Source organism: Methylobacterium sp. 285MFTsu5.1, from assembly GCF_000383455.1.
In the GTDB taxonomy this organism is placed as follows: Bacteria; Pseudomonadota; Alphaproteobacteria; order Rhizobiales; family Beijerinckiaceae; genus Methylobacterium.
This window is the reverse complement of the sequence record NZ_KB911270.1, coordinates 1-55843: the sequence shown is the minus strand read 5'-3', so window position 1 is coordinate 55843 and position 55843 is coordinate 1. Positions and strand designations below refer to the sequence as shown.

General features: G+C 71.5%; 53 protein-coding genes (1 of these 53 cut by a window edge). 25 read left to right on the top strand and 28 right to left on the bottom strand.

Going from position 1 to position 55843, the window contains the following annotated elements; genetic code table 11:
* The 3 genes in view from H288_RS0100275 to paoA are tightly spaced (at most 21 nt apart) and all read right to left on the bottom strand, a layout consistent with a single transcriptional unit that may run on beyond the window.
* Window positions 1-1930, bottom strand: the 5' portion of a protein-coding gene (locus H288_RS0100275) for a xanthine dehydrogenase family protein molybdopterin-binding subunit (protein WP_020090594.1). Its footprint begins 293 nt before the window's first position; 1930 of the gene's 2223 nt are visible here — the first part of the coding sequence; the start codon lies at window positions 1928-1930; its stop codon lies beyond the left edge, outside the window.
* Between the two features lie 21 nt (window positions 1931-1951).
* On the bottom strand, window positions 1952-2926 hold the full coding sequence (locus H288_RS0100270; protein WP_020090593.1) for a xanthine dehydrogenase family protein subunit M: 975 nt from the start codon (window positions 2924-2926) through the stop codon (window positions 1952-1954).
* Window positions 2927-2936: 10 nt separating this feature from the next.
* Window positions 2937-3593, bottom strand: coding sequence for an aldehyde dehydrogenase iron-sulfur subunit PaoA (paoA, locus tag H288_RS0100265; RefSeq protein ID WP_020090592.1), 657 nt, complete (start codon window positions 3591-3593; stop codon window positions 2937-2939).
* A 260-nt stretch (window positions 3594-3853) separates the two neighbouring features.
* Here paoA and H288_RS0100260 point away from each other — a divergent pair, with 260 nt between their 5' ends.
* From H288_RS0100260 to lptB, 9 genes are all read left to right on the top strand, one after another.
* Window positions 3854-4678: an aldo/keto reductase gene (locus H288_RS0100260; RefSeq protein ID WP_020090591.1), complete on the top strand. Its 825-nt coding sequence runs from the start codon at window positions 3854-3856 to the stop codon at window positions 4676-4678.
* A 138-nt stretch (window positions 4679-4816) separates the two neighbouring features.
* Window positions 4817-5833 (top strand): quinolinate synthase NadA, encoded by a 1017-nt coding sequence (nadA, locus tag H288_RS0100255; protein WP_026604534.1) that lies wholly within the window; start codon window positions 4817-4819, stop codon window positions 5831-5833.
* A complete protein-coding gene (locus H288_RS0100250) occupies window positions 5830-7344 on the top strand; it encodes an L-aspartate oxidase (RefSeq protein WP_020090589.1) in 1515 nt (504 codons plus the stop codon). The genes nadA and H288_RS0100250 overlap by 4 nt, the downstream gene beginning before the upstream one ends.
* Window positions 7341-8213, top strand: coding sequence for a carboxylating nicotinate-nucleotide diphosphorylase (gene nadC / locus H288_RS0100245; RefSeq protein WP_020090588.1), 873 nt, complete (start codon window positions 7341-7343; stop codon window positions 8211-8213). The genes H288_RS0100250 and nadC overlap by 4 nt, the downstream gene beginning before the upstream one ends.
* Before the next feature lie 174 nt (window positions 8214-8387).
* Window positions 8388-10376 carry a KUP/HAK/KT family potassium transporter gene (locus H288_RS0100240; protein WP_026604533.1) on the top strand — a complete coding sequence of 663 codons (1989 nt, stop codon included), beginning with the start codon at window positions 8388-8390 and terminating at the stop codon, window positions 10374-10376.
* 131 nt (window positions 10377-10507) lie between these two features.
* Window positions 10508-12340 carry a molecular chaperone HtpG gene (htpG, locus tag H288_RS0100235; protein ID WP_020090586.1) on the top strand — a complete coding sequence of 611 codons (1833 nt, stop codon included), beginning with the start codon at window positions 10508-10510 and terminating at the stop codon, window positions 12338-12340.
* A gap of 229 nt (window positions 12341-12569) precedes the next feature.
* Complete coding sequence (lptC, locus tag H288_RS31980) at window positions 12570-13289, top strand: LPS export ABC transporter periplasmic protein LptC (RefSeq protein ID WP_020090585.1); 720 nt, start codon at window positions 12570-12572, stop codon at window positions 13287-13289.
* A complete protein-coding gene (locus H288_RS0100215; protein WP_012322357.1) occupies window positions 13286-13957 on the top strand; it encodes an LptA/OstA family protein in 672 nt (223 codons plus the stop codon). The genes lptC and H288_RS0100215 overlap by 4 nt, the downstream gene beginning before the upstream one ends.
* Window positions 13958-14022: 65 nt before the next feature.
* Window positions 14023-14817, top strand: coding sequence for an LPS export ABC transporter ATP-binding protein (gene lptB / locus H288_RS0100210; protein WP_234742145.1), 795 nt, complete (start codon window positions 14023-14025; stop codon window positions 14815-14817).
* Between the two features lie 9 nt (window positions 14818-14826).
* Here lptB and H288_RS0100205 read toward each other — a convergent pair whose 3' ends face one another.
* Window positions 14827-15978, bottom strand: coding sequence for a demethylmenaquinone methyltransferase (locus H288_RS0100205; protein WP_020090583.1), 1152 nt, complete (start codon window positions 15976-15978; stop codon window positions 14827-14829).
* Window positions 15979-16195: 217 nt separating this feature from the next.
* On the opposite strand from H288_RS0100205, the gene H288_RS0100200 reads away from it, so the two are divergent.
* Complete coding sequence (locus tag H288_RS0100200; RefSeq protein ID WP_020090582.1) at window positions 16196-17509, top strand: MFS transporter; 1314 nt, start codon at window positions 16196-16198, stop codon at window positions 17507-17509.
* 50 nt (window positions 17510-17559) lie between these two features.
* Here the strand turns inward: H288_RS0100200 and H288_RS0100195 are convergent, their stop codons facing one another.
* From H288_RS0100195 to H288_RS0100180, 4 genes are read right to left on the bottom strand one after another with little or no spacing between them, the layout of a single operon-like run.
* Window positions 17560-18687, bottom strand: coding sequence for a glycosyltransferase family 1 protein (locus tag H288_RS0100195; RefSeq protein ID WP_020090581.1), 1128 nt, complete (start codon window positions 18685-18687; stop codon window positions 17560-17562).
* Window position 18688: 1 nt separating this feature from the next.
* Window positions 18689-20071, bottom strand: a complete 1383-nt coding sequence (locus H288_RS0100190) for a right-handed parallel beta-helix repeat-containing protein (RefSeq protein ID WP_020090580.1) — start codon at window positions 20069-20071, stop codon at window positions 18689-18691.
* Complete coding sequence (locus H288_RS0100185; RefSeq protein ID WP_026604531.1) at window positions 20068-21009, bottom strand: glycosyltransferase; 942 nt, start codon at window positions 21007-21009, stop codon at window positions 20068-20070. Before H288_RS0100185 ends, H288_RS0100190 begins: the two co-directional genes overlap by 4 nt.
* Window positions 21006-22484, bottom strand: coding sequence for an oligosaccharide flippase family protein (locus H288_RS0100180; protein ID WP_026604530.1), 1479 nt, complete (start codon window positions 22482-22484; stop codon window positions 21006-21008). Before H288_RS0100180 ends, H288_RS0100185 begins: the two co-directional genes overlap by 4 nt.
* A gap of 209 nt (window positions 22485-22693) precedes the next feature.
* Between H288_RS0100180 and H288_RS0100175 the strand changes: the two genes are divergently transcribed.
* Entirely contained in the window at window positions 22694-23215 is a 522-nt protein-coding gene (locus H288_RS0100175) for a serine acetyltransferase (protein ID WP_245274457.1), read from the top strand.
* Window positions 23216-23223: 8 nt separating this feature from the next.
* Window positions 23224-23814, top strand: a complete 591-nt coding sequence (locus tag H288_RS0100170; RefSeq protein ID WP_020090576.1) for a serine acetyltransferase — start codon at window positions 23224-23226, stop codon at window positions 23812-23814.
* A gap of 28 nt (window positions 23815-23842) precedes the next feature.
* On the opposite strand, the gene H288_RS0100165 is transcribed toward H288_RS0100170, so the two are convergent.
* On the bottom strand, window positions 23843-25018 hold the full coding sequence (locus H288_RS0100165) for a DUF1972 domain-containing protein (protein ID WP_043711944.1): 1176 nt from the start codon (window positions 25016-25018) through the stop codon (window positions 23843-23845).
* Between the two features lie 39 nt (window positions 25019-25057).
* Here H288_RS0100165 and H288_RS0100160 point away from each other — a divergent pair, with 39 nt between their 5' ends.
* Entirely contained in the window at window positions 25058-25795 is a 738-nt protein-coding gene (locus H288_RS0100160) for a class I SAM-dependent methyltransferase (protein ID WP_020090574.1), read from the top strand.
* Window positions 25796-25799: 4 nt separating this feature from the next.
* Here H288_RS0100160 and H288_RS0100155 read toward each other — a convergent pair whose 3' ends face one another.
* The 5 genes from H288_RS0100155 to H288_RS0100135 are packed head-to-tail and all read right to left on the bottom strand — an operon-like array spanning window position 25800 to window position 31660.
* Entirely contained in the window at window positions 25800-26741 is a 942-nt protein-coding gene (locus H288_RS0100155; RefSeq protein ID WP_020090573.1) for a glycosyltransferase family 2 protein, read from the bottom strand.
* Complete coding sequence (locus tag H288_RS0100150) at window positions 26738-28342, bottom strand: O-antigen ligase family protein (protein WP_020090572.1); 1605 nt, start codon at window positions 28340-28342, stop codon at window positions 26738-26740. The genes H288_RS0100155 and H288_RS0100150 overlap by 4 nt, the downstream gene beginning before the upstream one ends.
* Window positions 28339-28980 (bottom strand): CpsD/CapB family tyrosine-protein kinase, encoded by a 642-nt coding sequence (locus H288_RS0100145; RefSeq protein ID WP_020090571.1) that lies wholly within the window; start codon window positions 28978-28980, stop codon window positions 28339-28341. Before H288_RS0100145 ends, H288_RS0100150 begins: the two co-directional genes overlap by 4 nt.
* Window positions 28977-30509 carry a Wzz/FepE/Etk N-terminal domain-containing protein gene (locus tag H288_RS0100140; RefSeq protein WP_020090570.1) on the bottom strand — a complete coding sequence of 511 codons (1533 nt, stop codon included), beginning with the start codon at window positions 30507-30509 and terminating at the stop codon, window positions 28977-28979. Before H288_RS0100140 ends, H288_RS0100145 begins: the two co-directional genes overlap by 4 nt.
* Window positions 30506-31660, bottom strand: coding sequence for a polysaccharide biosynthesis/export family protein (locus H288_RS0100135; RefSeq protein WP_020090569.1), 1155 nt, complete (start codon window positions 31658-31660; stop codon window positions 30506-30508). Before H288_RS0100135 ends, H288_RS0100140 begins: the two co-directional genes overlap by 4 nt.
* Window positions 31661-32118: 458 nt before the next feature.
* Here H288_RS0100135 and H288_RS0100130 point away from each other — a divergent pair, with 458 nt between their 5' ends.
* The 5 genes from H288_RS0100130 (at window position 32119) to H288_RS0100110 (ending at window position 35646) form a co-directional block, all read left to right on the top strand.
* A complete protein-coding gene (locus H288_RS0100130) occupies window positions 32119-33222 on the top strand; it encodes a PAS domain-containing protein (protein ID WP_020090568.1) in 1104 nt (367 codons plus the stop codon).
* 98 nt (window positions 33223-33320) lie between these two features.
* The gene (locus H288_RS0100125; protein WP_012322375.1) at window positions 33321-33521 is read left to right on the top strand and encodes a hypothetical protein; all 201 of its coding nucleotides are present in this window, start codon (window positions 33321-33323) and stop codon (window positions 33519-33521) included.
* A gap of 393 nt (window positions 33522-33914) precedes the next feature.
* On the top strand, window positions 33915-34124 hold the full coding sequence (locus tag H288_RS0100120; protein WP_020090567.1) for a hypothetical protein: 210 nt from the start codon (window positions 33915-33917) through the stop codon (window positions 34122-34124).
* Window positions 34125-34266: 142 nt separating this feature from the next.
* Window positions 34267-34797, top strand: coding sequence for a GNAT family N-acetyltransferase (locus H288_RS0100115; protein WP_020090566.1), 531 nt, complete (start codon window positions 34267-34269; stop codon window positions 34795-34797).
* Window positions 34798-35034: 237 nt separating this feature from the next.
* Window positions 35035-35646, top strand: coding sequence for a DUF2147 domain-containing protein (locus tag H288_RS0100110; RefSeq protein ID WP_020090565.1), 612 nt, complete (start codon window positions 35035-35037; stop codon window positions 35644-35646).
* A gap of 28 nt (window positions 35647-35674) precedes the next feature.
* On the opposite strand, the gene H288_RS0100105 is transcribed toward H288_RS0100110, so the two are convergent.
* The gene (locus H288_RS0100105) at window positions 35675-36898 is read right to left on the bottom strand and encodes a serine hydrolase domain-containing protein (RefSeq protein ID WP_020090564.1); all 1224 of its coding nucleotides are present in this window, start codon (window positions 36896-36898) and stop codon (window positions 35675-35677) included.
* 52 nt (window positions 36899-36950) lie between these two features.
* A complete protein-coding gene (locus H288_RS0100100; RefSeq protein WP_020090563.1) occupies window positions 36951-37460 on the bottom strand; it encodes a DUF427 domain-containing protein in 510 nt (169 codons plus the stop codon).
* 114 nt (window positions 37461-37574) lie between these two features.
* Between H288_RS0100100 and otsB the strand changes: the two genes are divergently transcribed.
* The 3 genes from otsB to H288_RS0100085 all read left to right on the top strand — a co-directional run bounded on the left by otsB (window position 37575) and on the right by H288_RS0100085 (window position 39870).
* Window positions 37575-38318 carry a trehalose-phosphatase gene (otsB, locus tag H288_RS0100095; RefSeq protein WP_020090562.1) on the top strand — a complete coding sequence of 248 codons (744 nt, stop codon included), beginning with the start codon at window positions 37575-37577 and terminating at the stop codon, window positions 38316-38318.
* 28 nt (window positions 38319-38346) lie between these two features.
* Window positions 38347-38751 carry a DUF4260 domain-containing protein gene (locus H288_RS0100090; RefSeq protein WP_026604527.1) on the top strand — a complete coding sequence of 135 codons (405 nt, stop codon included), beginning with the start codon at window positions 38347-38349 and terminating at the stop codon, window positions 38749-38751.
* 117 nt (window positions 38752-38868) lie between these two features.
* The gene (locus H288_RS0100085; protein WP_020090560.1) at window positions 38869-39870 is read left to right on the top strand and encodes a glucokinase; all 1002 of its coding nucleotides are present in this window, start codon (window positions 38869-38871) and stop codon (window positions 39868-39870) included.
* Window positions 39871-39955: 85 nt separating this feature from the next.
* On the opposite strand, the gene H288_RS0100080 is transcribed toward H288_RS0100085, so the two are convergent.
* Window positions 39956-41428 (bottom strand): MFS transporter, encoded by a 1473-nt coding sequence (locus H288_RS0100080; RefSeq protein ID WP_020090559.1) that lies wholly within the window; start codon window positions 41426-41428, stop codon window positions 39956-39958.
* Window positions 41429-41588: 160 nt separating this feature from the next.
* Between H288_RS0100080 and H288_RS0100075 the strand changes: the two genes are divergently transcribed.
* Together H288_RS0100075 and H288_RS0100070 are read left to right on the top strand one after the other, a co-directional pair.
* Window positions 41589-41876 carry a hypothetical protein gene (locus H288_RS0100075; RefSeq protein WP_244492186.1) on the top strand — a complete coding sequence of 96 codons (288 nt, stop codon included), beginning with the start codon at window positions 41589-41591 and terminating at the stop codon, window positions 41874-41876.
* A gap of 104 nt (window positions 41877-41980) precedes the next feature.
* The gene (locus H288_RS0100070; RefSeq protein WP_020090557.1) at window positions 41981-42922 is read left to right on the top strand and encodes a glyoxylate/hydroxypyruvate reductase A; all 942 of its coding nucleotides are present in this window, start codon (window positions 41981-41983) and stop codon (window positions 42920-42922) included.
* Window positions 42923-42932: 10 nt separating this feature from the next.
* Here the strand turns inward: H288_RS0100070 and H288_RS0100065 are convergent, their stop codons facing one another.
* Window positions 42933-43826, bottom strand: a complete 894-nt coding sequence (locus tag H288_RS0100065) for a LysR substrate-binding domain-containing protein (RefSeq protein WP_020090556.1) — start codon at window positions 43824-43826, stop codon at window positions 42933-42935.
* A gap of 111 nt (window positions 43827-43937) precedes the next feature.
* Between H288_RS0100065 and H288_RS0100060 the strand changes: the two genes are divergently transcribed.
* On the top strand, window positions 43938-44690 hold the full coding sequence (locus H288_RS0100060; protein WP_020090555.1) for an SDR family oxidoreductase: 753 nt from the start codon (window positions 43938-43940) through the stop codon (window positions 44688-44690).
* Between the two features lie 134 nt (window positions 44691-44824).
* Window positions 44825-46786 (top strand): hypothetical protein, encoded by a 1962-nt coding sequence (locus H288_RS0100055; protein ID WP_020090554.1) that lies wholly within the window; start codon window positions 44825-44827, stop codon window positions 46784-46786.
* A 189-nt stretch (window positions 46787-46975) separates the two neighbouring features.
* On the opposite strand, the gene H288_RS0100050 is transcribed toward H288_RS0100055, so the two are convergent.
* The 10 genes from H288_RS0100050 to H288_RS0100005 form a co-directional block, all read right to left on the bottom strand.
* Complete coding sequence (locus H288_RS0100050; protein WP_020090553.1) at window positions 46976-47545, bottom strand: ATP-dependent Clp protease proteolytic subunit; 570 nt, start codon at window positions 47543-47545, stop codon at window positions 46976-46978.
* 31 nt (window positions 47546-47576) lie between these two features.
* A complete protein-coding gene (locus H288_RS0100045) occupies window positions 47577-48632 on the bottom strand; it encodes an aliphatic amidase (RefSeq protein WP_020090552.1) in 1056 nt (351 codons plus the stop codon).
* Window positions 48633-48679: 47 nt separating this feature from the next.
* Window positions 48680-48997: a zinc ribbon domain-containing protein gene (locus H288_RS0100040; RefSeq protein ID WP_020090551.1), complete on the bottom strand. Its 318-nt coding sequence runs from the start codon at window positions 48995-48997 to the stop codon at window positions 48680-48682.
* Between the two features lie 126 nt (window positions 48998-49123).
* Entirely contained in the window at window positions 49124-50353 is a 1230-nt protein-coding gene (gene fmdA / locus H288_RS0100035; protein WP_020090550.1) for a formamidase, read from the bottom strand.
* A 63-nt stretch (window positions 50354-50416) separates the two neighbouring features.
* Complete coding sequence (locus tag H288_RS0100030; protein ID WP_020090549.1) at window positions 50417-51436, bottom strand: alpha/beta fold hydrolase; 1020 nt, start codon at window positions 51434-51436, stop codon at window positions 50417-50419.
* Between the two features lie 9 nt (window positions 51437-51445).
* Window positions 51446-52210, bottom strand: coding sequence for an urea ABC transporter ATP-binding subunit UrtE (gene urtE, locus H288_RS0100025; RefSeq protein ID WP_020090548.1), 765 nt, complete (start codon window positions 52208-52210; stop codon window positions 51446-51448).
* Window positions 52211-52212: 2 nt separating this feature from the next.
* Complete coding sequence (urtD, locus tag H288_RS0100020) at window positions 52213-52998, bottom strand: urea ABC transporter ATP-binding protein UrtD (RefSeq protein WP_020090547.1); 786 nt, start codon at window positions 52996-52998, stop codon at window positions 52213-52215.
* Window positions 52999-53005: 7 nt separating this feature from the next.
* The gene (gene urtC / locus H288_RS0100015) at window positions 53006-54178 is read right to left on the bottom strand and encodes an urea ABC transporter permease subunit UrtC (RefSeq protein ID WP_020090546.1); all 1173 of its coding nucleotides are present in this window, start codon (window positions 54176-54178) and stop codon (window positions 53006-53008) included.
* Window positions 54179-54191: 13 nt separating this feature from the next.
* Window positions 54192-55118 (bottom strand): urea ABC transporter permease subunit UrtB, encoded by a 927-nt coding sequence (urtB, locus tag H288_RS0100010; RefSeq protein WP_012322399.1) that lies wholly within the window; start codon window positions 55116-55118, stop codon window positions 54192-54194.
* Between the two features lie 196 nt (window positions 55119-55314).
* Window positions 55315-55843, bottom strand: a 529-nt coding sequence (locus tag H288_RS0100005) for a transporter substrate-binding protein (RefSeq protein ID WP_020090545.1), incomplete at its 5' end; no start/stop codon positions are given.

Here is a 55843-nt window from a genome sequence, read left to right as displayed (position 1 = left end):
CGGCATCCTCCATCAGCGCCGCACCGACGCCGAAGGTCATGCCGCCGATCGCTTGGCTGCGCGCGGTCTTGGCGTTGAGGATGCGCCCGCCGGTGAACACGCCGAGCATCCGCCGGAGCCGGATCTCGCCGGTATCGACGTCGACCCCGACCTCGGCGAAGTGCGCCCCGTACGAGTACTGCGAGAACTTCTGCTTCATCTCGCCGGGCTTGATCTCGCCGGAGGCCTCCAGCCCGGACTTGGCGAGATCGGTGAGCGACTCGGTGCGGTTGCCGGACGTGACCGCGCCGTCGCGGAAGGTGGCGCCGTCCGGGTTGAGGTCGCCGGCCTTGAGGAGGGCCTGCCGGAGGTTGTCGCAGGCGACGTAGAGCGCCGAGCCTGCCGAGCCGGCGCCGAAGGATCCCCCGGAGCCGGCCGCGAACGGGAACTCGGTGTCGCCCATCTCGACCCGCACGCGCTCAGGCGGGAGCCCCAGCATCTCGCCGGCGATCTGGGTGAGGATCGTGTAGGTGCCGGTGCCGGGATCGGTCATCGCCATCCGCACCACCAGCACGCCGTCCGGCCCGAGGCGGACCTTCGCGGCGGACGGCATCAGCGGGTTGAGGCGCGCGGCCGCCGACATGCCCATGCCGACGAGCCAGTTGCCCTCGCGCCGGGAGCCCGCGGCCTGCCGCTTGCCCCAGCCGAACAGGCGCGCGCCCTCGCGCATGCAGGGCACCAGCTTGCGGGTCGAGAACGGGACCTTCTTCTCGGGATCCTCGGCCGGCTCGTTGCGCACCCGGAGTTCGATCGGGTCGATCTTCAGCTGCTCGGCGAGCTCGTCCATGGCGCACTCGAAGGCGAGCTGGCCTACGGCCTCCCCGGGAGCGCGCATCGCCGAGGCGATCGGCATGTTGAGGTTGACCAGCCGATGGCGCGTCACGCGGTTCTGCGCGGCGTAAAGGGAGCGGGTGACGTTGGCCGAGGTCTCGAAGAACCCGTCGCCCTCGGCGGTGTCGGACCAGGATTCGTGGCTGATCGCGGAGAGACGGCCGTCGCGGTCGGCGCCGAGGCGGATCCGCTGGATCGTGTCAGTCCGGTGGGTCGCGACGTGGAACTCCTGCTGCCGGGTGAGCGCGACCTTCACGGGACGCTGGATCACCTTCGAGGCCAGGATCGCGAGCGTCGCCTCCGGCTGGACCTGCAGTTTCGCGCCGAATCCGCCGCCGATATAGGGGCTGACGATGCGCACCTTCTCGGGGGGGAGCTTGAGCACCGAGCCGAGGGATTTCTGGCCCCGGTTCGGCATCTGGTTGGCCGTGTAGAGCACGACCCCGTCGCCCTCCCAGGACGCGATGGTGGCGTGCGGCTCCATCTGCGCGTGGATCTGGTTCGGCGTGACATACTCCACGTCGAGCTTGACCGGTGCGGCCGCGAAGGCGGCGTCGAAGTCGCCGAGCTTGGAATCCGGCGGCGAGTTGACCGGCTTCGGCTCGTAGGCCGCCGCCAGGCTGTCCTTGAGCAGCCCCTTGGGCTTGGCCGCGTCGTACCGGACCTTGACCAGCATCGCGGCGGCGCGCGCCTGCTCGAAGGTCTCGGCGACCACGAAGGCGACCGGCTGCCCGTAGAACCGGATCTCCGTCCCCTGGAGCTGTGGCCAGACCTGCTCCTTCTTCTCGCCCTGCTCGGGCACGTTCTCGTGGGTCATCACCAGGATCGCGCCGGGCGCCTTGCGGGCGGCCTCCGCGTCGATCGACCGGATCGTGCCGGAAGCGATTGCCGCCGGCACGATGAAGCCGTAGGCGGGGGTCTTCAGGGCCCGGGTCTCGTACGCGTAGGGCGCGTGACCCGTGACCTTGAGCTTGCCTTCGACCCGGTTCAGCGGCTTGCCGACGAGCCCGTCGGGCCGCTCGTCGAGGGGCGTCCGGCCGATCGGCTGGTTCATCTCCATGGGAACGGTCCTTGCCGGGATCTACGCGCGGGTCGCCTGCGCCACGACGGCCCGAAGGGTCCGGCGCGTCAGCGGGATCTTGAAGTCGTTGCTGCCGTAGCCGCGGGCACCCTTGAGCACCGCGTCGGCGGCGGCGTCGGCCGAGCCGGTCTGCACCAGCGCCGCCTCGGCCTCGGCCACGCGCCAGGGCTTGTGCGCGAGGCCACCGAAGGCGAGCCGCGCGGCCTGAGGCTTGCCGCCCTCGGCGCCCGCGATCACGGCGGCCACCGACACGGTCGCGAAGGCGTAGGACGCCCGGTCGCGAACCTTCCGATAGATGTGCGTGCCGGCCACCGGCTTCGGCAGCGTCACGGCCGTGATGATCTCGCCCTTGCGCAGCTCGGTCTCGATCTGCGGCGTGTCGCCGGGCAGCCGGTGGAAGTCGGCGATCGGGATGCTGCGCGCCTGCCCGTCCGGGTTGACGGTCTCCACGGTCGCGTCGAGGGCCCGCATGGCGACGTTCATGTCGGACGGGTTGGTGGCGATGCAGGCCTCGCTCGCGCCGACCACCGCCATGATGCGGTTGAACCCGCCGATCGCCGAGCAGCCCGAGCCGGGCTCACGCTTATTGCAGGGCATAGCGGTGTCGTAGAAATAGTAGCACCGCGTCCGCTGGAGCAGGTTGCCGGCCGTCGTCGCCTTGTTGCGCAACTGGCCCGAGGCGCCGGCGAGCAGCGCCTTCGCCAGCACGGCGTAGTCCTTCCGGACCCGTGGGTCGGCGGCGAGGTCGGCGTTGCGGACGAGCGCGCCGATGCGCAGGCCGCCATCCTGCGTGGCCTCGACCGTGTCGAGCGGCAGCCGGTTGACGTCGATCAACGTGGCCGGGGTCTCGATCTGGAGCTTCATAAGGTCGAGAAGGTTGGTGCCGCCAGCGATGAACTTGGCGTTCGGCCGCTCGGCCGCGAGCTTCGCGGCGTCCTGCACGGTGGCGGGGCGCTCGTAGGCAAAGGCCTTCATCTGCGCCTCCTCAGAGTTTGGTGGCGGCGGCGTCGCGAATCGCCGCGACGATGTTCGGGTAGGCGCTGCAGCGGCAGATGTTGCCGCTCATCCGCTCGCGAATCTCGGCGTCGCTGAGTGTCGGAGTCGCCGCGACGTCCTCGGTAACGTGGCTCGGCCAGCCGGCCTTGGCCTCGCTCAGCATGCCGACCGACGAGCAGATCTGGCCCGGCGTACAGTAGCCGCACTGGAAGCCGTCATGCTCCAGGAACGCCGCCTGTATCGGGTGGAGCTTGTCCCCGTCCGCCAAGCCCTCGATCGTGGTGATCGGGTCGCCCTCGTGCATCGCCGCGAGCGTCAGGCAGGAATTGATCCGCCGGCCGTCGACCAGGACCGTGCAGGCCCCGCACTGGCCGTGATCGCAGCCCTTCTTGGTGCCGGTGAGCGCGAGGTGCTCGCGCAGAGCGTCGAGGAGCGTCGTGCGGGTGTCGAGGACGAGATCGTGCGGTTGGCCATTGATGGTGAGCCGCACCGGCATGGTCTGCGGAGCCGGATCGCCCGGCGCCGCCGCGGACATCGCGGGACTGGGCCGGAACCCGAGGGCGCCGAGTGCGCCGGCCACCGCACAGCCCTCCACCACGGCACGCCGCGTCAGCGCGAGCGGCTTCGTCGGAGTCGCGTCTGTCATGCTGCCATCCAGCCCGTGCGCCGCGCGTGGGACGCCGCGCGCAGCTTGGAATCTGGTGCGCCAACGTCCGGCCGGATGGATTAGATCCTGTCCAGACTGCGCCCGTTCAGCGCGGCTCAGCCGCTACGGGCGCTGGACCCATGTCGTGACCCGATCGCTCCGTCCTTGCTTCGCTGCGCTCGCGAGAACGGTGACGCCTTGGAACGCGTCCCGCTGCGAGCGTTTGGGTTGATCGGACCACGACACCGGAGCCTCGCCTCATGGCTATCCCGACCCTGCCGCTCAACGACGGCCGACACATCCCGCAGATCGGCTACGGCTGCTGGCAGCTCTCGGACGCCCAGGCTCCGGATCTCGTCGGACAGGCCCTCCGCGCCGGCTATCGGCTTATCGACACGGCCGCGGCGTACGGCAACGAGGCGGGCGTCGGGCGCGGCATCCGGGACGCGGGGATCCCCCGCGAGGAGATCTTCCTCACCACGAAGCTCTGGAACGATCGCCAGGGCCGCGACGAGGCGCGGCGCGCCTTCGACGAGAGCCTGCGGCAACTCGGTCTCCCCTATGTCGACCTGTACCTGATCCACTGGCCGTGCCCGCAGCGTCGCCTGTTCGTCGAGACCTGGAAGACGCTGATCGAGCTCCGGAAGGAGGGCCGCGCGAAGTCCATCGGCGTGTCGAACTTCTCGCCCGAGCATCTCGCTACGCTGATCGGCGAGACCGACGTGGCCCCGGCCGTCAACCAGATCGAGCTGCACCCCTATTTCCAGCGCAAAGAACCGCGCGCGGAGGACGCCCGTCACGGGATCGTGACCGAGTCGTGGAGCCCGCTCGGCCGGGGCAAGGAGCTGAACGACCCGGTCATCCTCGCAATCGCGGAAGCGCACGGGAAGACGCCCGCCCAGGTGGTGCTCCGCTGGCAGATCCAGATCGGATGCGTGGCGATCCCCAAGACCGCCACCCCGCGGCGTATCGCCGAGAACATCGCGCTGTTCGACTTCGAGCTCGGCGCGGACGAGATGGCGCGGATCGCCGGCCTCGACCGGGCCGACGGCCGGATCGGACCTGACCCGGCGACCTTCTGCTGAGCGCTCGAGCCTTCGGCGGCGCAGCGTAACATCGCACCGCAAAAGATTTATGCTCACAGCTAGCATATCTGGACAGGCGCGTCCGGCCCCCATAAGTTAGACGGCACAATGCTCAAACTGAGCATAATGGAGGACGCCATGACGGCGACCGTTGCACCCGTCTCCCGCACGACGATCCCGGGCCTGCCCCTTCCGGATCTGTACGCACGCGTCAGCCGGCACGTCCCCGCGATCGAGTGGCCGGCGCTCGCCCCCGACATCGAAGCGATCCTGCGCCTAAAGCGGGAGCGCAACGCCGTGATCCTGGCGCACAACTACCAGGCGCCCGAGATCTTCCACACGGTGGCCGACATCGTGGGCGATAGCCTCGCGCTGGCCCGCGAGGCGGTGAACGTGAACGCCGACGTGATCGTGCTGGCGGGCGTCCACTTCATGGCCGAGACGGCCAAGCTCCTGAACCCGAGCAAGACCGTGCTCATCCCCGACATGGGCGCCGGCTGCTCGCTGGCCGATTCGATCACCGCCGCAGACGTGCGCGGCCTGCGCGCCAAATACCCGGGCGTGCCGATCGTGACCTACGTGAACACCTCGGCGGCCGTGAAAGCCGAGTCCGACCTGTGCTGCACCTCCGGCAACGCCGTCGCGGTGGTCAGGTCGCTGAACGCCCCCCGCGTCCTCATGATCCCCGACGAGTTCCTCGCGCAGAACGTCCAGGCCGAGATCCCGGAGGTCGAGATCCTGACCTGGGCCGGCCACTGCGAGGTGCACGAGCGCTTCACCCCGGCCGACATCCGCGACGTCCGCGACAGCTATCCCGGGGTGACCGTAATCGCGCACCCGGAATGCCCGCCGGACGTGGTGGCCGAATCGGACTTCTCCGGCTCCACCGCGATGATGATGGACTTCGTCGTCGAGAAGCGGCCGAAGCAAGTGGTGCTCGTCACCGAGTGCTCCATGGCGGACAACATCGCGGCGCAGAACCCGGACATCGAGTTCATCAAGCCCTGCAACATGTGCCCGCACATGAAGCGGATGAGCCTGCGCAACATCCGGCGGTCGCTCGAGACGATGACCCACGAGGTCACGGTCGACCCGGCGCTCGCCGACCGCGCCCGGGCCGCGGTCGAGCGCATGCTCGAGGTGCGCACACGATGAACGCGATCTCCCCGAACAGCGCCGACCGCGTCGTCGTGGTCGGCGGCGGCGTCGCGGGCCTCAGCGTCGCGCTGCGCCTCGCGCCCCGCCCGGTGACGCTGGTCACGGCCTCGGCCCTCGGCCTCGGCACCGCCACCGGCTGGGCCCAGGGCGGCATCGCGGCCGCGGTCGGCGCCGACGACGCGGCGGCGCTCCACGCCGCCGACACGGAGGCCGCCGGCGCCGGGCTCACCGAGCCCGACGTGGCGCTCCGGGTCGCCGCGGAGGGCCCCGCGCTGATCGACTGGCTCGTGCGGATCGGCGTCCCGTTCGACCGCACCGACGACGGCGCGCTGGCCCTCGGGCTCGAGGCGGCCCACGGCCGCCGCCGCATCGTCCGCTCCGGCGGCGACGCCACCGGCGCCCGCGTCCTCGAAGGGCTCGTCCGGGCCGTGCTGTCGGCGCCGTCCGTGGAGGTCGTCACGGCGCGGGCCTGCGACCTGCTCCGGGACACGCGCGGGGCGGTGGCCGGCATCGTCGCCGAGCGCGACGGCGCGCTTTTCCGCATCCCGGCCCGCGCGGTGGTGCTCGCCACCGGCGGTGTCGGCGCCCTCTACGCGGCGACCACCAACCCGCCGGGCGCCGTCGGCCGCGGGCTGGCGCTCGCCGCCCGGGCCGGCGCGGTGATGCGCGACATGGAGTTCGTGCAGTTCCACCCGACCGCCATCGCGGCCGGCGCCGACCCGATGCCGCTCGCCACCGAGGCCCTGCGCGGGGAGGGCGCCCGGCTGATCGACGAGACCGGCGCCGCCGTGATGGCCGGCATCGCGGGCGGCGACCTCGCGCCGCGCGACGTGGTCGCCCGCGGCATCTTCCAGGCGCTGCAGCGGGGCCGCACAGTCTATCTCGACGCCCGCGGCGCGCTCGGCGCCGCGATGCCGACGCGCTTCCCGACCGTGGCGGGGCTCTGCGCCGCCGCCGGCATCGACCCCGCCGTGCAGCCGATCCCGGTCCGCCCGGCGGCGCACTACCACATGGGCGGCGTGAAGGTGGACGCGTACGGCGCCACCTCGGTCCATGGGCTCTATGCCTGCGGCGAGGTCTCTTCGACGGGCCTCCACGGCGCCAACCGGCTCGCCAGCAACTCCCTGCTGGAGGGCCTCGCCTACGCGCGCTTCATCGCCGACGGGCTCGACACGCCGCCGCCCGCCGCGATCGTGCCCGAGGCCGTGTCTGTCCATGCCGCCGGCGACCTGCCGGCGATCCGCGCGCTGATGGAGCGCAGGGTCGGCGTCGTGCGCGACGCCGCCGGCCTCGAGGAAGCCGTCGCCGTCCTCGAGGCGGGGGCTGAGACCTGCGACGCCGCCCTCGTGGCGCTGCTCATCGCCCGCGGTGCGCTCGGCCGCCGGGAGAGCCGCGGCGCCCACTGGCGCAGCGACTTCCCCCATCTCGCCCCGGCCGCGCACATTGAGGCCGCGCTGGCCGACCCGATCGCCGCGACCCCGTCCGCCGAGGAGGCGCTGACGCCATGACCCAGTCGGTTCTCTCCGATGAGATCCTCCCCCTGCCGCGGCTCCTCGTGGAGCCCGTGGTGCGCGCCGCCCTGCTGGAGGATCTCGGCCGGGCCGGCGACATCACCACCGACGCCATCGTCCCCCCGGGCGAGCGGATGCGCGGCGTGATCGCCTCCCGGCAGGACGGCGTCATCTCGGGCACCGACGCCGCCGCCATCGCGTTCGCGCTGGTGGACCCGGCCGTCACCGTGACGGTCGAGCGCGGCGACGGCGCCCGCGTGGCGCCGGGCGACGTGGTGCTGCGCCTCGAGGGGCCGGCGCGGGCGATCCTCACGGCTGAGCGCGTGGCGCTGAACCTGCTCTGCCGGATGTCGGGCGTGGCCACCGCCACCCACGGCCTCGTCGAAGCGGCGCGCCCGCACGGCAAGGCCTCGATCGTCTGCACCCGCAAGACCACGCCGGGCCTGCGCGCCCTGGAGAAGCACGCGGTCCGGGCCGGCGGCGGCTCGAACCACCGCTTCGGCCTCGACGACGCGGTGCTGATCAAGGACAACCACGTGGCGGTGGCCGGCGGCATCGTCCCGGCGATCGAGCGCGCCCGGTCCCGGGCCGGCCACTTGGTGAAGATCGAGTGCGAGGTCGACAGCCTGGAGCAGCTGGAGGAGGCCCTGTCGGTCGGGATCGACGCGGTGCTCCTCGACAATATGGGGCCCGACCTGCTCCGCCGCGCCGTGGCGATGATCGACGGGCGCGCCCTGTCCGAGGCGTCGGGCCGGATCACCCGCGAGACGGTCGGGGCCGTCGCGGCCTCGGGGATCGACCTGATTTCCTGCGGCTGGATCACCCATTCGGCGGCGATCATCGACCTGGGGCTCGACGCCGCCTGACCGGCGGGCCCCGCGCGCCGCCGGCGCGGCGGGGCCGAAGCGGTCGCTCGACTGTCATCACGTTCGGGTGACAAGTCTTCGCCGCGGTCGCTCGGGAGATCTGCCGAGTCTATCGCCGCGCGACCGACTCGCTAAGATTTCGGTCAACCGCGACGCCATCGACCGGACCCGACCGTGAGCCAAGCCCTGCCTTCCGCGGCTGCCCCGGCGGTCGATCGTCCGGCGGCGCCGGTGGCGCGCAAGCCCGGCGCGGTCCGGCACGGGCCCGGCGGCGCGCTGATGCTGGGCGCGCTGGGCGTCGTGTACGGCGACATCGGCACGAGCCCGCTCTACGCGTTCAAGGAGGCCGTGAAGGCCGCGACCAGCGGCGGCGCCTCGGTGCCGGCGGCGGCCACCGGCGCGGTGTCGCTGATCCTGTGGTCGCTGATCCTGATCGTGTCGCTGAAATACGCGGTGCTGATCCTGCGCGCCGACAACCGCGGCGAGGGCGGCATCGTCGCCATGCTGGCGCTGCTCGGCGCGCGGCACGCCCGGCCTGGCACGTGGAAGGCGCTGCTGCTGGTGGTCGGGCTGGTCGGCGCGGCCCTGCTCTACGGCGACGGCGCGATCACGCCGGCGATCTCGGTGCTGTCGGCGATCGAGGGGTTGAAGATCGACGCGCCGGCGCTCGGGCCGTACGTCGTGCCGATCACCCTCGCCATCCTGGTCGGTCTGTTCCTGGTCCAGCACAAGGGCGTCGCCGCCATCGGGCGGGTGTTCGGGCCGGTCATGCTCGTCTGGTTCGTCGTCCTGGTCCTGCTCGCGGTCCCGAGCATCCTGCACGCGCCGGAGATCCTGGCGGCGGCCAACCCGTTCCGGGCGGTGGACTTCCTGATCCATGCCGGCTGGCATGTCAGCTTCCTGATGCTCGGCGCGGCCTTCCTGGCGGTGACCGGCGGCGAGGCGATGTACGCCGATCTCGGCCATTTCGGCGCCCCGGCGATCCGGATCGCGTGGTTCGGCCTCGTGCTGCCGGCGCTGCTGATCCACTATTGCGGCCAGGGCGCGCTGATCATCGCCGACCCGAGCGCGATCGAGAACCCGTTCTACCGGCTCGCGCCGGACTGGGCGCATTACCCGCTGGTGGCGCTCGCCACGATGGCGACCGTCATCGCCTCGCAGGCGGTGATCTCGGGCGTCTACTCGCTCACCCAGCAGTCGATCCAGCTCGGCTTCATGCCGATGATGCGGGTGGTGCACACCGATGAGGACGAGCGCGGCCAGATCTACGTGCCGGCGGTGAACTGGCTGCTCGCCGTGGCGACCCTGACGGCCGTGGTGGTGTTCGGCTCCTCCGACGCCCTGGCCGGCGCCTACGGCATCGCGGTCTCGGCGCTCATGGGCATCACCACGCTGCTCGCCGCGCTGATCGCGCTCCGCTGGGGCTACAACCCGGTCCTGGTCCTCGCGGTCAACGGATTCTTCCTCGGCATCGACCTCGTGTTCTTCTCCGCCAACAGCGTGAAGCTGTTCGAGGGCGGCTGGTTTCCGCTGCTGCTCGCCGGCGTGGTCGCCTTCCTGATGCTGACCTGGATGAAGGGCAACCACGTCCTCGAATCCGTCCGCCAGACCATGCGCATGTCCGAGGCTTCCTTCCTCTCCAGCCTCGGCTCGCACCCGCCGGTGACGCTGCCCGGCACCGCGGCCTTCCTGACCGCCGCCACCGAGGGCATCCCGATGGCGCTCGGCCGCCTGCTGGAGCGCAGCCGCTGCCTGCACGAGCGGATCCTGCTGATCACCGTCGTCTACGAGGAGGAGCCGGTGATCCCGGCGAGCGAGCGGGCGCAGGTGACGCTGGTGGCGCAGGGGATCCGCAAGGCGATCTCGAAGTACACGCCCGGCATGGAGCGCGTCGTGCTGCGCTACGGCTTCATGCAGACCGCCTCGATCCCCGAGGGGCTGCAATGCGCGGTGGCGAGCGGGCTGCTGCCGCCGGAATACCTGGAGGACATGACGTATTTCGTGGGCCACGAGGTGGTGATCCCGTCGCCGACCCATCCCGGCATGGCGCCGTGGCGGGAGGGCCTGTTCGCCTTCATGAAGCGGAACGCCGAGCGCACCGGCGCCCATTTCGGCCTGCCGACCCGGCAGATCGTGGAGGTGGGCACCGAGATCGAGATCTGACCGGCCGCGGCGCGCGGGGGCGCTGCCCGCGGCGCGCGTCGGAGGCCGGGGCCGGCCCTCTTTCGCATTGAAAACGGCCCCGTTCGCCAGCATATCGCCACCGCAATTTCCCCACAGCGGAGGCATCACCCGTGAGCGAGACGATCGAGCGGCACGAATTCGGGGCGGAGGTGGGACGCCTCCTCGACCTCGTCGTGCACGCGCTCTACTCCGACCGCGAGATCTTCCTGCGCGAACTCGTCGCCAACGCGGCCGACGCCATGGACCGGCGGCGGTTCGAGGCCCTGACCTCGGCGGCGAGCGCGCTGCCGCCGGACGCCAAGGTCCGCATCGCGCCCGACAAAGAGGCGCGGACCCTGACCGTGTCGGACGCCGGCATCGGCATGACCAAGGAGGATCTCGCCACCAACCTCGGGACCATCGCGCGCTCCGGCACGCGGGCCTTCTCGCAGACGCTGGAATCCGCCAAGGCCGAGGACCGGCCGAGCCTGATCGGCCAGTTCGGCGTCGGCTTCTACTCGGCCTTCATGGTCGCCGACCGAGTCACCGTCACGTCGCGCCGCGCCGGCAGCGACGAGGCTTGGACCTGGGCCTCGGAAGGGCAGGGCAGCTACACGCTGGAGCCGGCCACGCGGGCCGAACCCGGCACCGACATCGTCCTGCACCTCAAGGCGGATGCCGACGAGTACCTCGAGCCCTACCGCCTCGACCATCTGGTGCGGAAATGGGCCGACTTCATCACCGTGCCGATCGCCGTCGTGCGCGACGGCAAGGACGAGTCGGCCAATCAGGGCACCGCGCTCTGGCGCAAGGCGAAGTCCGAGGTCACCGAGGAGCAGTACGAGGAATTCTACCACTCCATCGGCATGAACTTCGACAAGCCGTGGGCGACGCTTCACTGGCGCGCCGAGGGTCAGCTCGAGTTCTCCGCCCTGCTCTTCATCCCCGGCTCGAAGCCGTTCCAGGCCCTCGAGAACGAGCGGCAGAGCAAGGTCCGGCTCCATGTCCGACGGATGTTCATCACCGACGAGGCCGAACTGCTGCCGCCGTGGCTGCGCTTCGTCCAAGGCGTGGTCGACACCGAGGACCTGCCGCTGAACGTCTCCCGCGAGATGCTGCAGTCGACCCCGGCGCTCGCCCGGATCCGCCGCGCGGTTACCGGGCGCGTCGTCTCCGAACTCACCACCCGCGCCAAGGACGCGGAGGGCTACCAGTCCTTCTGGGAGAACTTCGGCCCCGTCCTCAAGGAGGGCATCTACGAGGATTTCGAGCGTCGGGGCGAGATCGCGCCGCTCCTGCGCTTCCGCTCCTCGGCGGTGGAGGGCTGGACCTCGCTGCCCGACTACGTGTCCCGCATGAAGGACGGCCAGGAGGCGATCTACTACCTCGTCGCCGACGATGCCGAGGCGCTGAAGTCGTCGCCGCAACTGGAGGGCTTCCGGGCCCGCGGCCTCGAGGTGCTGCTCCTCTCCGACCACGTCGACGCCTTCTGGCCCGATCAGCTCGGCACCTTCGACGGGAAGCCGCTCCGCTCGATCACCAAGGGGGGGCTCGACCTCTCGAAATTCGCGCTCGAGGGCGAGCAGCCGGAGGCGCCCGAGGGCATCGACGCCTTCGTCGCCGCCGTGAAGACGGCCCTCGGCGCCGAGGTCTCGGACGTGCGCACCACCGACCGGCTCGTGGATTCGGCCGTGGTTCTCTCGGCCGGCAGCGGCGGGCCCGACTTGCAGATGCAGCGGCTCATGCGCCGGGCCGGGCGGGCCGGCGCCGGGCAGCCGGTTCTGGAGATCAACCCGCGCCACCCGCTGGTCCGGGCGCTGGCCGCGGCGCCCGAATCGGAGGTGCCGCAGGCCGCCGGCACGCTCCTCGACCTCGCCCGCATCCAGGACGGCGACAGCCCCCGCGACCCGGCGGCCTTCGCCCGCACGGTGGCGGCGGCCCTCGCGGCCGCGCGGGGCGCGTAGGACTACGGAGACCCGCGCCGCGCGCCGCCGGGAGGCCGCGCGCGGCGTGTGTCTCCACACACCTCCGTTCGGGATGATTGTGGGTTCGGTTGATCATTCGGAAATGGTCAAGCCATAACTTCGCCACCGGTCGGGATCATTGCCCGGCCGATGGCGCGGGCGCGGTGGGGGCCGCAGGCGTCTGAGCCGAACCCTCTCGCGCGCCTCGGGCGCGCCTCACGGACGCTGCATGAACCCGGTCGAGGCTGAAGCCGGCAACGGACAGGCGGTCGCGGCGGCGCGGACCCGGGCCCACGCCCGGGCGTATCGCCACAGCGGACGCGTGCGCGCCATGCGCCGGCTGATCCCGGTGGTCGCCGGCGGCGCGGTGGCGCTGCTGTTGGCCTACCTGTTCAACCCCTTCGCGGCACCGTTGCCGGGCGTCTCGGTCGGTCCGGTGACGCTGGCCGGTTCGAAGGTCCGCATGGAGAATCCGCGGCTCTCGGGCTTCCGCCAGGGCACCCGCGGCTACGAGGTGACGGCCGACGCCGCGCTCCAGGACGTGCGCAAGCCGAGCCAGATCGAGCTGCAGCAGATGCGCGGCCACATCGCCACCGACGATCAGGGCGGCATCGCCCGCCTCTCGGCGACGTCGGGCCTGTTCGACACCGCCCGCGAGGCGCTCGACCTGAAGGACGACATCCGCATCTGGACCGACAAGGGCGAGGAGGCGCGCCTGCGCTCCGCCGCCGTCGCGTTCAAGACCGGGTCCATCAGATCGCAGGAGCCCGTCACGGTCTCGAGCCCGCGGGCCAACGTGAAGGCCGACACCCTCGACGTCGTCGAGAACGGCAAGCGGATCTCCTTCATCGGCAACGTCCACGTGGTCATCGCGAACGAGGAGCAGGCGGAGAAGCCGCAGGCCCGCATTCTGACCTCGGACGCCGAAGCCGCGGACGGTGCCCGATGAGAGCCGCCCGCACCCTCTGGGCCGCCCTGGCGGCCGGGCTGCTCCTCGCCGGCCCGGCGCTGGCCGAGAAGCCGGCGCGGAAAGATTCGCCCTTCGGCAATATCGGCGGCGGCGGCAAGGATCCGATCAAGATCGACGCCGACCGGCTCGACGTGTTCGACCGGGAGAACAAGGCGGTCTTCGCCGGCAACGTCGTGGCCGTGCAGGGCGACAGCACCATCCGCTGCTCGACCATGACGGTGACCTACAAGCGCGGCAGGGACGCCCCCGGCAAGGGCGCCAGGGGCGACGCCAAGACTGAAGCGCGGGACGAGGGCGCTGACGCGGCGCCGCGGAACCCTGCCGAGAACGGGATTCAGAAGGTCGACTGCGCCGGGCCGGTGACGGTGGTGCAGAAGGATCAGGTCGCCACCGGTGACCACGCGGTGTTCGACCAGGACGCCAAGCGGATCGTGCTGACCGGCAACGTCGTCCTGAGCCAGTGCCAGAACGTCACCCGCGGGCAGCGGCTCGTCTACGACATGAACACCGGGCGCGCGAACATGGACCCGGTGGCGGGGGGGCGCGTCTCGGCCCTGTTCGTGCCCGGAGAGAAGTCCGACGCCAAGGACGGCAAGGCGAAGGGCTGCACCCAGCCGCCGCCCAGGCCGAAGGCGCAGGTCGATTGAGCGGCGCCGTGGCGTTCCAGGCGGGCCCGCAGGAGCCGGCGGGCCGGACGGGCTGGCTCGGCCGCCTGTTCGGCCGGCGCGCGCGGCCGAACGAGGCCGCCGAGTCCGACGGCTGGTCCGCGGCCGATGAGGGTGGCCTCGGCATCCTCAGCGTGCGCGGCCTGCGCAAGAGCTACGGCGCCCGCACGGTCGTCCACGAGGCCGGCCTCACCGTGCGCACCGGCGAAGCCGTCGGACTGCTCGGGCCGAACGGCGCCGGCAAGACCACGATCTTCTACATGATCACCGGGCTTGTGGCGGCCGACCGCGGCCACATCACCCTGGACGGCCTGCCGATCACGCACCTGCCCATGTACCAGCGGGCGCGGCTCGGGATCGGCTACCTGCCGCAGGAGGCCTCGATCTTCCGCGGGCTCACCGTGGAGGACAACATCCGCGCGGTGCTGGAGGTGGTCGAGCCCGATCGCAAGACGCGCGCGCGCAAGCTCGATTCCCTGCTCGAGGAATTCGACATCGCGCGCCTGCGCAAGTCGCCCTCGATCGCGCTCTCGGGCGGCGAGCGGCGGCGCTGCGAGATCGCCCGGGCGCTCGCCTCCTCGCCGACCTTCATGCTGCTGGACGAGCCCTTCGCGGGCATCGACCCGATCGCGGTCGGCGACATCCAGGATCTGGTGAAGCATCTGAAGCAGCGCGGCATCGGCGTGCTGATCACCGACCACAACGTCCGCGAGACGCTGGGCCTGATCGACCGCGCCTACATCGCCCATTCCGGCCGAATCCTCACGGAGGGCACGCCCGAGGAGATCGTGGCGAACCCGGACGCGCGCCGGCTCTATCTCGGCGAGGATTTCCGGCTCTAGGCCGGCCGCTCAGCCCTTCCAGTTCTTCAGCGCCGCGAAGGGGCTGTCCGAGCCGGCCGGCTTCTCCGGGTTCAGTACCGGCTCCACCTGGGCGATCGCGTCCGCCATCGAGAAGGCCGAGCCGCTCTGGAGCCGGCCGCCCGCCGCGTCGCGGTGGCCGCCGCCGCGGAACAGGCGGGCGCCGTCGAGCGCCGTGCCGTCGTTGGACCGGAACGACAGCGTGCCCATCCGCTGGACGTTGACCACGCGCTTGGCCCGGCCCGCGTCCATGATCAGGTCGGAGACCCGCTGGAAGGTACCCGAATCGAGGGCGAAGGACAGGAGCGTGCCGTCCTTCAGCGGGCGGAACAGGGAATCCGAGCGGGCGAGCGCCCGGGCGAGCCGCATGCGCGTCGTCAGCGCCGGATCGTCGTCCGGCGCGTCGCGCAGCAGGGTGTCGACCACGCCGGCGCGCAGCGCCGAGGCGCGGCGCTCCAGCTCGGCCGGGCTCGCCCCGTCCCGCAGGGCGGCGGCGGCCGCGAGCAGGATCTCGGACACGAACCGGTCGTGCCAGGGATGCCCGACCGGCACGTAGCTCGACACGACCTCCCAGAACAGCTCGTCCAGGGCCAGGCCGCCCCGGAAGGCGGGGCTCTCCTTGCGCCACAGGTCGAGGGCGTCGACCGCGGTGAGCAGGCTCGACAGGTCGGTCGCGGGCTCGTGCGCGGCGAACAGGGACCGGTGCTCGAAGGCCATCCGCGTGGCGCAGATGTCGTCCTCGATCAGCACGGCGATCTCGGGGTCGCCCAGGTCGATCCGGTGGAGCGCCGGCCGCTCGGCGTCGGGTGCCGCATCCAGGCCCAGGCGCCGCATCTGGTCGAGGGAGGAGGCGTGGTGGTCGAGGACCACGAGGCGGTGCTTCTGCCCGTCCTCGCGGCGCCGGTTCATCGCGGCGAACTTCTTCAGGCCCGCGATGGTCTGCTCCTCCAGGCCGAGGTCGGTCATCAGCAGGATCTCGCGCTCCGCCGCGCGGCCGAGGCGCCGGATCTCGTCCTCGAAGACCGGGCCGACATCGCTGTAGCGGGGCACGTGGACGACGCGCTCGACCGGGGCGCAGGCGGCGGCGACCGTCGAGGCGCCGTAGCCGTCGAGGTCGTGGTGGGTGATCTGGATCAGGCGCAACGGGCGGACTCGGAGGGTGACGGAGCGGCCCGTCTACGACGCCCGGCGCCGCGAGGCGAGGGGCGGCCCGTCTACGACGCCCGGCGCCGCGAGGCGAGGGGCGGCGGCCCTTCCGTCCGGCGGCGTTCGGTGCAGAATGCTCCCCGGCTGCCACGAGTCGCGAAGGACCGGCCGGCCGCGGAGACCCCCAAGGGGCCCGTCATTCGGGGAGGACACGATGGCCCTGGCCGCAACGCCGCGCGTGCGCCGCATCCAGACGATCTCGCTCGCCCTGCTGGTGACCGCGGGCGTCGTCAACTACGTCGACCGGGCGACCCTCGCGGTGGCCAACCCGCTGATCCGCGAGGATCTCGGCCTCTCGATCCCCGACATGGGCCTGCTGCTCTCGGCCTTCCTCTGGGCCTACGCCTTCGCCCAGCTGCCGGCCGGGGCGCTCGCCGACCGGCTCGGCCCGCGCCTGACGCTGACGCTCGGCCTGACCTGCTGGTCGTTCGGCCAGATGCTCGGCGGCGCGGTGACGTCGTTCTGGCAGTTCGTGAGCGCCCGGATCGTCCTCGGAATCGGCGAGGCGCCGCATTTCCCGACCTGCGCCCGGGTCAGCCGCGACTGGTTCAACATCCGCCAGCGCGGCACCGCCACGGGGATCTGGAACTGCGCCTCCTCGCTCGGGACCTTCCTGGCTCTGCCGCTGCTGACCTTCCTGATGGTGAGCTTCGGCTGGCGGGCGATGTTCGTCATCATGGGCGCGGCCGGCCTCGTCCTCGCGGCGATCGTCTACCTCGTGTTCCGCAACCCGCGCGAGACCGACCTCACGCCGGGGGAGCGGGCCTTCCTGGAGGAGGGCGATGCTCCGAACGCCGGCCGCGCGGTCACCTGGAGCGCGTGGCGGCGGCTCTTCGGGTTCCGCACCAGCTGGGGGATGATCGTCGGCTATTTCGGCTGCATCTACATGACGTGGCTCTACACCGCGTGGCTGCCGAGCTACCTCGAGATCGAGCGGCACTTCACCCTGCAGAAGACTGGCCTCGTCGGCTCGATCCCCTTCGCCTTCGGCGTGCTGGGCGGGATCCTGGGCGGTCGCGTCGTGGATGTCCTCGTCCGCCGCGGCGTCGACCCGATCCGCAGCCGCAAGATCCCGATGGTCGGCTCCCTGGTGGCGACCGCCGCGTTCACGGTGGTGGCGGCGCTGACGCCGAGCGACACCCTCGCGATCGCCTGCATCTCGGCCTCGCTGTTCCTGGTCTACATGAGCTCGTCGTCGGCCTGGGCGATGGCCTCCGTGGCGGCGCCGGCCAGCTGCACGGCGTCGCTCGGCGCCATGCAGAATTTCGGCGGCTACATCGGCGGCGCCCTGGCGCCGACCGTGACGGGCTTCATCGTCGGCGGCACGGGCCACTTCTCCATGGCCTTCATCACCGGCGCCGTGATCGCCCTGGTGGCGGCCCTGGGCTACTGGACGCTGATCCAGGATCCCATCGCCGACGAGGGTCCGGAGAGCCCCGCCGTCGGCGCGCTCGGGGCCGCGCGCTAGGCGAGCCGACGGCGCCCTCTCGCGTCACCCCCGCGCGTCACCCCCACGCTTCACCCCCGCAGGTTCGGCGCGGCCAGGATCAGGTCGCGCAGATGCGTGCGGGCCGTGAAGCTCCGGCGCATCAGGTCGACGAAGGTGGCGGCCGGCCCGTCCCAGTCGTGGCGCGCCGCGTGGGCCCGCGCGGCGCAGGCGTCGAAGGGCAGCCGCCCCTCGACCGCCGCGCCCATCAGCTCCGCGAGACGGTCGACTCGGTCGGGCGCGTCCGGGTCGAAGTAGCTCGCCGCGCTGCCGCCGGCTTCCGGGATGGCCGTCAGGCTCGAGGCGATGACGGGGGTTCCCCGGGCGAGGCTGTCGAGCACCGGGATGCCCCAGCCCTCGCCGCGGCTCGGGAAGACCAGGGCGGCGGCCCGGGCGTAGAGGTCGGACAGGCCCCGGTCGTCGATGCCGGCGATGTGCACCGCGTCCGGCGTCCGGGCGAGGCGGTCGAGGGTCTCGGGCCGCTCGCCGTCGCCCTTGCCGACCACGATCAGCCGGGCCGCGCCCTGCGGCAGCCGCGCGAAGGCGTCGAGGACGAGGCCGAGGTTCTTCCGCGGCTCCAGCCGGCCGACCATCAGCAGGTAGGGGCGCCCGTCGGCGAGCGGCGTCCGCTCCGTGACCGCCTGCGGCGGCGTGGAGCCGCAGCGCACCTCGGCGATGCGCTCCCGCGCGATGCCGTAGACGTTGGCGATGGAGTCGCGGCTGTAGTCGGAGATGGTCAGGACCAGCTTGGCGCGCCGCGCCGAGAGCCGGGTCAGGATCTTGTTCCGCCAGCGCATCGACCAGGGGAAGAACTCGGGATGCGTCTCGAACAGGATATCGTGGACCACCACCACCTGCCGGTCGCCCGGCACCAGCGGCGGGGCGATGTAGGTGGTCAGCAGCGTGTCCAGACGGTCGCGCAGGAACAGCCACGGCCAGACCAGGGTCAGCCGCACGGTCGCGGGCACGCGCGGCAGCCGTTGGTGCTCGATGTTGTCGCCCGAGACGATGCGGGCGCAGGCCTCCGGGTCGCCGGAATACACCACGTAGGTGGCGTCCGGGTGGCGCGCGGCGGCGCGCCCGATGATGTTCACGAGCCAGGTCCGGCTGCCCTGCGGCTTGCCGGTGAGCACGTGCGCGTCGATGCCGATGCGAAGCATGTTACGGGTTCCTGTAGGCGCCGAAGGTCGGGGCCTCGCCGGGGGCGTAGGCCTGGCCGGCGATGTCGCGGGTGGCGCCGAGCGGGATGCCGGCGCGGGCCGGGGGCGCCGTCAGGGCGAGCCCGCCGGCCATGGGGTTCGCGGGATCGCGGAAGGCGGGCGTGCCGGTGAGGTCGGGACCCTGACCGTTGAGCGGCAGGCTCGCCCCGTCGCCGGTGGCCTGCGTGCCCCAGCGGTAGAGCGGGGCGCCGACGGCGCTGCCGAGGAAGTTCGGCCCGATCGCGTTGTTGTTGTCGGTGGTGGTCGCCTCGACCACGATCGCGGCCACGTTCGGCCGGGTCGCGTAGGCGATGTTGTTGAGCACCCGGTTGTTCGACGTGCGGTCGACCTGCTTGGTGTAGTCGGAGGCCAGCACGATCTCGCCGCGATAGACGTGCTTGCCGCCGGAATCGCGCATGTTGCCGGTGGTCGAGTTGTTGACCACCGTGTTGGAGCCGGCGTCGAACAGGTTGATCCCGGCGCCGTCGTTGTCGGCCGCGACGTTGAACGCGACGATGTTGCCGTCGCACCACTGGTCGATCTGGATTCCGTTGCCGTCCTGGCCGGTCGTCTCCTTCTGGCCGGTGACGATGTTGTACCGGATGATGTTGCGGTCGCCGGCGTCCTGGGCGGCGTCCTTGGCGTAGACGTGGATGCCCGAGGTGCCCGACATCCCCACGCCGTTGCCCGAGACGCGGTTGCCCTCCACGACGTAGCCGGAACCGTTGATCTCCATCCCGTGGATGCCGTTGCCGGTCACGGTGTTGTCGAGGATGAAGCTCGGATCCTCTGCGGGCGCGTTGATCACGTCGACGGCCACGCCGTGGGTCTGGTTGTCGGCGAGGGTGTTGCCGGTGATGCGGTGACCCGCCCCGGCACCGTCGCCGATCCAGATCCCCAGGCCGGAGCGGGACACGGTCGAGCCCGCGACCGTGACATGGCTCGATCCCCGGCGGATGATGAAGCCGGAATTGACCGCGCCCTGGACGCTCAGGCCCGTGACCGTGACGTAGGTGGCGTTCTCGAACACCACGGAGTTGGACAGCCGCGGCTGCGTGCCGGGTTCTGCCGCCACCGTCACGGGCGCCGCCGCGGTCCCGCGGGACCCGACGAACACGACGTCGCCGTAGCTGCCGCCCCGGACCAGCACGCTCGATCCGGGACCGAGACTGGCGAAGGGCACGTCGGCGAGCCGCGCCACCGTGGTGTAGCCGGGCTTCGCGCCGCCGGCGGGATCGACCAGGATGTTCTGCTGCACCTGCGCGTCGGCCGGCCCGCAGGCGGACAGGACCGGCAGGAGCAGGGCCGACAGGGCGCCGCCGAGGACCGTGCGGGGCCAACTCATGCCGCGAGCGCCCGGGCGATGGCGAGGCGCTTGCGCCGCTGGAACAGCCGCCGCCACACGCTGCGGCCGGCCTCGGGGCTGATCCGCGTCAGCGCGCGCGCCGCCATCTGCCAGCCGGGCAGGAGCGCCTGCGGCATGGCGAGGTCGGCGACCCGGTGGCGCGCCGCCGCGCCCAGCGGCGGCGGCCCGACGAGGCCGAGCCGGCCGAGATCCGCCACGAGGTCCGGGCGCTTGCGATACCACAGCACCAGCGCCGCGCCCTCGCGCTCGGCGATCCGCAGGTAGGCCGCCTCGTCCAGGAGGTGGTGGTGGTAGCCCAGCGCCTCGGGCGCGTAGAACAGGCGCATGCCGCGCCGGGCCAGCCGCTCGCCGAGCTCGATGTCCTCGTGCCAGAACAGCTTCGGGTCGAAGCCGCCCGCCTCCTCCAGGAAGCGCCGGTCGACGCTGACGTTGCAGGTCAGGAACGCGTCCCAGCCGACCGCGTCGCGGCCCGCCAGCGCGTCGTAGGAGGCGTCGTGGTGGAGCGCCGAGAAGGGCGAGAAGGGCAGGGCGGGGTCGATCGTCATCCGTCCGAGGATCGCTGTCTCACGACCGCCCCGCCGGGCGTGGGCGAGCCGGTGCGCCTCGACGAGGCTCGGGACCGGGATCGTGTCGTCGTTGACGATCAGGAGGCGCTCGCCCCGCGCCGCCGCGATGGCGCGGTTGCGGGCGGCGTTCGCCCCGGCATTCTCCTGGCGCAGGTGCACCACGGGGATCCGGGCCGTGGCGACGGCGCGGCTGACGACCGTCCCGGTGTGGTCGGTCGAGCCGTCGTCGCAGACGACGATCTCGAAGGGCGCGTCCGTCTCCTGCCGGTCGAAGGCCCTCAGGCACAGGCGCAGCGTGTCGGCGCGGTTGTAGGTCGGGATGATGACCGAGAGCACGGGTCGATCGCTCATGAGGAGGCTTCCGGGAGCGGGAGGTCGAGGGGATCGGTCGGGGCGCGGCGCAGGCACAGCCACCCCGCGAGGGCGGCCGAGAGGGCCGCGGCGGCGGGCACCGCCGCGGGCGCCAGGGCGGCGGGACCGGCGGCCCAGGCGAGGACGGTGAGGAGGGCCGGCGCGGCGAGGATCGGCACGTCGGCCAGGGCGAGGGGCGGTCCGGCCTCCCGCCAGAAGGCCTGGGCCAGGACGCCGAGCATCGCGGCCTCGGCGAGCAGCGCGGCGATGCCCGCGCCGAGGAGCGGATCCCAGGGGATCAGCAGCGTGCAGGCGAAGAGGTTCGTGGCGCAGGCCGCCGCGCTCCCGCGCACCGCGAAGCCGGTCCGGCCCAGCGGGACGAGGCCCGCGAACAGGATCGTGGCGGCGATCAGCAGGACGCTCATCCCGGTGGCGATGCGCAGCACCGGGACGGCGCGGCCGAAATCCGGGCCGAAGGCGAGGCGCACCAGCGGCTCCGCGAGGGCGCAGGTCGCCACCGCTCCGGCGCAGGACGCGGCGAGGATCGGGACCAGCGCGCCGCGGACCCGCGCGCGCAGGGCGGTCGTGCCGGCGCGCGACCGTCCGTCGACCAGGGGCCCGACGGCGCGCCCGAAGACCGGCACCAGCGGGGCGCACAGGGTGATCGCCACCGCGGCGCCGAGCTCGAAGAACCGGAAGCCGGCCGTGAACTGGCCGAGCTCGGCCGCGCCCGCGAAGGCGGCCAGCATCATCAAGCTGATCCGACCGTTGAGCGAGCCGAGGGCGTTCGAGACGCCCACCCCCGCCGCGGCCCGGATCGTCGCGAGCGCGTGCGGCAGCGAGGCGGGGCGGGCGGGCACGAGGCGCAGCGCCAGCGCCAGCCCGACCGCGCCGTACGCGATGCCGGCGGCCACCGCCACGAGGCTGAGCGCCGCCTCCGGAAGCTGCAGCCAGAGCGCGAGTGCCGTCCCGCCGACCAGCAGGGCGGCGTTGGCGAGCGACGGCCAGACGGACCAGCCCGGGCGCCCGCAGACCTGGAACAGGGCGTCGAGGAAGCGGGCGGCCGCGAGCGGCATGAGGAGAGCGGCCAGCGCCAGGGCGGGCCGGATCGCGTCCGGCAGCATCGGCAGGACACCGAGGAGTGCGGCGCCGGTCCCGAGACCGAGGACGAGGCGCGCCGACAGCATCCGGCCGAATTCGGCCGCCCGCATCTCCGGCCCGATCGCGCCGAGCCGCGCCCCGAAGGTCAGGGTGGTGCCAAAATCCGCCGCGATCAGCGCCACCGCGAGGATCGCCAGGGCGAGGCCGTAGCGGCCCAGCGCCGCCGGGCCGGCGAAATGGCCGACCATCACGAAGGCCGCGAAGCCGGCCGCGAGGTAGACGCCGCGCCCCGCCGCCTGACCGAGCAGGTTCGCGCCGTAGCGCAGCCCGCCGGCGCGCCTCCGTCCCGACAATCGGTTTACCAAGCGAAGCATCTCTCGGTGAAGCCTGACTGAAAACTGCGACCTACGATTGCATCGTGGCAGGCTGCGTATGGCTTGCAACCGCAAGCTCAATTTATGGTTGCAGAGTTGTCGCGTTGGGAAAAACCGGAGGACTGCGTATGTCCGAGACAGCCGCTGGACCGGATCTGCGTCTCTCGCGCGGAGTGGACGCGGAGGCGGGGCGTCTCCGGTGGGCCGAGGTGCGGGCTGCCCTGTCCGCCGACCGCGATCACTGGCGCCGCCGCGGCGGCGGACCGGCCCGCCTGCGCCGGGGCTACCACGCGGTCTGGCTCTACCGCCTGTCCCGCTACGCCCACGAGCGCGGATGGCGGATGGCGGCGTGGCTGCTGTGGCTGGTGAACGGCTGGTGGACGGGCGCCGACATCCCGCCCTCCAGCCGCATCGCCGGCGGCCTGTTCCTGCCGCAGCCCTACGGGACGGTCATCGCCGGCGCCGTGGGCCGCGACGCCGCCTTCGGGATCCAGGCCTCCATCGGCGGCCTGCTGAAGGAGCCCGATCAGGACATCGGCGGCGGCCCCGGCCTGCCGGTGCTGGGCGACGACGTCGTCCTGGAGGCGGGCGCCATCGTGCTCGGCGCCGTCCCGATCGGTGACCGGGCCCGGATCGGCCCGCGGACCACCATCCTCAAGCCCGTCCAGGCCGACGAGGAGGTCATGCCGCAGCCCTGGCGGCCGCTTCCCGGCCGGGGGGGCGCGGCGTGAGCGGCCCGATGACCGACCACGTCACCCTGCCGGGCCTGCGGCGCCTCCTGGCGGCCGACTTCGCCCGCGTCCTGCGCCAGACGACGGGGGGCAAGCCGACCTCGCGGCTGCGGCGCGCGATGCACCTCACGCTGCCGGCCATGCAGGTGGCGATCCTCCACCGGACCGCGCACCTGCTGCACGGCCGGGGCTGGCGCCGCTGCGCCGCCCTGGTGGCGGACCTGTCCCTGCGGCTGACCGGCGCCTGCCTGCATCCGGGCTCGCGCCTCGGGCCCGGGCTGTTCGTGCCGCACCCGGCGCGGGTCGCCTTCTGCGGCACCGGGGGCGCCGACCTGACGCTCCTCCCCGGCACCCTGGTCGGGCCGCGGGACTGGGTCTTCCCGAGCCAGCCGTTCCCCGCCGACGGCCCCCGTCTCGGCGACGGCGCCGTGGTCGGCGCGCACGCCGCCGTGCAGGGGGCGGTTGCCATCGGCGCGGGCGCGACGATCGGGATCGGGGTCTGCAGCCTCCGGGACGTCCCGGCCGGCACCGTGACGATGCTGGTCCAGCGGCAGCTCCGCAGCGGCGGCCGCGGCCCGGAGGCGGGCCGTGGGCGCTAGATCCGGACGCGCCGGGCCGGTGCCCGGCTCACGCGCGCCCGTGCTCGCGGCGGACGGCCGGCCGCGCCTCCCGGCCCTGGCGCCTGGGCGCCAGCTGGCGGCGCAGCACGCGCTCGTAGGCGTCGAAGATGCCGCGCCACGTGAACGCCTCGGCGTGGCGGCGACGGGACGCCTCGCCCATGACCGCGAGGCGGCGCGGCCCGGCCCGGACCAGGCCGAGGATGCCCCGCCGCAGCTCGGTCTCGTCACCGAAGTACAGCGCCTGCGGCCCCGCCACCCAGCGGTTGAACGGGTTGTCGTGGGCGAGGATCGGCGAGCCCGCCCCCAGCGCCTCGACCAGCGACGGGTTGGTCCCGCCAACGGTGTGGCCGTGGATGTGGAACCGGGCGTGGAAGCGGAGTGCGGCCACGCGCTCGGCCTCGTAGATCGCGCCGGCGAAGATCACGTCCGGCCCGCCCGCCGCGCGGACGGCGCAGTGGTACGGGTCGGACTCCGCGAGCTTGCCCAGCACGAGCAGCGGCAGGCCCGGCCGGACCTCGCTCCAGGCCCGGACGATCTGGAGCACGAGGTTCTCGGGCACCACCCGGGCGATCAGCAGGCCGTAATCCCGCGGGCGCAGGCCGAACGTCGCCAGCGGCTCGGTCGAGGCCTCCAGCACCGGGTCGGCGCCGTACGCGATGGTGGTGATCCGGGCGGCCGAGGTCCGGCGGGCGAGGTGCAGGGCGATCTCCGGATGGTCCGCCACGAGGTGGGTCGAGAACAGGCTGCCGAGCCGCTCGTTCAGCCAGAACCAGGCCTTGGCGGGCTTCGACCAGCGGTCGCGCTTCCACTCGATGCCGTCCATGTTCATCACGCTGCGCTTGGCGGTCAGCCGGTAGAGCAGCGAGAACACCGCGGTGTTGTAGCCGAGCACGAGGGGCAGGGCCGGCCGGAAGGCCGCCCGCAGGGTGCATTTCAGGTCGAACACGATCGTCGAGACGGCGCCGTCGCCCCGGACCGCGACCGGGATCAGCAGGATCCCGCGCCAGACCATCGGGGGCGCCGGCTCGCGCACTTGGCAATAGACCTCGACCCGCCAGCCGCGCGCCACGAGCTCCAGCGCGAGGCGCTCCGCCAGCGTCTCGAACCCCCCGTGCGCCGCCGGCACCCCGCGGGTGCCGAGGATCGCCACTGTCGGGCGCCCGCCCGATCCCCCGGATTTCATATGCGCCGTCGGCGCAGCACGTTCAGAGGAGCCTGAGGCATGGTCACGGTCGAACAGCGTCTGTTCCGGGAGATGGGAGCCGGGGGCTATTCCCGGCACGACCACCGGATGGAGTACATCGTGCGCGTCAACGCGCTGCTCCGCTCCGACATGCGGGTCATGGAGTTCGGCGCGGGGCGCGGCAAGTGGAGCGATGACCCGGTCCCACTGCGGCGGCACCTCGGCGACTTCCGGGGGCGCTGCGCCCAGGTCGTCGCCTGCGACGTCGACGAGGCGGTCCTCGGCAACCGGTCGGCCGACGAGGTCCGGCTGATCGGTCACGACGGGGTGCTGCCATTTCCGGACGGGAGCTTCGACCTGATCTCGGCCTTCTCGGTCCTCGAGCATATCGAGCACCCCGAGGTCACCGCGGCGGAGCTCGGCCGGGTGCTCGCGCCGGGCGGCTGGCTCTGCGCCTGGACGCCGAACCGCTGGGGCTATGTCGGGATCGGGGCGCGGCTCGTGCCGAAGCGGCTGCACGCCCGGGTGCTGCGCCTCGTCGAGCCGCGGCGGGTCGAGATCGACTCGTTCGTGCCGCTCTACACGATGAACACGGAGGCGGCGCGGAAGCGGCTTTTCCCAACTGACCGGTTCGAGCACTTCACCTACAGTTTCGACGGGCAGCCGTTCTATCATGGCGAGAACATCGTCCTGGGCAAGTTCTGGGAGCTGCTGTTCCGGCTCACGCCGGGTCCCTTCAAGGGCTACCACATGGTGTTCATCCGCAAACGGCCGTGACGGTTCATCGCGGTCGGAGACGAAGACTGCGCAGGTGCCCGGAGAACCTGCGCATGTCCTCGGCCTTGCGGGCGAGGTCCGGCTGCCGGCGCAGCCGGGCCGCGACACCGTAGGCCACGGCCCGCAGGGTGAAGCCGAGCCGGAGCGGGCCGGAGAAGAAGGCGGGCGACGACAGGAGCCGCCCGGCATTGCGCAGGCTGTAGATGGCCGCCAGCCCGTCGAGCCAGCGTGCCGAGCGGGCGCTTCCCGAGCCGCCCTGGAGATGGGTGACGGCGATGTCCGGGCGGTAGGCGACGCGCAGGCCGGCATCGCGCAGTCGGCAGCCCCAGTCCACGTCCTCGCCGTAGAGGAACATCGGGCTCTCCAGGCCGCCGATCGCGGCGATCGCCGAGCGGCGCAGCAGCAGGCAGGCCCCGCAGATCCAGTCGACGTCGAGCGCCCGCGCCCCCCTGGCCTGGCGGCTCACGAGGTAGAGGCCGCGCAGCCCGAGGCGGCCCGACAGGCCGGCGGCGTGCACCAGGATCGAGAGCGGGCGCGGCTCGTAGCCGGCGTCACCGACCTGATGCGTCCCGTCCGGGAAGGTCAGGCGCGGGCCGACCGCCCCGACATCCGGTTGCGCGTCGAGATGGTCCAGGAGGCCCGCGAGCGCGTCCGGGTCGTGCAGGAACGCGTCGGGGTTGAGGAGCAGGATCGCGGTACCGCGCGCGTGCTCCAGCGCGCGCGCGTTGCCGCCCGCGAAGCCGTGATTGGTCGGCTCGGCGATGACCCGCACCCAGGGAAAGGCCCGCGCGACGCGCTCGGGCGTCCCGTCGGTGGAGGCATTGTCGACGAGGATCACCTCGTAGGGGCGTCTCACCCGGCTCGCCGCCAGCAGGTCCAGGCAGGTCTCGATGTCCCGGCCGGCATTGTAGGTGACGATCAGGACGCTGAGGCTGACGGCGCTCACGGACGGTCTCCGTACGCTGCGAGGGATGGGCGACGCCCGGACGGCACGGGGATCCGCTCCGGACGCGCGCGCGCCGCGCCGATCGGGCCCGTCGACGCGACCGCCCGGGACGCTGCGACGGCCCTGCGCCGCTGCGCCGCCCGCACCCCGGCGATCAGCCCGAGGCCGGTGTAGAGCAACTCGGCGATGCCGAGATTCAGGCGGAAGCCCGGATCGACCAGCCCGTGCAGCAGGTGCGCGATCAGGCCGACCGCGCAGGCGGCCGCGATCGCCGCGAGCGGATCGCCCACCGGGGCGCGGCGGGCGGCGCGGAAGCCCCGGGCGATGCCGATGCCGAAGACCAGCGCGAAGGCCGCGTAGCCGACGACCCCGACCTCGGTGAGGATCAGGATGTGCAGGTTGTGCACCACGTGGTTCGACCGGTCGAACAAACCGGCGAGCCGGGACAGGCCGGTCCTGTCGAGAACCGCGAACTGGTTGCCGAAGTTGTTCAGGCCGACGCCGAAGATCGGGAACTGCTCGAACAGGGCGAGGGCCGCGGCGTTCAGCGGGCCGCGCTGGGCGGCCGAGCCGCCGTCGTCGGCGGTGAGCCGCTCCCAGATCAGCGGGCCGGCGTAGAGCGCCGCGACGGCGCCGACGATCGCCAGCAGGCCGAGGACGATCAGGCTCGTCCGGGAGAACAGGCGGTCGCGGTAGACCAGCAGGATCAGGAGGGCGGCCGAGACCGGGAAGGTCAGCCAGGACGCGCGCGACAGGGTCAGGACCACGCCGACCAGGGCCGAGGCGGCGCCCGCCGCCCCCGCGAGGCGCAGGAGCAGCGGGCCGCGCGACAGGGCCAGCGCCAGGGCGAGCGGCCAGACGAACTCGTAGTAGTAGCCGAGGATGTTCGGGTGGACCTTCAGTCCGCCGGCGCGGCGCTGGGCCGAGAAGTTGATGTTCTCCTCGACGATCTGTTCCTCGCCCAGCACCGACAGGCCGAGTTCCGAGCCCGAGACGTATTGCAGGCCTGCCACCGCGGTCTGGACGAGGCAGAGGGCGCAGATCGCCAGCGCGAGGGTCCGGATGTCGCCCTCGGACAGGTTCGAGACCGCGACCGAGACCAGGAGGAGGCCGGCGAAGCGCCACGTGTCGAACCAGAGATAGGCCGGGTCGGTGGCGTTGGAGAGCGAGAGCAGCCCCGCGATCAGGAAGCCGAGCTGCGTCAGCACGAGGGGCCGGTCGAGCCGCAGGCCCGGGGCGTCCTCCCCGAGTCCGGTGAGCTTGGCGACGATCAGCGCCGTGGCCACCAGCAGGGCGACGCTCACCGTCAGGCCGGCGCCGCCGCCGATGCTCGGCAGGTACTGCCCGACGGCCTCGAAATGCTGGAGGAAGCTGACGTCGAGCTTGACCGTCAGCCCGACCGCGAGGGCGACGAGCAGGAGCGGCGTGAGGCGATAGAGCCGCCCGACGATCAGGGCGCCGACCCCGCCGAAGGCCGCCGCGAGGCCGACGACGGCGAATTTGAGCGGCGCCGCGCTCAGGGCGATCGCCCCGGCCGCGGCCGCGAAGCCGATCCCGGCGAGCGGCAGGACCCGCAGCGCGCGGACGGGCGCCGCGCTCATCCGAGCCACCGGTAGAGCCATCGCGGGATCGGCCGCCGCGTGCGGTTCAGGACGACGCCGAGCGGCGCCCCGCCGGCGGCCTTGAGGTCGGCCAGGGCGCGCTGCGCCACGGCCCGACGGGTGCGCTCGGCGCCGATCACCACGATGAAGCCGTCCACGAAGGGGGAGAGCGCGGCGGCGTCGCCGATCTCGGTGATCGGCTCGCAATCCACGATCGCGAGCTCGAAGCGGTCGTCGACGAGCGCCAGGAAATCCTCCACGCGGCCGTCGTCCAGGGTCGCCTGGCGGATGGCCGACGGGCTGCCCGCGGGCACGACGCTGAGGTTGTCGGCGACCGGGTGGACGCCGCGGCTCGGGGCGACCGTGCCGGCGACGATGTCGGCGAAGCCCGGCTGGCCGGTCAGGCCGTAGGCCTCCGCCAGCGACGGGCGGGACCAGTTCGCCTCGATCAGAACGGCGCTGCGGCCCCGCCGGGCGTAGGCGCCGGCGAGTTCACGCGCGAGGGTGCTGACGCCCTCGCCGGGCTGGACCGCGGTGAGGCCGACCCGGCGCACGCGCGCCTCGTGCCGGGTGAGCTGGACGAGGGCCGGCTCCAGGATCGCCGGATCGATCTTCGGCGCGATGGCGGCGGCGATCATGCGGCGGCTCCCGTCTGCAGCGGCACCGCGGCCAGCACCGGCACCCGCAGCGAGCGGGCGACCTCCGACGCGCTGCGGTAGGTCTGGGCCAGGATCTCCGCGAGGGCGACGTAGGCCAGGGCGGCGAGCAGGCCGAGACCGGCCGCGAGCCCGAGGATCAGCGGCCGGTTCGGGCCGGAGGGCAGCCGCGGCGGCACGGCGCGCGCCACGAGGGCCGAGGAGGTGACGGCCTGCGCGTCGAGACCCGTGCCGGTCTTCAGAGCGTCGATCCGCTTCTGGGTCTCGGTGATCTCGTCGGTGAGCAGGCCCTTCTGCTGGGTCAGCCGGCCGTAGGCCAGCGCCGCGTCGCTCTGGCCGATGGCCGCCCGGCGGCGGGTCTGCTCGATCCCCGTGATGCTCTGGATCTTCTCGGCGAGGATGGCGAGCTTCGCCGTGTCGGCGGCGAGGAGCGCCTGATACTTCTGCCGGGCCAGGGCCGCGAGGTCCCGATCGAGGCTCACGAACTCGGGGGCGGTCGGCCGGAACCGCACCGCCAACTCGGCGCGCTTCGTCCGCAGGTCCGCCCAGCGCTGGTCGAAGGCCGTGACCGTCGGGTCCGCGTCGGGCGGCGTCGGCTGCCAGCGGTCGGGTCCGGCCTCGCGGGTGCGCTTGAGCCGGGTCTCGACCACCTCGCGCTCGATCTGCGCCGCCGATTTCTGCTTGGCGAGGTCAGCGAGGGTGCCGAGGTCGTTCTGCTGCTCGATCTCGAAGCTCGCGGTGTTGTTGCCCTTGAGGTAGGTCGAGAGCTGCGCGTCGATGGCGGCGAGGTCGGCCCGGGCGCGCTCCAGCTTGCTCTGGTAGAACGAGGCGGGAGTCTCGTCGGCGTAGACCTCCACGTGGCGGCGCTTGTAGGCGTCGAGCAGCCGGTTCAGCGCCTGGGCGGCGAAGTGCGGGTCCGTCCAGGTGAAGCCCGTGAGGATCACGTCCGTCTCCTTCACGAAGACGACCTTGAACGCCGCGAGGTACGCCTCGTAGAGCTTCTCGTCCGGGGTCAGGTGGCGCAGCAGGCCCACCGCCTCGAACGGGATCCGCACCGTATCGACGACCCAGGTCTTGACCGCCTTCGCGCTCCGCACGGCCTGACGGCCCTGGTAGATCAGCCAGTCGGTCCAGTCCGCCGGGGGCGGCCCGAGGTCGCCGGTCGGGGTGATCGCCTTCAGCGTCGCAAATTCGTCGCGCACGATGCTGGGATCGCGCAGGATCTCGATCTCGTTGTTCACGTTCTGCGCGCGCTCCGAGAACATGTAGTTCTGGTTCGCGCCGCCCTGGAGCGGGGCGCCCGCCTTCTCGCGGCCGAGACGGATGATCAGCTTGGCGTCGGCCGTGTACTCGGCCGGCGTCAGCAGCAGGTAGATCCCGGCGCCGAGGATCGCCGCGACGAGGATCAGCAGCGCCGGCCGGATGTGCCGGAACAGGGCCGCGAGGGCGTCGCGGAGGTCGAAGGCCGGGCCCTCGACCGCGTCGGCGGCGGTCAGGTCGCTCTGCCTCACGTGCCGGACCTCACGGTGGCGCTGGTGGAGGTGCTGGCGGACGGGCCGGTGATGTAGTTCACGCCGAAGCCGGTCCCGTTGAAGAGCAGGATCTGGCGCACCACGAGGTCCACCGCGCGGGCGGTCTTGGCCAGCAGCGAGGGCGGCACGTAGACGGTGGCGTTGGGCGGCACCACGATCGAGTCCGCCAAGCCCGGCTGGCCGATGTCGACGATGCGCACGCTGCCGGCCGCCTCGGCGTCGAAGCGGATGATCCGCACGGCCTCGCCGGCCGCGGTCGGCAGGACGCCGCCGGCCGAGCCCAGGACCTGCGCCAGCGTCCGCGGCCCCTGCAGGGTGACGGGACCCGGCGCGCGGACCTCGCCGAACACCATGGTGTTGGCCGGGACGAGGCTCGCGAGCCGGACGCTGGTCGTCACCGAGGCCAGCTGGTGCTTGTAGGCGGCGTTCAGGCTGCCCATGACCTCGTGGACGGTCCGGCCCGCCGCCTGGACCGGAGGCACCATCGGCAGGTTGATCTTGCCGTCCGGCTCGATCGCCAGGACCTTCACGCGGCCCATGTCGGCCCGCTGGGTGAGGTCGCGGAAATCGTCGGTGACGGTGCGGAACCGGCGCAGCATCAGGGTGACGACCGGATCGATCAGCACGTCGTCGTAGGTGCTCTTGATCAGCGCGGCGGCCGCCTCCGGCGACAGGCCGGCGACCTTGATGCCGTTCTTGCCCGGCAGCGAGATCCGGCCGTCCGGCCGGACGATCACCGTACGGTTGTATTCCGGGTGCGTGCGGAAATCGACGTCGAACTCGTCGTTCGGGTTCAGGCGGTAGGTCGGCTGGACGACGCTGGAATCGATCAGGAACGAGACTTCCAGGTTGTCGCCGACGTTGAGCCGGTAGTTCGCCAGCCCGAGGCGCATGGTCCGCCCGACCTCCTCTTGGGCGGCCGCGACCAGCGCGGCCGGGAGGCCCTCGGTGACCGAGCCGGTCTGAGCCACGTCGAGGCCGGAGCGCGCCGCGCTCTGCGGGCGCCCGGAACTGCAGCCGGCGAGCAGCGGCGCGCAGGCGACGAGCGCGAGCGCGACCGCCGAGGCACCGGATGGCCGGCCGGGACGCCGTCGCGCGACACCGAGGAACGCAGACAGGGTAAACGCCATCGACCTTCAGCCGCATCCTGCTCGAGTGCGCTCGTCCCATCACAACTCGTGATCGAACCGCGCACCGCGATACAATCGCCAAGCTTGGTTAACGAGGCTTGAACCCGGCTCTCGGCAACTCTATCAGAAGTTGTGTCTGGCAAGCCGTGGCAAAGTGCTGAGCCTCGCCCGCCCCGTAGAGGGGGGCGGGTTCCGGCGCAGGCCGAACGCGTGTGCGCGGCCGGGGCGCAGTCGTTCCCGCCGCCGGCGGGTCGATGCGCGGATCCCGCCGCGGCGGTGCCGTCTCCCGACAAGTCCCGCGCACGCTCCCGCCGATCTAAACCTGTAATTAGAGGGATGCTTGCCCGGATTTAAGAACCTGATCTATAGTTCGACGGTATGGAGCCGTACCGAGCGAGGACGAGAGTTCGACAAGCCGGCGCGGGGCGCCAGTATCCGGCGCGGCGGAGGCGCGTCACATGTCGGGCGTGAGGCCGGATCTCTTCGCCCGCCTGCACGACGACCTGGAGTCCGGCTTCCGGGAGGACCTCGAGGAGGCCGTGATCGATCCCGCGCGCTGGCCTGACTTGGCCGAGCGCGTCGTGCGGGCGTCCGGCAGCGAGGGCGCCCTCCTTCTGCGCTCCGACCGGACCGGCCTCGAATCGCTCTGCACCGCCTCCCTCGCCGACGCCTCGCGCCGCTACTTCGACGAGGGCTGGCACCGCGACGACCATCGCCTCCGCGGCATCCCGCTCATGCGGACGCGCGGGATCGCGGTCGATCAGGACTTCACCACGCCGGAGGAGATCGCGCGCCTGCCCTTCTACCAGGACCTGCTGGCCTCCCGCGGCCTGCGCTGGTTCGCCGGGATCGGCTTCTCCGTGAAGGGACGCCTGTGGTGCCTCTCCCTGCAGCGGACCGTGGAGCAGGGACCGTACGAGCTGCACGAGCAGCGGCGCCTCGCGACCCTGTCGCCGCTCCTGCAGCGCGCGGGCCTGCTGACGTCGATGGTCGAGCGGGCCCGGCTCGCGGGGCTGACGCAGGCCTTCGAGCTGATCGACCGCGCCGCCCTGATTCTCGACGCCGACGGACGGGCGCTCCGCTGGAACGACGCGTTCGGCGCCCTCCTCGGGCGCGACCTGAAGCTCGCGGGCGGTCGCCTCACCGCGGAGGATCCGGAGGCGGCGCGGCAGCTCGAAGCCCTGGCGCGGCCCTCCGGCCGCCCGCCGATCTCGGCGGTCGTCGCGGCGCGACGGGACGGGCCGCCGCTCGTGATCCACGTCGTGCCGCTGGTCGGGCCGAGCCGCGGCCTGTTCGCCGGGGCGAGCACGCTGCTCCTCGGGAGCGTGCCCGGGGCCCCGGCCGCGCCCGCGACCGCGATCCTCCAGGCGGCCTATCGGCTGACCCCGGCGGAGGCGCGCCTCGCCCAGGCGCTGTCGAGCGGGATCTCGCTGGCCGAAGCCGCTTCGCGATTCGCGATCACCGCGGCGACCGCGCGCTCGCAGCTGAAGGCGATCTTCGCCAAGACCGGAGCGACGCGCCAGTCGGATCTCGTGCGGCTCGTGGCCGGGCTCGCGCGCTGACGGGTCACGGTTCCGAGAGGCGCGCGGCCCTGTCGCGTCGGCGCCGGAACGGGTGGGGCCGGCCGCCGGTTGCCGCAGGAACGACAGGAGATGTCTCGATGACGAATCGGATCGCACTCGTTTCCGCCCTGGCCGTCGCGGGCCTGCTGGCCGGCGCGCCCGCCCAGGCGAAGGGCTGCCTCAAGGGCGCCGTGGTCGGCGGCGTCGCCGGGCACATGGCCGGACACGGCAAGATGGGCGCGGCCGCGGGCTGCGCGATCGGTCACCACAACGCCAACAAGAAGGCCAAGCAGGGCTGACCGTCCCGACGCCGTCTGCTTAGACGGCGATCGGATCGGCCAGAGGGTGATGACCAAGTCATCGCCGCTTCTCCGAAGCCGGATTCCCAGCGGAATCCGGCTTCGCTGCGTTCTGGGCCATGGCGCCAGCGAGATCGGTTCGCGCGGCACCTGACCTTCTCACCCAGATGACGGGACCGTCGGCGCGGCGCCCGCCGACCCGGACCGCCCGCGCGTCCACGTCTCCAGTCGCCCTCGCTCCACCCTTTCGCACCGCGTCGCGCTCGGCCCCCGCCCGCAAGCCCCGCGCAAGCCGGCCGTTGACCTTACTTTCGAGCTATTCTAATTAAGAACTGTGGAGGGCGCGCCGCCGAGGCGGTCCCCTCCCTCCGAGATACCCGATGGAGAGACCCGATGGCCGGTTCCGCGAACGCCGCTTGCGAAAGCTGCCGCTTCTTCGACGATCACAAGCTCAACGGTGCCCAGGCGCAGGGTGACGAGGGCCTCTGCCGCTTCAATCCGCCGGTCAGCCAGCCGGCCCCCGAGTCGAAGGGCCTCTGGCCGGTCGTGGCCTCGAAGGACTGGTGCGGCCACTTCACGGCCGAGATGTCCGCCGCCGAGTAAGTCATCGCATCCTCGAGTCGTGCGGGATCTGCGCCGAGGCGCCGGTCCCGCCGAGGCTCCGCCACCGTCCGCGGGATCGAGCCGCGCCCGGCTCGTGCGGGGCAGATTGCCGGAGCCGCGCCGCCTCGCGTAACCTGCGGCCGTGACAGACGTGATACGCCCGGCCACGGAGGCCGACCTTCCCGCCATCGCGGCGATCTACGGCGACGCCGTCGCCTCCAGCACGGCCAGCTTCGAGACGGAGCCGCCGACGCTGGCCGAGATGACGCGCCGCTTCGAGGTGCTGCGCGCGGGCGGCTTTCCCTACCTCGTGGCCGAACGGGACGGCGCGGTCGCGGGCTACGCCTATGCCGGCCCCTATCACCAGCGCGCCGCCTATCGCTCGACCCTCGAGGATTCGATCTACGTCGCCCGGACGGCCCGCGGCGGCGGAGTCGGCCGGCGCCTGCTCGCCGCCCTGATCGCGGCGAGCGAGCAGATCGACTGCCGGACCCTGGTCGCCATCATCGCCGAGAGCGGCTCACCCGCCTCGATCGCGCTGCACGCGAGCCTCGGCTTCACGCCCGTCGGAACGCTCGCGGGAGTCGGCCACAAGCACGGGCGCTGGCTCGACGTGACGCTCATGCAGCGCAGCCTCGGACCCGGCCGCAGCCTTCCGCCGACCCGGATCTGACCGTCCAACGCGCACCGATCCCAGTATCGCCGGGTCGATTCCCGTCCAGAGTCCCGGCTGAGTTGTCATGATGCGGACAACTTCGCGCGGGAGAGGGCGGGCATGACGCGCACGCCGTCCGGTTCTCGGCGCGGGCGCGATGACGCGGAGGGAGCGATCCTTCCTGCGCGGAAGCGGCACACGCGAGGACGGGCGGTCAAGGCTCCATCACGACTCGCGAGGGATGGGAGTTCGGGTATGCGGTTTACATCGATCGGTCGCCGGGTAGCGCCGCTCGCGATCCTGGCGCTCTCGGCGCTGGCGGGCACGGCCCAGGCCAAGACGCCGACCGATCCCAGCGGCACCTATCTCACCGAGGACGGCCGCGCGCGCGTGCGCCTCGAGAAGTGCGGGACCGCGGGTGACCGGCTGTGCGGATACGTGGTCTGGCTGAAGGTCCCGCTGAACGACAAGGGCGAGCCGCGGATCGACTTCAAGAACCCCGATCCCAAGAAGCAGGCCCGGCCGTCCCTCGGACACCAGCTGATCCTGGGCCTGAAGCCGAATGCCGACGCCCATTACGAGGGCAAGATCTACAATTCCGAGGACGGCAAGTCCTACGACGTCACCATCTGGACCGAGACGGCCGGCGAGCTGACGGTGCGCGGCTGCCTGATCGCGTTCCTGTGCAAGTCGCAGACCTGGACCAAGGTGACCGATCTCGCGCCGGGCCAGCTCCCCGGCCCGACCAACGGTGCGAACGGTCCGCGCAGCGATCCCGAATACGCCACCGCCGCCCCGAAGCCGACCGCCAAGGCCGGCGCGAAGCCGGCTCAGAAGCCGGCCGCCGAGGCGCCCAAGGAGGAGTGACCGGCGCGGACCCGCGCGTGGCCGGCCCTCACTCGGCCAGGGCCGCGTAGGTCAGGACGCGCAGCTCGCGCCGGATCGGCAGGGCCGAGGACGGGACGAGCTGCGTCATGAGCACCACCGACAGGTCCTCGGCCGGGTCGATCCAGAACGCCGTCGAAGCGAGGCCGCCCCAGGCGACCTCACCGGGCGTGCCGAGGATCTGGGCCCGGGCGGGGTCGAGCATCACCGAGAAGCCCAGGCCGAAGCCGATGCCGGTGTAGGAGGTCTCGGCGAAGCGCGGCGTGCCCATCGCCGCGAGGTCGCCCGGCAGGTGATTCGCCAGCATCAGGTCGACCGTCTTGCGGCCCAGCAGGCGCGCGCCGTCGAGGGTGCCCCGGTTGAGGATCATCCGGCAGAAGCGCTGATAGTCCGCCGCCGTCGAGACGAGGCCGCCGCCGCCCGACGCGATGGCGGGCGGGCGCGCGAAGGCCGTGTCCACGGAATCGTCGAACAGGCGCAGCTGCCGCGCGCGGTCGTACGCGTAGGTGGCGCAGAAGCGCGGCATCAGCTCGGGCCGCACATGGAAGTCGGTATCGACCATGCCGAGGGGCCCGATCACCGCGTCGCGGAGATGGTCGGCGAACGGGCGGCCGGTCAGCGCGGCCACGTACTGGCCGAGCACGTCGGTGGCGACGCTGTAGTTCCAGGCGCTGCCCGGCTGGGCGAGGAGCGGCAGCTTCGCGACCCGCGCGGTCATCTCGGCGAGGGTGCCCTCGCGCGCCAGGAAGTCGACGCCCTGCTCGCGGTACTGCGCGTCGACCAGGGTCGCCTCCATGAAGCCGTAGGTCAGCCCGGCCGTGTGGGTCAGCAGGTCCCGCACGGTGATCGCCCGGCGGGCCGGTTCGGTCTCGAGCTTCGCCCGGTTGCCGCCCACGGCGACGCGCATCTCGGCGAACTCGGGCAGGACCCGGGCGATCGGATCGTCGAGCTGGAACAGGCCCTGCTCGTAGAGCTGCATCACCGCCACCGAGGTCAGCGGCTTGGTCATCGAGTAGATCCGGGTGACCGTGTCGAGGGTGAACGGCGTTGCCCGGGCGAGGTCGGCCTGCCCGCAGGCGCGCGCGAAGGCGATGCGCCCGCGCCGCGCCACGGTGACCGACAGTCCGGCCAGCCGGCCGTCGCCGACGAGGCGGTCCATCCACGGCACGATCCGGGCGAGCCCCTCCGGGCTGAACCCGGCGCCGGTCGGATCGGTCTCGGTCAGCGCGGTCATGCGGTCTCCTCGTGGTGGCCTTTCGCGAACGTAGAAGGGGCGGGGGACGAAATCACCAGCCCATCGTTCCGGGACCGCCCTTGAACGGGCCGACGATGCCGGGCGTGATCCAGCCGCCGTAGAAGTTTCCCGGTTGCGGCGTCACCGGGTCCGCCCCGACGAAGCAGGCGTCCATCGGGCCGGCGTAGAACGCGACGTAGCCGGCGATCGCGCGGAAATCCGGGGTCGGATCCGGGTAGGCCCAGGCCGCCCCGGGCACGAGACGGTCGCCGCCGCGCGCGTCGAACAGGACCGCCTGTCCCTTCCACTCGCAGATCCCGCCGCTCCGCCGGTTCACGAGCGTCCCGTCCGCGATGTCGGCGGGCGGCAGGTAGTAGGTCGGCGGGTGCGAGGTCTCGAGCACCCGGAACCCGGAGCCCGTCTCGGCGATGACGCGGCCGCCGAGCACGACCCGCAGCCGGTCCGGGACGGATTCGAGCCGGGGCGGCCGCGGATAGTCCCAGACGCTCTCCTCGCCGGGTCCGACCGGATCGGGGACGGGCCGAAAGGGCGATCCGCGCATGGAGAACCTCGTGCTGTGCCGGTGCGGATTCAGATAGGGCAGTGCCGCCGGCGTTTGTCGTCCGGCGCGCCCGTGCTAGCCCGTCGCCGACACTCGAGCCCGGGATCGCCCGCGATGGACATCGCCCTCTTCCTCGACTTCGACGGCACGCTCGCCGAGATCGCGCCGCGTCCGGACGCCGTGCGGGTCGAGCCCGGCCTCGTGGAGGATCTGGAGCGGCTCCGGGCGCGACTCGGCGGCGCCCTCGCCATCGTCACCGGCCGGCCGGTCACGGTGATCGACGGCTTCCTGGCGCCGTCCCGGTTGGATGCGGCCGGTCTCCACGGCGTCGAGCGCCGGGTCGCCGGCGCGCTCACGGGCGGCCGCGCGGAGGACCATCCGGATCTGCGCCGGCAGGTCGCGCGCCTGCAGGCCGAGACCGCCGCGCTCGCGCAGGTCCTGATCGAGGACAAGGGCGCCTCGGTGGCGGTCCACTGGCGGCTCGCGAACCCGGACGATGCCCTGCGGGCCGAGACGCTGGTGAAGGGCGCGGCGGAGGCGCTCGGCGCCGAGTACCGCCTGCAGCTCGGCAAGGCGGTGGGCGAGATCGTCCCCGCGCAGGCCACCAAGGCCCACGCGATCCGCGCCTTCATGGCGCAGGCGCCCTACGCCGGACGGATCCCCGTCTTCTTCGGCGACGACCGCACCGACGAGATCGCCTTCGCGTCGATCAACGAGGACGGCGGCGTCGCGGTGCGCGTCGGTGACGGCGAGACCGTCGCCCGGCGGCGCCTGCCCGACCCCGCCGCTGTCCGTGCCCTGCTCAGCAACTGGGCTGCCGGTGGCGCGATCGACCCGGACGCGCTGCCGCCGGCCTGACGCGCCGCGCTGTCGAGGGGAGATCGCGCTGTCGGGGCGTTCCGTCACGGGCTGGCCGCGCCTGCTGCTGCGGCTGGAGGGGGGCTGCATCCTGGTCGCCGCCCTGCTCGCCTATGGTTGGCTCGGGGCGTCGTGGTGGCTCTTCGCGGCGCTGCTCTTCGTCCCCGACCTGAGCATGCTGGGCTACGCGGCCGGTCCCGTGGTCGGCGCGGTGCTCTACAACGCGGCCCACACGCTCGCGCTGCCCCTCGTCGGCCTGTCCCTGGCGATCGCTTCGGGCCGCCCCGAGGCCGTCGGGCCGGTCCTCATCTGGCTGGCCCATATCGGCCTCGACCGCGCCCTCGGTTACGGTCTCAAATACGGCAGCGGCTTCGGAGATACCCATCTCGGCGTGATCGGCCGGGCGCGTGACAAGACGATCGCGCAATCCTGAGCGGCGGATGCCGCCGATTGGGACTTGCCCGCGCGGGGTCGCGCGGCCGATGAATCGCCGGAGCCGTGCTGGACGCGAGTCCCGTCGCGGCGGGCCAGAGAGCAGGGGCAAGTTGCGATGTTCGAGTTTCCGGTTCTGGTCGGCGACATCGGCGGGACGAACGCGCGGTTCGGTCTGATCGAGACGTCCGGCGACCAGCCCCGCCTCCTCGCGCACGAGGCGACCGCCGACCATCCCGATCCGTCGAGCGCCATCAAGGCGTCGCTCGCCAAGGGTGGCGGCCCGGCACCGCGCTCGGCGATCCTGGCGATCGCCGGCCGGGTCGACGGGCCGGAGATCCAGCTGACGAACGCGCACTGGAAGATCGCGGGCCAGCGCATCGCCGAGGATTTCGGGCTCTCCTCGGCGACGGTGGTCAACGACTACGTGCCGGTGGCGGCTGGCGCCGCCGATATCGAGCCCCACGACCTCACGCCGGTCGGCCCCTGTCCCCCCGTACCCGGCGGCGCCCGCGTGGTGCTGGGCCCCGGGACCGGGTTCGGCGCGGCCGCGCTGGTCCCCTATGCGGCGCATCTCGCCATCGTCTCCACCGAGGTCGGCCACACCGATATCGGTCCGGCCGACGCCTTCGAGGAGAAGGTCTGGCACGCGCTGGAGCGGGTCGAGGACCGGATCACCGTGGAGACGGTGCTGTCGGGGCCGGGCCTGTCGCGCCTCCACGCGGCCGTCGCCCATGTCCGGACCGGGCAGCCGCACGAGAAGATCGAGCCGGCCGCGGTCACCGAGGCCGGTCTGAACGCCACCGATCCGCACGCCGCGGAGACGCTCGCGCTGTTCGGCCGGGTGCTCGGACGCGTCTGCGGCGACCTCGCTCTGACCTTCCTGGCGACGAGCGGGGTCTATATCGGCGGGGGCATCGCGCCCCGGATCCTCAAGGTGCTGGAGGAGAGCGGCTTCCGCACCGCCTTCGAGAAGAAGGCGCCCTTCGCCGCCATGATGCGCCAGATCCCGACCAGCGTGATCACCGTCCACGACCCCGCTTTCCGGGGCTTGGCGGCCCTGGCGAACGAGGGCGCCAAGTTCGTCTATCACGGGCAGGTGTGGCGGAAGGGGGCGTGAGCGCCCGCGGCGGCGTCGGCCGGGCGCGGAGCGAGGCCGGACGGCTCCGCTCCGCGCGCGTCCCGCTGTCGCGCCGGGCCCGCCCTCAGGCCGCCGCCAGCGGCTTCGAGACCTCCTCCAGGGACTTGCCCTCCGCGGCGGTGCCCCAGATGCCTCCGACGACCGCCGCGATGAGCATCAGCACCGCGCCGAGGCCGTAGCCGAACAGCACCCAGTCGCGCGAGCCGGTCTCGACCAGCGTGCCGAACAGGAGCGGGCCCGAGACGCCGCCGATGCCGGTGCCGACCGCGTAGAAGGCCGCGATGGCGAGCGCCCGGATCTCCAGCGGGAACGTCTCGGAGACCGTGAGATAGGCCGAGCTCGCCGCCGCCGAGGCGAAGAAGAACACCACCATCCAGGCCGCGGTCTGGCCGACCGGCCCGAGCAGTTCGAGGCGGAACAGCAGTCCGACCGCGGCGAGCAGCAGCGCCGAGATGCCGTACGTGAAGGCGATCATCTTGCGCCGACCGATCGTGTCGAACAGCCGCCCGAGCAGCAGCGGGCCGAGGAACGAGCCGAGCGCGAAGGGCAGCAGGTACCAGCCGACATGGTTGCCGGGCACCTGGTAGAAGCGCTCCAGCACCAGCGCGTAGGTGAAGAACAGCGCGTTGTAGAAGAAGGCCTGCGCGATCATCAGCGCGAGGCCGACCATGGTCTCCTTGCGGCTCGTCACGAACAGCGCCTTGAACACCTCGGAGAGCGGGGTGTGGTCGCGGGTGCGGACCTTCATGCGCTTGCTCTCGTCCACCGGCGGCAGGGTCACGCCCTCGTCGGTGAAGCGCTTCTCGATGCCGGTCACGACACGGTCGGCCTCCGCCGCGTAGCCGTGGGTCGCGAGCCAGCGAGGGCTCTCGGGGATCCAGGTGCGCAGGAGCAGGATCACGAGGCCGATGGCGCCGCCGGTGAAGAAGGCGACGCGCCAGCCCCAGGCCGGGTCGATCACCTCGGGCTTCAGGAGCACGATCGACATGAACGAGCCGAGCGCCGCGCCGATCCAGAACGAGCCGTTGATGACGAGGTTGGTCCAGCCGCGGACGCGGGCCGGGACCAGCTCCTGGATGGTCGAGTTGATCGCCGTGTACTCGCCGCCGATCCCCGCGCCCGTGAAAAAGCGGAAGAAGCAGAAGCTCCAGATGTTCCACGACAGACCGGTGGCCGCCGTGGCGACGAGGTAGAGGGCCAGCGTGATGAAGAACAGCTTCTTCCGGCCGATCCGGTCGGTGAGCCAGCCGAAGCCGATCGCGCCGGTCACGGCGCCCACGAGATAGCAGGAGGCGGCGAGCCCGACGTCGAACTCCGAGAACGACATCGGCGGCTGGCGCAGCGCGCCCACCAGGGAGCCGGCGAGCGTCACCTCGAGGCCGTCCAGCACCCAGGTGATGCCGAGCGCCACGATCACGAGGACGTGGAAGCGGCCCCAGGGCAGCCGGTCCAGGCGCGCGGAGATGTCGGTGTCGATCACGCGGCCGATCTCCGCGCGCTCCGGCGTCCCGGATCCCCCCTCGACCTTGCTCGCCATGTCCGCGTGTCCTCCCAATTCACCTGTTTAACCGTGCCTGGACAGCGGGCATTTACCGCGACTGTAGGCAGGTGTTGGGAACGGGTTGGAAATCGATTCGGTTCGATTTCGTCTTCACGTGCGCGGCGCAGAACAGGGAGGTCCACGCGGTGCCCCTCCCATGCCTTCCAGTCCCGCCCGTCCCCGCCGATCCTGGCCCCGCTACGCCCTGCTGGCCGCGATGACGCTCGGCGGGCTCGCGACCGCCCCCACCGAGGGCGCGGACCGGCACCTCGAACGGCCCAAGCCCCGCGTCGCGATCCAGGCGGCCGAGCGCTGGCGCCTGCGGCCGACCGAGCCCGTCGTGGCGGCGACGACCGGCAGCATCCGCAAGCGGGCGGAGACCGCGATCCCCGAGGATCGGCGCAACGTCCGCCTCGTCTACCCGGCGCTGATCGAGGCGCGCTGACGGAGCCGGCGCCCGACCCATCTCGACGATCCGGATCCCGTCAGGCACAGCGCCTGCTTCGCCCGCGCGTGGACGGGCCGAGCGGTACGGTGCGGAGGATTTAGATGGCGGAGGCGATCGCCCTGGTCGGGTGCAAGGGGCCGGATCAGGAGGCGGAGTACCTGCGGATCCTCTCGGCGGCCATGCCCGAGGAACGCCTGATCCCGTTCCGGTCGATGGACGACGCGGCCCGGGCGGCCGCGCGGGTCGCCGTCGTGGCCAACCCCGATCCGGCCGAGGTCGCGGCGCTGCCGGGCCTCGTCTGGGTGCAGAGCCTGTGGGCCGGGGTCGAGAAGCTCGTCGGTGCCTTCGACCGGCCGCTGCCGATCGTCCGCCTCGTCGACCGCGAGATGGCCCGCACCATGGCCGAGGCCGTGCTGGCCTGGACCTACTATCTCCAGCGCGACATGCCGGCCTACGCCCGCCAGCAGCGCGACCGAGTCTGGCGCCCGCACGCCTACCTCAAGCCGTCCGAGACGACGGTGGGCCTGCTCGGCCTCGGGGCGCTCGGGACCGCGGCGGCGGAGCGGCTCACTGGAGCCGGCTTCCGCGTCGTCGGCTGGAGCCGCAGCCCCAAGGCGGTGCCGGACCTCGAGACGTTCCACGGCGCTGACGACCTCCCGGCGATGCTCGGCCGGTGCGACATCCTCGTCTGCCTCGTGCCGCTGACGCCGGAGACGCGGGGCCTCGTGAACGCCGAGCGCCTCGCCGCCCTGAAGCCCGGCGCCGCGCTGATCAACTTCGCCCGCGGACCGATCGTCGTCACCGAGGACCTGATCGCCGCCCTGGACAAGTGCCATCTGGCCCACGCCGTGCTCGACGTCTTCGCGGTCGAGCCCCTGCCGGCGGAGTCGCCGCTGTGGTCGCATCCCGGCGTGACGGTGCTGCCGCACGTCTCGGGGCCGACCGACATGGATTCGGCGGCCGCCACGGTGGCGGCCAACCTGAGGGCCTATCGGCGGACCGGCCAGGTGCCGGACGGCGTCGACTCGGCGCGCGGATACTAGGGCGCGCGCCTCACAGCTTCGGGAATGTCGCCGCGAGGTGGTCGATCAGCACCCGCACGGCCGGCGGCAGCCCGCGCCGGGTCGTGAAGACGATGTGCACGATCCCGGGCTGACCCTGCCAGTCCGGGTAGACGGGCACGAGCCGGCCGGCCGCGACGGCATCGGTGCAGGCGTGGTCGGGCAGGAACGCGACCCCGAGGCCGTCGGCGGCCGCGTCGCACAGCGCGGCGAAGTCGCCGCAGGTCAGGCGCGGCTCGTGGCGCAGGGTGAAGATCGTGCCGTCCCGGTGCTCCAGCCGCCACTCCGCCTCGCCGGGATCGTCGCGTGTGCCGAGGGTCGGGACCGCGCCGAGCGCGGCGATGTCGGGGCCGAGGCCGCGCGCGATCCGCGGCGCGGCGACCAGGATCCACCGCGAGGTTCCGAGCGTGCGCATGGTCAGCGACGCGTCGCTCGTCAGGTCCCGTCGGACCCGCAGCGCCACGTCGATCCGCTCCTCGATCAGGTCGACGGGCCGGTCGGTCACGACCAGCTGCAGCCGCACCTTCGGGTATCGGACTAGGAATCCGCGGACGCGCGCCGCGACGATGTCGGTGAGGCCCGTGGGACAGCTCATGCGGATCCGCCCGTGCGGCTCGGTCTGCGCCTCCGCGACCAGCGCCTCGGCCCGCTCCGCCTCGAGCATCATCGCCCGGCAGCGCTCGTAGAACCCCTGGCCGACCTCGGTCACGCGGAAGCGCCGGCTCGACCGCTCGATCAGGCGGGCGCCCAGGCGCGCCTCCAGGGCCGCGATGCGGCGGCTCAGCTTCGACTTCGGCTGGTGCAGCGCCCGGCCGGCCGCGGCGAAGCCGCCATGCGCGACGACCTCGGCGAAGTAGACGTAGTCGTTGAGATCGGCGCGGACCATCGTTCCTCCTGTGGAACGCTGGATGCCACAATCGCCGACTACCCGCACCATCGTTCCGGCGGCATCTCTCCGACCAGCGGCGCGCGCGGCGCCGAACAGCGGAGAACGACGATGACCGGCAGGTTTCAGGACAAGGTGGTGGTGGTGACCGGCGGCACCAGCGGCATCGGCCTCGCGACCGCCCAGGCCTTCGTGGACGAGGGGGCCTCGGTGTTCATCACCGGTCGCCGCCAGGAGGCGCTCGACGCGGCGGTGAAGCGGATCGGCGGCCGGATCACGGGCGTGCGCGGCGACATGGCGAACCTCGCCGACATCGACCGCCTGTACGACGCGGTCCAGCAGAAGCACGCGCAGATCGACGTGGTCTTCGCCAATGCCGGCGGCGGCAGCTTCGCGCCGCTCGGCGCGATCACCGAGGCGCATTATCAGAGCATCTTCGACACCAACGTGAAGGGCGTGCTCTTCACCGTGCAGAAGGCGCTGCCGCTCCTGCGGGACGGAGCCGCGATCGTCCTCACCGGATCGACCACCGGCAGTTCGGGCACGCCGGCCTTCAGCGTCTACTCGGCCACCAAGGCGGCCGTGCGCAACTTCGCCCGGAACTGGATCCTCGACCTGAAGGACCGGCGCATCCGAGTGAACACGATCAGCCCGGGCGTGACCGAGACCGCCGGCCTCGACGAGCTCTTCGGCGGCGGCGATCAGGCGGCGGCCACCAAGGATGTCCTCGCCGGCCAGATCCCGGCCGGCCGCGTCGGCCGGCCCGAGGAGATCGCCCAGGCGGTGCTGTTCCTCGCCTCGGACGCGGCGAGCTTCGTCAACGGCGTCGAGCTGTTCGCCGACGGCGGGCAGGTCCAGATCTGAGGGTTCGGGGCGGCCGGGACGCGACACCCGGTCCCGGCCGCCCCCGTGAACCCTGGCAATGGCCGGCGGTTAAAGGCCCGGCCCTCCGGTCCCGCTTCCTCGCGGGCGGGCGCCGGGAAGGACAAACGGTTTCCATGGGCTGGCCGCGCCGCATCCTGATCACCGCCGGTCTGGTGACCGTCGCGGCCGGCGTCGCCCTGGGCGTCGGCCGCTTCAGCTACGCGCCGATGCCCGACCGGGCGGACCTGCTCAACCCGGACCGCTACCCGATCCAGACCGCCTTCGACATCCTCGGCCGCCGCGTCTCGCGCGCGGAGGCCGACCGGCTCAGCGGCACCGAGGCCGGACGGAAGGAACTCTCGCCGAAGACCGGTGCGGTCGCGATCGATCCTGCCATGGTCGAGCGCGGCCGGCAGGCCTTCTATCAGGAGACGTTCGGCAACGAGGTCTTCCTCACCGACGTCATGGGCATGCTCGACGGCGGCCTGACTCCCACGCAGGTCGCCCTGGCGGTGGCCAAGCTCGGTGGCCAGGGCACCACCGATCTCAAAGTTGCCATGGCCAGGGACGTGCGCGTCGGCGACCGCGTCTACCGGGCGGGCGAGCTGGTCCCGACCGGGCTCGACGTGCCGAAGGGCGGCGCCTTCATCATCGGGATCAAGACCTTCTACGACCGCGGCCACCTGCGCATGGGGATCACCTGCGCCCTGTGCCACGCGGCGGTCGATCCCGGCACCGGCAGGGTCGTAGAGGGCGCGCCCAACACCGACCTCAATGCCGGCCTGCTGATGGCACTCGCGAAGAACTCCTCGGCCTACTTCATGCACGCCAGCGTGCCGGAGGCCGATGCCAAGCCCCCCGCTGAACCGCAGCATACCGGCTCGACCGGCACGGGGCCGGCGCTCCCGGACGCCGCTTCCGTCGAGGCGGCCACGAAGGTGCAGGTGGCGAGCTGGCCGCCGGGCAGCTTCGACTCGTCCGCCGACCGGGTCACCAACCCGACCTCGATCCCGTCAAGCTTCTCGGCGCACGGCGAGCCCTACAGCTGGAGCGGGCGCGAGGCGATCGGGCCCTTCGCGGGCCTGTCCTCGCTCAACAACAACGTCCACGCGGCTAATTCCGACACGACCCAGCTCGCCGCCGCCGCGCCCTGGCTGTTCGGCATGGATCCCGAGACGTATCTCGGGATCGTGCTGCGCGGCTCGGCCACGGAGGCGTTCCGCTACAGGCCCGACGGCGGCCGGAGCCCGTCGGAGGTGCTGCGCAGCGTCGATCCGACCCCGGCCTCGCCGGGGCTGAATAGCTACGCGGTGCTGCCGACCTATCCGGCGACCAACTACGTCACCGACAACGGCCTGTTCACGTCCGTGCCCGGGGAGCCGGTCAACCACGCCAACAACGCCATGTCGGCCTTCCAGAACCTGCTGCACCCGCCGGCCGCCGGGCAGGATCCCGACCGGGTCCGCGCGGGCCGCGCGGTGTTCGAGAAGGCCGGCTGCGGCAGCTGCCATTCCGGCCCGGCGCTCACCAACCACCGGGTCGTACCGGAGGCCGAGATCGGTACCGAGCCGACCCGGGCGCGGGCGGGCGCCAAGATGGAGGCGCGCCTGTCGGCGCCGGCGATGTTCGCCGCCGACACGCCGTTCCCGACCCCGGCCGACCCGGTCATCGTCCCGGTGCCGCTCGCGGGCAACGCCCTCGCCCAGGTGCAGCTCGCCTGGGGGCAGGGGGGCACGGAGGGCGGCTACAAGGTGCCGAATCTCGTGGGCCTCGCCTGGACGGCGCCGTACCTGCACGATTCCGGCATCGCGGTCGGTCCCGATGCCGAGGGCCAGCTCGGCGTCCCGGGCACGCTGTACCGGGGCGTCACCCCCGATCCCGCCAACAGCCTGCGCGCCCTGGTCGACCGGGATCTCCGGGCGAAGGTGATCGCCGCCAACGCGGCCTCGGACACGGCGCGGATCGCCCGCGTGACCGGCAAGGGGCACGCCTACTGGGTGGATGCCGGCTCGGGCGTCTCGCGCGAAGAGCAGACGGCGCTGATCGCGTACCTGCTCTCGGTCGATCGCCTGACGGAGCCGGCCGCGACGCCCTGACCGCGCCGCCCGCGAGCCGGATCTCCCATGTCGCGGACCCTCACCCCGGTCTTGGTCAGCCTCGGGCCCTGTTACCCGGCGCTGTGAAATCTCATCGTCCTCGCGGGCGGGGCGAAGCGATCCAGCAGCGCCGCGCGCGCCGGTGTCGCGCCGCCCTGGGTTGCTTCACTGCGTTGGCAAAGACGCGGCTCAGATCACCGCCTCGATCAGGCCGCGCCGCTTGGCCTCCTCGGCCTCGAGGTACCAGTTCGACGGTGCCTTCTCGAGCACCTCGTCGAGGGTGACGTCAGAGCCCTGGATCAGGTTGGCGAAGCCCTCGTTCTGGATCTCGATCGAGCACAGGATCTCGTTGAGCGTCGCCTTCACGGAGGCGATGCAGGTGGTGAGCGGTCCCTCGACCTGGAGCTGCTTGTTCATCTTGCGCTCGTGGATCATCAGCCGCGTCCCGCAGGTGAGATACCGGTTGGGCCGGGCGAAGAAGCTCATGAAGGTCGTGCCGGCCGAGTAGATCGCGGCCTTGCCGAGGAAGACGAATCGCCGGTTCGGATCCATCGCGCTGTTGAAGCGGATGTCCTCGCCCATCATCCGGGCGACCTCCGGGTCGCCGCCGAGCGTCGTCAGCTCGACGACGACGAGGTCGCGGTCCCCCGCCGCGTCGAGCTGGCGGCGGAAGTCCTTGTACATGTCGTAGTCGACCGGTCCGGAGAGCAGGACGGCCGGGGCCCGGAAGGCGGTGGGGCCGAGGGGAGTCGTGTCCATGGTCCTCCTGGTCGCGCGACCGGCCGGCTGGTCAGCGCGCTGGGTCGGGCGCGCCCGCGCCCTTGCCCACGAACGGGATGCCCTCGATCGGGCATTCCTCCGTGCCGACGCTCTGGCGGGTAATGGCCCGGACGGCGTCGCGGGTTCCGTCGGGATCCTCGATCCAGCGCCGGTAGAAGTCGTAGGGGCATTCCGACATCCCGTGCCGGTTCTCCTTCGAGTTGATCATGCCCGTGTAGCCGCGATGCAGCAGCTTGAAGAGGTGGTTCTCCGACTGGCCGTGGGCGCGGAAGTCCCGGATCAGGAATTTCGACAGGGCGGCGTACTGGATGCCCATCTCCTCCTCGCCGCACTCGCCGAGCGTGCGGCCGTCGAAGCCGATGATCGCGGAGTGGCCGAAATAGGTGTAGACGCCGTCGAAGCCGGCCGCGTTGGCCACCGCCACGTAGGTGTTGTTGGCGAAGGCCATCGCCTTCGAGATGACGACCTGCTGCTCCTTGGCCGGATACATGTAGCCCTGGCAGCGGATGATCAGCTCGGCGCCCCGCATGGCGCAGTCGCGCCAGATCTCGGGATAGTTGCCGTCGTCGCAGATGATCAGGCTGATCTTCAGCCCCTTCGGCCCGTCCGACACGTAGGTGCGGTCGCCCGGATACCAGCCCTCGATCGGGGTCCAGGGCATGATCTTGCGGTACTTCTGCACGATCTCGCCCTGGTCGTTCATCAGGATCAGGGTGTTGTAGGGCGCCTTGTGCGGGTGCTCCTCGTGGCGCTCGCCGGTGAGCGAGAACACACCCCAGACCTTGGCCTCCCGGCAGGCGGCGGCGAACACCTCGGTCTCCGCGCCCGGGACCGTCGAGGCGGTCTCGTACATCTCGGCGGCGTCGTACATGATGCCGTGGGTCGAGTATTCGGGGAAGATCACGAGGTCGAGGCCGGGCAGGCCGGTCTTCATGCCGACGATCATCTTGCCGATCGCCTTGGCGTTCTCCAGCACCTCCGCGCGGGTGTGCAGGCGCGGCATCTTGTAGTTCACGACGGCGACGCCGACGCTGTCCTGGCTGGACGAGATGTCTCCGTGCATCATGGCGTGATGTCCTCCTGACCTTGATCGTCCCCCCGGTTGAGGGCGGCTCAGTGGCTGATCATCCAGGGCCGCGCCTTCGGGAAACTCTTGGCGGCGGCAGGCGCCGCGGTAGCCTTCTTGGGCGAGCAGCAGCCGCAGCCGGCCCCGTGACTGCCCGAGCGCCGGGGAGCGTGGCGGCTGCGCTCGTTAGTGGCGTGGGCGGCCCGCAGCCCCGCATCCATGCCGGCGATGCGCGGCGCGGTGAGGAAGGCGCGCTGGCTCGTGCCGCCGCAATCCGGGCAGGCGTGCGGCTCGCGGAACTCCGCCATCGGCCGCATCACCGTGAAGGGCCCGCAGGCCTCGCAGGCGTAGTCGTAGACGGGCATGGGTGCTTCCAGCAGGGTCTTGAGAGGTGCGAACGGTGCCGACGGATCGCGGGTCCCCTCTCCCGCACGGGAGAGGGGGCAGGTCGCGTCCGGTGAGACCGAGGTGCCCACCGGACGACCGGAGGGTCAGAGATCCGGCGAGAGCGGCATCTGCACCGAGCCGTCGAGGAACTTGGTCGGTCCGTCGGCGCCGGGGTTGATGTCGAACTCGAAGATCTTGGTGGGTATCCAGAGCGTCGCGCAGGCGTTCGGGATGTCGACGACGCCCGAGATGTGGCCCTGAACCGGCGCCGTGCCGAGGATCGAGTAGGCCTGCGCGCCCGAGTAGCCGAACTTCTTCAGGTACTCGATCGCGTTCAGGCAGGCCTGCCGGTAGGCGATGTGGACGTCGAGGTAGTGCTGGCCGCCGCTCTCGTCGACCGAGATGCCCTCGAAGATCAAGTGGTCGTCGTATTTCGGCGTGATCGGCGACGGCTTGAAGATCGGGTTCTTGATCCCGTACTTGGCCATGCCGTCCTTGATCAGCTCGACCTTGAGGTGCACCCAGCCGGCCATCTCGATGGCGCCGCAGAAGGTGATCTCGCCGTCGCCCTGGCTGAAATGCAGGTCGCCCATGGAGAGGCCGGCGCCGGGCACGTAAACCGGGAAGTAGATCTTCGAGCCGCGCGACAGATCCTTAATGTCGCAATTGCCGCCGTGCTCGCGGGGCGGGACCGTGCGGGCGCCGGTGGCGGCGGCCGCATCCTTCGCGTCGCCCTTCAGGCGGCCCATATGGGCGGTCGGGCCGAAGGGCAGGGTGGCGAGCGCCGGCACCCGCTCCGGATCGGTGTCGTAGAGCGCCTTCTCGCGGGTGTTCCAGGTCTCCAGCATCTTGGGATCGGGCAGGCAGCCGATCAGGCCGGGATGGATCAGGCCGGGGAAGCGCACGCCCGGGACGTGGCGGGAGTTCGTGAACATGCCCTCGAAGTCCCAGATCGACTTCTGGGCCTGCGGGAAGTGCTCGGTGAGGAAGCCGCCGCCGTTCTTCTTCGAGAAGAAGCCGTTGAAGCCCCACTGGCTCTCGGGCTTGGCGCCGATGTCGAGGAGGTCGACCACCAGAAGGTCACCGGGCTCGGCACCCTCGACGCCGATCGGTCCCGAGAGGAAGTGCACGATCGACAGGTCGATGTCGCGCACGTCGTCGGCGGAATCGTTGTTCTTGATGAAGCCGCCGGTCCAGTCGTAGGTCTCGACGATGAAGTCCGCGCCGGGCTTCACGTAGGCGACCATCGGGATGTCGGGGTGCCAGCGGTTGTGCACCATGTCGTTGTCGTAGGCCGATTGCGTGAGATCGACCTTGATCAGCGTCTCGGGCATCTCGTGTCTCCAGCTCCCTGACTCAACCGGGGCAGGCCCCGTCCGCGCGCCGTTGCGCGTCTCTCACCCGCTCGCGAGCAGCTCTTTCAGTGCGTCGTCGAGGACCTTGATGTCGTCCGGGCTGGTGCCGGGCCCGCCTGCGAAGTGGCCCCACCACGTGTCGATCACGCGCAGCTCCGCGTTCGGCATGGCGGTCGCCTCGATGGCGTTGTCCTCGGGCGGGAAATAGAGATCGGTCGAGGCGGGCATCAGGATCGCCTTGGCGCGGATGGCGCCGAGCGCGGCCTTGAAGTCGCCCTTGAAGGTGTCGTTGGCGCTGATGTCGCCGTGCTGCCACGTCCACAGCATGGCGAGCAGGTTGTTGGCGTCGCGCTCGTAGAACAGGCCTTCCCAGAACCCGATCAGGAAGTCCTCCAGCGAGGCGTAGCCCATGTGGGTGATGTCGGCCTCAAGGCGGTAGAAGGTCTGCGACAGTCCCCAGCCCGCGTAGACCCGGCCGAAGGCGCGCAGGCCCCGGGTCGGCGGGCTCGTGTACCAGCCCTCCGCCCAGGCGGCGTCGGCCTGGAGCGCCGCCTTGGCGCCCTCCAGGAAGACGTAATTATGCCGGGAGCACTTCGCCGAGCCCTGAAACGGCAGGATTCTCGGCACCATGTCGGGGTACATCGACGCCCAGTGGTAGGTCTGGAGCGCGCCCATCGACCACCCGGTGACGAGCACGAGTTTCTCGATGCCGAAATGCTCGGTGACGAGGCGGTGCTGGGCACGGACGTTGTCGTGGGCGGTGACGTTGGGAAAGCGCGGCCCGTTCCAGGGCGCGGGCGTGTTGCTCGGCGAGGATGACAGCCCGTTACCGAACATGTTCGGGATGATGATGAAGTACTTGTCCGGGTCGAGCGCCTTGCCGGGGCCGATCAGCCATTCGTTCTCGGTGTGCTGGCCCGAGTACCAGGTCGGGTAGACGATGGCGTTGTCCTTGGCTGGGCTCAGCGTCCCGAAGGTCTTGAAGGCGAGCTTGGCCGCGCGCAGCGTCTTGCCGCACTGGAGCACGAAGTCGCCGAGCTCGAAGATCTCGTGATCGGCCATGCTGCGCCCCTAAACCGACAGGAACCGGGCGACGGCGGCCTCGTCGATCCCGTCGCGCGGGGCCTCGTGGACGATGGCGCCGTTCTCCAGCACGATCACCCGGTCGGCGACGTCGAGTGCGAAGCTCAGGACCTGCTCGGAAACGACGATGGAGAGGCCGCGCTGGTCGCGGATCGCCTTCAGGGTCCGGCCCATCTCGCGGATGATCGAGGGCTGGATGCCCTCGGTCGGCTCGTCGAGGAGCAGGACCTTCGGGCGGCTCGCCAGGGCCCGGGCGATGGCGAGCTGCTGCTGCTGCCCGCCCGAGAGGTTGCCGCCGCGCCGTCCCTTCATCTCCAGCAGGACCGGGAACATGTCGTAGAGGTCCTGCGGCACCTTCCGGGTGCCGGTGACTGTCAGGCCGGTCTCGATGTTCTCCTGCACCGTCATGGTCGAGAAGATCATGCGGCCCTGCGGCACGTAGGCGAGGCCCTTGGCGACCCGGGCGTGGCTCTTGAGCCCGGCGACGTCCGCGCCCTCGACCTGGATCGAGCCGGCCCTGACCGGCACGAGGCCCATCAGGGTCTTCATCAGCGTGGTCTTGCCCATGCCGTTGCGGCCCATCACGGCGACGATCTCGCCGGGCGCCACCGAGAAGGTCAGCCCGTGCAGGACCTCGCTCTGGCCGTAGGCGGCGTGCAGGTCCTCGACGGCGAGGGCCGGCGTCGCGGACGGGGCCGCGGCCAGCGGGGGCGCCTGGACGCCAGGGATGTGCGCAGTCTGGAGCGACGCCATCGTCAATGTCCCAGGTACACTTCGATGACCTTCGGGTCGTTCTTGACCCGCTCCATCGAACCTTCGGAGAGCACCTTGCCCTGGTGCAGGACGGTCACCCGGTGAGCGATGTCCTCGACGAACTTCATGTCGTGCTCGATCACCAGCACCGAGCGGCCCTTGATGATCTGGTTGAGAAGCTCGGCGGTCTTGATCCGCTCGCCGACGCTCATCCCGGCCACCGGCTCGTCGAGCATCAGCAGCTCCGGGTCCTGGATCAGCAGCATGCCGATCTCCAGCCACTGCTTCTGGCCGTGGCTCAGGAATTCGGCCCGCTCCTTCAGCTGGTCCTTCAGGAAGATCGTCTCGGCGATGGCGTGGATGCGGTCGCGGACCTCCGCGTCCCGCTTGAACGTCAGCGCGCCGAACACCGAGCGGCCGCGGGGGAACGAGATCTCCAGGTTCTCGAACACCGTCAGGTCGTCGTAGATCGACGGCGTCTGGAACTTGCGGCCGACGCCGGCCTGCACGATCGCGCTCTCGGAGAGCTTGGTCAGTTCCTGGCCCTTGTACTTGATCGAGCCGGCGCTGGCCCGGGTGCGGCCGCAGATCAGGTCGAGGACGGTGGTCTTGCCGGCGCCGTTCGGCCCGATGATCACCCGGATCTCGTCGGGATCGACGTAGAACGACACGTCGTTCACCGCCTTGAACCCGTCGAACGAGACCGTGAGCGCCTCGACGGCGAGGAGGTAGTCGGGCGGGGCGGCCTCGGCGCCGACCACGGGGGAGGAGAGGATCGCGGCGTTCATGGCTTGCTCACTCGGCCGGAGTGCCGTGGGGCGGGACGATGGCGGGCGGCGGGGCGCGCAGCCCCTTCACCCGGCGGGTGAGGCGAGGCTCGATATGCTCGCGCCAGATGCCGGCGAGGCCGTTCGGGAAAGCCAGCACCACCGCGATGAACAGGGCGCCGAGGCCGAACAGCCAGAGATCCGGAAAACTCTCGGAGAAGCTGGTCTTGGCCCAGTTGACGAGCAGCGTGCCCCAGACCGCGCCGAACAGCGACAGGCGCCCGCCGACCGCGGCGTAGATCACCATCTCGATCGAGGGGACGATGCCCACGAAGGAGGGCGACATGAACCCGACCTGGAGGGTGAACATCGCGCCGCCGATCGCCGCCAGTCCGGCGGCGAAGCAGAAGGCGAAGACCTTGAACCCCGCCACCGAGTAGCCGGAGAACCGGACCCGGTCCTCCTTGTCGCGCATGGCGACGAGGATGCGGCCGAGCTTCGACTTCTTCACGTACTGCGCCGCCAGGATGCAGGCGATCAGCAGGCCGCCATTGACGAAGTACAGGATGAACTTCGCCGAGTCGGTGCGGATGTCCCAGCCGTGGAGGGTGCGCAGGTCGGTGATGCCGTTGATGCCGCCGGTATAGCCCTGCTGGCCGACGATCAGGATGGTCAGGATCGCGGCAATCGCCTGGGTGATGATGGCGAAGTAGGTGCCGCCGACCCGGCGCTTGAACATCGCGAAGGAGATCAGCATCGCGAACAGGACCGGGACGGCGACCGCCAGGATCAGCGTCAGCGGCAGGCTCTTGAACGGCTGCCAGAACCAGGGGAGGGCGGTGATCTGGTTCCAGTCCATGAAGTCCGGGATGCCGGGAGTCGACTGGATTTTCGTATTCTCGATGCTCGAAGCTTCCAGCTTCAAGTACATCGCCATGCAGTAGCCGCCCAATCCGAAAAAGACGCCCTGGCCGAGGGAGAGGATACCCGCGTAGCCCCAGCAGATCACCAGCCCGAGGGCGACGAAGGCGTAGGTGAGGTACTTGCCGACGAGGTTGAGGCGGAAGCTGTCGAGCACCAGCGGCAGGACGACCAGGATCACCCCGGCCAGGAGGAGCAGGCTCAGCCACTCCACCGGCTTCATGAACGGGTTGTCGTTGACGGTGACGGATTTGGTGAGAGTCTGGACCGGGTTCGTCATCGGGAAAACATCCTCAGCGCCGGACCTTGAGGGTGAAGAGGCCCTGCGGCCTCAGCATCAGGATGCCGACCACCGCGAGCAGGGTGATGACCTTGGCCATCGAGCCGGAGAGGAAGAACTCCAGGGTCGACTGCGTCTGGGAGATCGAGAAGGCCGACGCGATAGTGCCGAGCAGGCTCGCGGCCCCGCCGAACACGACGATCAGGAAGGTGTCGACGATGTAGAGCTGGCCCGAGGTCGGCCCGGTCGAGCCGATCATCGTGAAGGCCGAGCCGGCGATGCCCGCGATGCCGCAGCCGAGGCCGAACGTGTAGCGATCGACCTTCTCGGTATCGATGCCGACCGCCCCCGCCATGGCGCGGTTCGACATCACGGCGCGGACCTGCTGGCCGAAGCGCGACCGGAAGATCAGCAGCGCGACGCTGACGGTGATCAGGATGGTGACGGCCATGACGAACAGGCCGTTGATCGGGATCTCGATCGTGTCGGTGACCTGCACCGAGCCGATCAGCCAGGACGGCAATTCGACGCCGACCTCGCGGGCGCCGAAGATCGACCGGTAGGCCTGCTGGAGGATCAGCGACAGGCCCCAGGTGGCGAGCAGCGTGTCGAGCGGGCGCTTGTAGAGGAACCGGATCAGGCCCCATTCCACCAGCATGCCCAGAGCCCCGGAGGCGAGGAACGCCAAGCCCATCGCGATGAAGAAGTAGATCGGGAACAGCGCCGGCAGGTAGGTCTGGAAGAAGGTCGAGCAGAGATAGGTGACGTAGGCGCCGAGGATCATGAACTCCCCGTGGGCCATGTTGATCACGCCCATCTGGCCGAAGATGATCGCGAGCCCCAGCGCCATCAGCAGGTAGACGGAGAACAGGATCAGGCCTGCGAAGCCCTGCATGGCGAAGATCGCGCCGAGGTCGCCGAGGGAGTAGTCGCCGAGCATGGTTTCGGTCTTCCGCAAAAGGAGTGCGTCTTCTGCCGACTCGTCACGGCCTCCGGGCGAACCGGGCCGTCTTTGCGAGCGGAGCGAAGCAATCCAGGGACGCGCTTCGTGCCGGAAAGTCTCGCTGCCCTGGGTCGCTTCGCTGCGCTCGCGATGACGCTGGGGAGGGGCTAATTTGCCCCTCCGAACGAGGTGACTACTGGTAGCCCTTCGGGAAGGGATCGGGCTTGATCAGCTCGGGGCTGGTGTAGACGATCTCGAACTGGCCGTCGGGCTTCGCCCGGCCGACCCGGGTCTTCGACCAGAGATGGTGGTTCTCGTCGATCTTCACGTAGCCTTCCGGCGCGCCCTTGAACTCGATCCCGGGCGAGGCCGCCACCACCTTGTCGACGTCGAACGAGCCGGCCTTCTCGCAGGCCATCTTCCACAGGAACGGGCCGAGATAGGCCGCCTGCGTCACGTCGCCGATGACCGTCTTCTCGCCCCACATCTTCTTGAACGCGGCCACGAATGCCTTGTTGTTCTCGTTCTGGATCGACTCGAAGTACTTCATGCAGGCGTAGGCCCCGGCGATGTTCTCGCCGCCGATGCCGTCGATCTCGTCCTCGGTCACCGAGATCGTCATCAGCACCTGCTTCGACAGGTCGATGCCCGCCGCCTTGAGCTGCTTGTAGAACGCCACGTTCGAGCCGCCGACCACGTCGGCGAAGATCACCTTGGGCTTG

Excerpts from the sequence above, each read along its gene's own strand:
- H288_RS0100270 (WP_020090593.1), bottom strand. The coding sequence starts at position 2,926 with ATGAAGGCCTTTGCCTACGAGCGCCCCGCCACCGTGCAGGACGCCGCG.
- paoA (WP_020090592.1), bottom strand. The coding sequence starts at position 3,593 with ATGACAGACGCGACTCCGACGAAGCCGCTCGCGCTGACGCGGCGTGCC.
- H288_RS0100260 (WP_020090591.1), top strand. The coding sequence starts at position 3,854 with ATGGCTATCCCGACCCTGCCGCTCAACGACGGCCGACACATCCCGCAG.
- nadA (WP_026604534.1), top strand. The coding sequence starts at position 4,817 with ATGACGGCGACCGTTGCACCCGTCTCCCGCACGACGATCCCGGGCCTG.
- H288_RS0100250 (WP_020090589.1), top strand. The coding sequence starts at position 5,830 with ATGAACGCGATCTCCCCGAACAGCGCCGACCGCGTCGTCGTGGTCGGC.
- nadC (WP_020090588.1), top strand. The coding sequence starts at position 7,341 with ATGACCCAGTCGGTTCTCTCCGATGAGATCCTCCCCCTGCCGCGGCTC.
- lptC (WP_020090585.1), top strand. The coding sequence starts at position 12,570 with ATGAACCCGGTCGAGGCTGAAGCCGGCAACGGACAGGCGGTCGCGGCG.
- H288_RS0100215 (WP_012322357.1), top strand. The coding sequence starts at position 13,286 with ATGAGAGCCGCCCGCACCCTCTGGGCCGCCCTGGCGGCCGGGCTGCTC.
- H288_RS0100200 (WP_020090582.1), top strand. The coding sequence starts at position 16,196 with ATGGCCCTGGCCGCAACGCCGCGCGTGCGCCGCATCCAGACGATCTCG.
- H288_RS0100195 (WP_020090581.1), bottom strand. The coding sequence starts at position 18,687 with ATGCTTCGCATCGGCATCGACGCGCACGTGCTCACCGGCAAGCCGCAG.
- H288_RS0100190 (WP_020090580.1), bottom strand. The coding sequence starts at position 20,071 with ATGAGTTGGCCCCGCACGGTCCTCGGCGGCGCCCTGTCGGCCCTGCTC.
- H288_RS0100185 (WP_026604531.1), bottom strand. The coding sequence starts at position 21,009 with ATGAGCGATCGACCCGTGCTCTCGGTCATCATCCCGACCTACAACCGC.
- H288_RS0100180 (WP_026604530.1), bottom strand. The coding sequence starts at position 22,484 with ATGCTTCGCTTGGTAAACCGATTGTCGGGACGGAGGCGCGCCGGCGGG.
- H288_RS0100170 (WP_020090576.1), top strand. The coding sequence starts at position 23,224 with ATGACCGACCACGTCACCCTGCCGGGCCTGCGGCGCCTCCTGGCGGCC.
- H288_RS0100165 (WP_043711944.1), bottom strand. The coding sequence starts at position 25,018 with ATGAAATCCGGGGGATCGGGCGGGCGCCCGACAGTGGCGATCCTCGGC.
- H288_RS0100160 (WP_020090574.1), top strand. The coding sequence starts at position 25,058 with ATGGTCACGGTCGAACAGCGTCTGTTCCGGGAGATGGGAGCCGGGGGC.
- H288_RS0100150 (WP_020090572.1), bottom strand. The coding sequence starts at position 28,342 with ATGAGCGCGGCGCCCGTCCGCGCGCTGCGGGTCCTGCCGCTCGCCGGG.
- H288_RS0100145 (WP_020090571.1), bottom strand. The coding sequence starts at position 28,980 with ATGATCGCCGCCGCCATCGCGCCGAAGATCGATCCGGCGATCCTGGAG.
- H288_RS0100135 (WP_020090569.1), bottom strand. The coding sequence starts at position 31,660 with ATGGCGTTTACCCTGTCTGCGTTCCTCGGTGTCGCGCGACGGCGTCCC.
- H288_RS0100130 (WP_020090568.1), top strand. The coding sequence starts at position 32,119 with ATGTCGGGCGTGAGGCCGGATCTCTTCGCCCGCCTGCACGACGACCTG.
- H288_RS0100125 (WP_012322375.1), top strand. The coding sequence starts at position 33,321 with ATGACGAATCGGATCGCACTCGTTTCCGCCCTGGCCGTCGCGGGCCTG.
- H288_RS0100120 (WP_020090567.1), top strand. The coding sequence starts at position 33,915 with ATGGCCGGTTCCGCGAACGCCGCTTGCGAAAGCTGCCGCTTCTTCGAC.
- H288_RS0100110 (WP_020090565.1), top strand. The coding sequence starts at position 35,035 with ATGCGGTTTACATCGATCGGTCGCCGGGTAGCGCCGCTCGCGATCCTG.
- H288_RS0100105 (WP_020090564.1), bottom strand. The coding sequence starts at position 36,898 with ATGACCGCGCTGACCGAGACCGATCCGACCGGCGCCGGGTTCAGCCCG.
- H288_RS0100100 (WP_020090563.1), bottom strand. The coding sequence starts at position 37,460 with ATGCGCGGATCGCCCTTTCGGCCCGTCCCCGATCCGGTCGGACCCGGC.
- otsB (WP_020090562.1), top strand. The coding sequence starts at position 37,575 with ATGGACATCGCCCTCTTCCTCGACTTCGACGGCACGCTCGCCGAGATC.
- H288_RS0100085 (WP_020090560.1), top strand. The coding sequence starts at position 38,869 with ATGTTCGAGTTTCCGGTTCTGGTCGGCGACATCGGCGGGACGAACGCG.
- H288_RS0100080 (WP_020090559.1), bottom strand. The coding sequence starts at position 41,428 with ATGGCGAGCAAGGTCGAGGGGGGATCCGGGACGCCGGAGCGCGCGGAG.
- H288_RS0100075 (WP_244492186.1), top strand. The coding sequence starts at position 41,589 with ATGCCTTCCAGTCCCGCCCGTCCCCGCCGATCCTGGCCCCGCTACGCC.
- H288_RS0100070 (WP_020090557.1), top strand. The coding sequence starts at position 41,981 with ATGGCGGAGGCGATCGCCCTGGTCGGGTGCAAGGGGCCGGATCAGGAG.
- H288_RS0100065 (WP_020090556.1), bottom strand. The coding sequence starts at position 43,826 with ATGGTCCGCGCCGATCTCAACGACTACGTCTACTTCGCCGAGGTCGTC.
- H288_RS0100060 (WP_020090555.1), top strand. The coding sequence starts at position 43,938 with ATGACCGGCAGGTTTCAGGACAAGGTGGTGGTGGTGACCGGCGGCACC.
- H288_RS0100055 (WP_020090554.1), top strand. The coding sequence starts at position 44,825 with ATGGGCTGGCCGCGCCGCATCCTGATCACCGCCGGTCTGGTGACCGTC.
- H288_RS0100050 (WP_020090553.1), bottom strand. The coding sequence starts at position 47,545 with ATGGACACGACTCCCCTCGGCCCCACCGCCTTCCGGGCCCCGGCCGTC.
- H288_RS0100045 (WP_020090552.1), bottom strand. The coding sequence starts at position 48,632 with ATGATGCACGGAGACATCTCGTCCAGCCAGGACAGCGTCGGCGTCGCC.
- H288_RS0100040 (WP_020090551.1), bottom strand. The coding sequence starts at position 48,997 with ATGCCCGTCTACGACTACGCCTGCGAGGCCTGCGGGCCCTTCACGGTG.
- fmdA (WP_020090550.1), bottom strand. The coding sequence starts at position 50,353 with ATGCCCGAGACGCTGATCAAGGTCGATCTCACGCAATCGGCCTACGAC.
- H288_RS0100030 (WP_020090549.1), bottom strand. The coding sequence starts at position 51,436 with ATGGCCGATCACGAGATCTTCGAGCTCGGCGACTTCGTGCTCCAGTGC.
- urtE (WP_020090548.1), bottom strand. The coding sequence starts at position 52,210 with ATGGCGTCGCTCCAGACTGCGCACATCCCTGGCGTCCAGGCGCCCCCG.
- urtD (WP_020090547.1), bottom strand. The coding sequence starts at position 52,998 with ATGAACGCCGCGATCCTCTCCTCCCCCGTGGTCGGCGCCGAGGCCGCC.
- urtC (WP_020090546.1), bottom strand. The coding sequence starts at position 54,178 with ATGACGAACCCGGTCCAGACTCTCACCAAATCCGTCACCGTCAACGAC.
- urtB (WP_012322399.1), bottom strand. The coding sequence starts at position 55,118 with ATGCTCGGCGACTACTCCCTCGGCGACCTCGGCGCGATCTTCGCCATG.